Below are 57671 nucleotides of genomic sequence, written 5' to 3' on the forward strand. Positions count from 1 at the left end.
CATAAAAAAATCCGATGGCAAATGCTCATCGGATTTTTACATCTATAAAAGATCGGTCAACCGATCGCTAAAACTTTTCTTAACTGATCGGCATTAGCCGAATGGCTGCTTTTTACTCTATAAATCAGTTCATTAATACGAAAGAATAAGTGACGTTTTGTTGTATAACGTCGCACTTATGTCTATAACTTAAGCTATCCATATTCAATTTCATTCCCGTGTGCAGTCGAAATCGTATTCGTTCAATCATCTTGATGAGTTAGTCGCACAGCAATCGTCAATTGTTGAATTTGCGCCTTCTCTTCTTATCGTTTATGCCGCGCCTTCTTTTTTTGAGAATGATGACTTGTACAGTGTGCTCAAAGCGCTCAATATCAACTTTATTGGTTGTAGCACCGCGGGTGAAATAGTTAATAAGCAGGTATCGAACAATAGTATTTCATTAGTTGCTATTCGCTTTGAAACCAACGCAAAAGTAAAAATTTACACCCAACGCATTGATGATATGTGCACATCGTTTGAAACTGGCGTTGCATTATCTAGAAGCATTGAAAAAGCTGAATTAAAAGGTATTTACTTACTTTCGCCGGGGCTAGGTGTAAATGGCTCGGCTTTAATAAATGGCCTTTCTAAGCACTTGCCTGCTTCAATTGGAGTAAGTGGAGGTCTTGCAGGTGATAACGGTGATTTCAACGCCACCTATGTACTTGGGCCTGAGGGTATAAGCTCGTCAAACGTGGTCGCCGTTGGATTTTATGGTGAGCATTTACAGTTCGGGTATGGCGCATCAGGTGGTTGGCGTTCGTTTGGCCCTGCTCGACAAATAACGCGAGCCAAAGAAAATGTACTTTGTGAATTAGACGATAAACCCGCGCTTGATATTTACAAACACTACTTGGGTGAGTATGCCAAAGATCTTCCTTCAATTGGTCTACTTTTTCCGTTTGAGAAATTATCTGAAACAGGTCAACCTACGGGCCTGATTCGCACAATATTGGGTGTTGAAGAGAAAGACAAAACTCTTGTTCTGGCAGGAGATGTCAGTGAACACCAATACCTTCGACTAATGCATGCTTCCAGCGATGATCTTATCGACGGCGCCACTGCTGCGGTAAAAATTGCTACTTCAAATTATTCAGCGCAAGACAGCCACCAACTTGCATTAATCACTAGTTGCGTGGGCCGCAAGTTAGTCATGGGGGACCGTGTTGAAGAGGAGATTGAAGAAGTAGAGCGCTTTTTGCCGCAAGATACCGCTATCGCTGGGTTCTATTCCTACGGAGAGTTGTGCCCATTTAGTGATGGGGCGAAATGCGAACTGCACAATCAAACCTTAACAATCATGTTGCTGAGGGAAATAGTTTGAATTCGCTACTATCTCGTCAGTTGAGAAAAGCCTTTAACATCGAAAGCGAAGAGCAACTTACTGCTTGGCTAGCGTCACTGAATACCGACAATGACGGGACTACAGATTTATCTTCTACGGCGTTAAAGCAGGGATTAGCCCTACTCATTCCTCGTATCAACGAAAGTTACGATTTTCACGAACGCGATCTTAAATTAAGAGATCGGAGTTTACGTTTAAGCTCAGATGAATTGATGTCTGCTAATCACAAAATTAGGGAGGAAAATAAGCAACAGCAAAGAGTCATTGAAAGTCTTCGTCATTCGGTAAACCAGTTGCTTGTCGAACAAGGTAAACCGCCTATTGACGATGACTTTACGAATCTGCATGAACTCTCGAGCCTGATCCTCGAGCTCATCAATGAACAAAAACGACTGGAGCATAAGCTAAAAGAAGAGCAAGCATTCCATCAGAGTATTACCGATAGTATTGGTGAAGGTATCTATGCGGTAGATGGCAATGGTAAAGCGCGCTTTTTAAATCCGACTGCGTCTAAACTGTTGGGGTGGACATTAGAAGAGCTTCAGCAGCATCGCTTTCACGATACCGTTCATTATCAAAAAGAAGATGGCACACTGCTAGCGCGCGACAATTGCCCCGTGAATCTAACCACTAAGAAAGGCGAGATTTACCGCTCTTACGAAGATGTATTTACCAACAAACAAGGAAAAGTGTTTCCTATATCCATTATTGCCGTTCCTTTGCTTGATAAGGATGGTAACCCTAATGGGCACGTGGGCGTTTTTAACGATATCAGTGAACAGCGCGCAAATGCCCGAAAGCTCCAACAGGCATATGAAGAGGCGCAAAAAGCAAACAAAGCGAAAAGCGAATTTCTTGCGACGGTAAGCCATGAGATACGAACGCCGATGAATGCCATTATTGGTTTAACTCATTTGGCTTTAAATACACAAGATGCTGCTACTAAACACGCTTATCTAGAAAAAGTACAAGGCGGCTCTAGTTCGTTACTTGAACTTATAAACGGCATTTTAGATTTCTCTAAGGTGGAAGCGAACAAAATCGACATCGTTAATGAATCATTTTCACTTTCAAAGCTTATTGAGAAATTGGGGCCCATTTTTCAAGTAAAGGCCAGAGAAAAGCACTTACAGTTGCTATTTGATATTCGGTGCTCACCTAATACGCAATGCAAAGGCGATAGCGATAAAATTTATCAGGTGCTCGTTAATTTAATTGGTAATGCAATTAAGTTCACCGAAACGGGATACGTCATGTTAAAAGTAGTGAGAGAACGCCGTTTTGTTACTTTTGAAGTGCATGATTCGGGAATGGGTATTAGTGAAGAAAACAAAGTAAAGCTATTTAACGCTTTTGAGCAAGCAGACAATACCATTTCTAGACGTTATGGCGGAACAGGACTTGGGCTAACTATTGGAAAGCGACTTGTTGAATTGATGGGGGGAGAACTTACATTAGAGAGTACGGTAAATAGCGGGAGTATCTTTGCGTTCACGCTAGACTTGTGTGAGGAAGACAGCACTAAAGATATAACGAATAATGCCCCTCTACCAGTTTCAATAAGCGAAAATGTGTTATGCCTTACCGCTGGATGTGAAGTAGAGTTGGGAGTCAGTGTTTTACATGATGCATTAACGCGAATGGGTGTTACATGCAGCACCATTGACATGGAAAGCGAGCAATTGCCTCAATTTGCAGCTCAGGCGATGGCATTCTTGCCTGATAACGATAGGCTCTGGAAACGCTTTTTAAATTTACTGCGCTTTGGTGATTTTGACCATCTCAATCTTCGCACCATCATCAGCCCACTGAGTAAGCTTGATGTTAAAAAGCGTATGGGTAAACAGTATAAAGAGAGTTTTAATATACTCGAGCTCCCTTTTACCGACTCAGAATTAATCCCCTGTATATCACCTAGCAATGAGTCACGGGCAACGACTAATGAACAGGGACTAGAGAGCAAATATTGGCGTCGCAAACGTTTGGGCGGTAAACGGGCGTTAGTGGTTGATGATGATCTTATTAGCTTGGAGATCAGCCAACAAATTCTCATCGACCACGATATGGAAGTAACTACTGTCACCAATGGTGAGCAAGCCCTTGAACTCTGCCAGCACGTGCACTTTGATGTAGTACTTTTAGATTGCTTTTTACCCGGCATTGATGGATTTGAGGTAGCCGAAAGGTTATCACAAGCTGACAACTGGTTTACTCCCATTATTGCCTTAAGTGCCGATGAGTCTTCGCAAGGTCGACAACGAGCCTTGATAGCAGGCATGTGTGAACACCTTGTAAAGCCCGCTACCCCCGATGAAATTGTCCACGCCATCGATATGCACATTCATGCTGGATACAAGGAAGTGAGTGCTACGCATTGTGATGACCCGAAGTTAGACCGTATGCTGCAATTTTATAATACCTACCGTCAGCCTACTATTATGACCAAGCTGTTAGATTTAATGACAAAAGAGGACATTAACAGTACATTGCTTGACGATTTGTTAGACGACGCAATTGAAATTGGCGCGACAACACTCGCTTTGTCATTAAAGAATATTTTGAAGGGCCCCTCTATAAAGCATCTCACTTTCGCAGAACGCGTATCAGTGATGTCAATGCAACTTGATACCACCTTTCGTTTAATTGCACACTCTATCAACATGAAACACACTACGCACGTAGAAGGAACCTATGATAAGACGAGCGTTAACAAACTCATAGACTCCATTGTTGAGCTGCTAAAGGCGTATGATGCCGAAGCCATTAATCAAATAAATCAACTTGCTAGCGACATGCAAGATACTGAGTTTAGTCACAACGTTTCAGGCATTAAACAAAGTGTAGGGATCTATGATTTTGATAGTGCTCTTGATGCAATGTTGCAACTAAGAGAAGACATTAACCATGAGTGACCATAGTAGAGCAGGTCAGTCCGATTTTAGTATACTTATCGTGGACGATGAACCGGCGAATATCGACATTCTTTTGGGGATTCTAAAGCCATACTACAATGTAAAGGTAGCCCCCTCAGGCCCTATTGCACTGAAAATAGTACAGCAGTTTCCCCCTGACCTGATTTTACTTGATGTAATGATGCCAGGGATGGACGGTTTCGAAGTATGCCAAAAGCTTAAAGCTGATCCCTTACTTTGTAAAATTCCCATCATATTTGTAACGGCCCTTATCCAAGGTGAAAACGAAGAGCGCGGTTTCTTGGAAGGTGCCGTCGATTACATCACCAAACCGGTATCACCTAGCATTACGTTAGCGAGAGTTAAGACTCATCTTGCTCTCGCTCATCAAATGCGTACTACTGAAAGCTTAGTGCAAAAGCGCACAGAAGATTTATTAAGAAGCCAACAAAGCGCAATAAGCATGTTGGCAGCTGCGGGCCATTATAATGATACCGACACTGGGCATCATATTTGGCGAATGGCAGCTTACAGTAAATGTTTAGCACTTAAATGCGGATGGTCTTACGAGCAAGCGTCACTGTTAGCACAAGCTGCACCGATGCACGATACGGGCAAAATTGGAATTGCAGATAGCATATTAAAAGCACCTAGAAAACTGACCGATGATGAAATGGAGATTATGAAAACCCATACCACTATTGGGTATACCATTTTATCTCAGTCTGATACGCCTTTATTTAAGATGGCAGCTGAAATTGCTTTATATCATCACGAGAAATGGGATGGCTCAGGTTACCCAAAAGGCCTAACCGACGAAAATATCCCCCAAAGCGCGCGAATAGTGGCGATAGCGGATGTGTTCGATGCGTTAACCATGAAGCGTCCATACAAAGAGCCTTGGAGCTGTGACGCCGCTTTTAGCTATTTGGAGAAGAATGCCTGCAGTCATTTCGACCCTTGTCTTGTTGACGACTTTCTCGATGCTAAGGCAGAAATTTTGGCGACGAAGGAATACTGGGATAAATTGGAAAAAGAAGGCACTTTACCGTCTATTGATAACTTTCTTCCACAGACGGTTTACTAGTGCAATGAGTAGTCTCTACGAAACACCACGCTCAAATAAAAAAAGGTCACCATTTGGTGACCTTTCTTGTAATTATTAACAGGGCAAAGACTTAGCTTGCACCTAGCTCTTGAGCAATCGCATCAGCTTGACGCTTTTCGCCTTGAACGAACTGCTTCCACTGCTGTGCCATCGCGCGGCTCTTCTGGTGTTTTTCAGCCTCAGCTAACTGATTAAGTGCAAGTGCATATTGCTTCTTATTATAAAGTGCCATGCCCTTGATAAGGTAAACTAGACCAGGGTTGCGCAAATCACCTTTTTCAACGGCGCGATCGGCAGCTGCTATAGCATCGTCAAAGCGCTCTTCATTAAGTAGAATTTGTGCAAGTTGCGCATCCAATTCACCGTCTTCAGAAAGCTCTGCTGCCTGCATCATTACAGGGATCGCTTTATCTTGCTCTTTCGCAAGTGACCAGCTTTGACCTAGAAACTTCAAGTTACGCAGATTTTTTTCAAGTACGCCTTCATTCATGGCTTGCTCCATCAACTTTGCGCCTTTGTAAGGTACGCGGTGATAGTAATAAAGCTGCGCCATGTTAAAGATGTCAGCTGATGTTTCAACGAAGCCGCGCTGATACGCCGTTTCCATGATAGCAAGCTGCTTGCGTTCTTCACCGAGTTCGCCGTACATACCAGCAAGCTGGATCCAGTACTTAGGCTCGTCGAACAACTTGACCATTTTAATTAGAACGTCTTTTACCTTTTCAGGCTGTTTTAGTTCATAGAAAATAGCGCGTTGAAGTATTAACCAACCTTCGTCAGGGATCATACCTTCAGCTTCATGGTCGGCAACCGCTTCTGAAATCCAAGTAGATGCTTGCTCATATTGCTTATTTTGATAATAAGCCTGCGCCTTAATCACTTTGTTTTTAACTGGAATCGGGCCAGCATTCAGTGATTCCCAGCGCTCAAGGTACGTGATAGTTTCGTCGTAGTTGCCCTGCATTAAATTAAGCTGCGCTAAGCTGAAAAGCGTCGTCATTTCAAACTTTTCAGGAATAGGCTGCTGCTCAACCACCTTTGCAAACGATTCTAACGCCTTTGCATAGTCTTCGTTGTTGTAATAAATGAAGCCGAAAAAGTTGTACATCATGGCTTTTTCGTAAGCGTTCATAGAGTGAGACTTATCTTCCACTTCTTTCAAAATGGAAATAGCTTCTTCTACATCGCCAGCTTCATCTGCTTCCGTTTGTGCACGAGCCAGCTGCTCATAAACCTTGCCGCGTAACGTAGGCACACGACGGGTTTTCTTTTCACTGGCTTTTTGCTCTTGAGCTACAGCGTCAGTTGTTACCAACATGCTAGGTACAGATACTACGGCCGATGCAAATGCAAACGCCAGAGCACTAAGCAATGTATTCGTCTGTTTTCTCATCATGTTCTGTTACCCATCAATTTGGAACGTAATACGGTTTTGAACACCCGATACTTCGGTAGCTTCACCATTTACCACACGAGGCTTGTATTTGAACTTCATTGCCGCATCAATTGCCGCTTGTTCAAAAATACCTTGTGGGTTGGCTTCTACCACGATTGGGTCGCGCACCGCGCCTTGTTTGGTTACCGTGAATTCAACAATAACAAAACCTTCAATACCGCGCTGAAGTGCGCGTCTTGGGTATACTGGCGCCACCTTAACAATTGGAAGGTACTCGCCGTCACCAGACTCAAGAGCCAAACCACCCTCAAGTGAGATGTCGTCGCCCACTTCAGCACCAAAATCCATTGACGTACCTTCAGCATCTGGTGAAGGTGAGTCCATTTGAGGCTGCTCCATTTGCGGGGGCGGCTCTTCTGGCTTAGGTGGCTTTTTCGGCTTACGATCTTTCTTCTCAACCTGTTCTTCTTGCTTAACGCGAACAAAGTCAAGCACGCTTCCCTTAGGCGGCTCCGTTAGCGCGCTGCCACCCATCTTGATAAGCGATTGCATCAAGAAGAACAGGCCTAACGTGATCGCAAGGGAAATAACAAATGCGATTAAATATCGTGGCATGATTTATTGCTCTTGGGCTGCAATCGAAACATCGTAAACGCCAGCGGCTCGCGACGCGTCCATAACCTTAATCAGCGTTTCTGTTGTGGCTTTTTTATCAGCTTGAATAACAACAGAACCCTGCGGGTTTTCTGCGCGAAGACGCTCGATGTTCGCCTGTACTGCGCGAACGTCGATACGACGCTTATTAATCCAAATTTCGCCTTTATCAGAAATAGCGATAAGAATGTTAGCGCGATCCTTTTTCACAGCCGTTGCTGCTTCAGGACGGTTAACATCGATACCGGCTTCTTTCACAAATGACGCAGTCACGATGAAGAAGATCAACATGATAAATACAACGTCCAACATGGGCGTCATGTCGATGTTTGCTTCTTCCTCATCGACTAGGTTTTGAAAGTGCTGCTTCATAATAAATACCTTACCTTAATACCGCGTTGGTATTAACGTTGAATAATCAATGCATCCTCAAGATGCGTGCGTTCTGACTTAACCATACGGGTTAACCACGTAGCGGCGAATACGCCTGAAAGTGCGCCAACCATACCCGCCATAGTCGGGATAGTCGCTTTCGATACACCTGAAGCCATTGAACGAGCATTACCTGAGCCCGCAATTGCCATTACATCGAACACTTCAATCATACCGGTTACCGTACCCATCAATCCCAGCAGCGGACAAAGCGCTACCAACGACTGGATAATGGGAATGCTGCCGTTTAGGCGCATGGTCAGTTGTGAAATTGTTTTCTGACGTACTTGTTCAGCAAACCAAGAAGAGCGATCGGCACGTGCAGTCCACATTGCAATCGCGTCTTTCTTTGCTTGTTTATGCCAAACCATCAGATACAACGCACGCTCGAGGATCAAAAGCCACATAACGAATATCAGCAGACCGATGACCAGGAGAACCTGGCCACCTGTTTCTGTGAAATCGCGAATTGCTTCCAGAAACTCGATCATGATTAGCCTCGCTCAGCGCGCTCTGCAATTACGCCAGACGCTTGTTCTTGTAGGATGTACACGATGTTCTTAGAACGCGTGTTAAGCATTGCATAAAGCAGTGTCATTGGAATCGCTACAACAAGACCTAGTACTGTTGTTACAAGTGCTGTTGAGATACCACCAGCCATCAATTTAGGGTCACCCGTACCGAACAATGTGATTGCTTGGAAGGTGTTGATCATACCGGTTACTGTACCTAGTAGACCCATAAGCGGTGCTACAACAGAGATGATCTTGATAATAGTTAGGTTACGACCTAGCTTAGGCACTTCGCCCAAAATCGCTTCAGTTAGGTGAAGTTCAAGTGCTTCAACATCAGCGTTTGGATGCTCGTCACGTACTTTAAGTACACGGCCAAGCGGATTGTTTGTGTTAACTTCTTTGCTCTTAAGTTGCTTATTAACCTTCATGCGGATAAGCGACAGTGATACAAGACGCTCAAGCGCTAGTAGTAGACCAAACGCACCAACGATAAGAATGATATAACCTACTGGACCACCTTGCTCTACACGCTCTTGAAGGTTAGGCGCTTGAACAAGTAGACCTAGAATAGAGCCACCCGTTGGATCGATACCAAACTGAACCAGTTCACCGTTCGAGCCTTGTAGCTCAGCAGCAGAACTCATGTAACGGTCAGCAGGCTGACGTACAAGTTCAGATACAGTGCCTGTAACACCGTTGTACTCTAGGTATTTACCATCAGCAACAAGGGCGAAAGGACCTACACGCACTACAGACTTATTCACTTTCTCGCCACCGGCTTCAACAACGTCAGTTGTGAACGTGGTTACTTTGCCTGCTTCTGTCATTTCACGCTGCATTTCAAACCAAACGCGCTCAATTTCTTCAATTGACGCTAGTTTTGAACTTGAACCCATGTCTTGCGCCATCTTATCAAGGAAGTCGGCACGGCCTGGGATTTGAGCAGAAACCACAGAGTTATAGAATTTATTTTTAGTGTCGCCGGCAATTTGCTGCAACACACCGAAAAGTTCTTTAAGTGAACCAAGACGCGTATCTAGCGCACCATTAAGGTCAGCTAATTTAAACTCGTTCTCTTCGAATTGTGTTTCAAGCTTTTCAGATTGCGCAAGCATCTGGTCACGCTTTTCGCGCGTTTCGCGAAGAATACGGTCTTGCTCAGCGCGCTGTGCTTGGAAATCACGCTCACGCTGCTTGTTTTGCTCTGACTGTGCGAACTGGCCTTCTTCTAATTGCTTAAGAAGCGCATCCAAGTCCATTGCACGGTCGCTTTGTGCGAAAGCACCAACGCTGATGCTAAGGGCTGCTAGACCAACAGCGATACGTTTTACTGTGTTAAACATTCTCATCAACCTCTTAGTCTGTAATTGCCACTGGCAGCATTAGCAAGTCTGGAGCAAGTTGCTTCTTCGCCATGCGCAGACCTTTAGTAATTTGTGTACGGTAGCTGCTATCAAGCTCTTCCCACTGACGGGTTTGCTTGTTCCAAACACCTTGCATGCTTGCATCGCGTGTTTGATACATTAGCGCTGTACGACCAAGACGTAAGAATTCAACGTCACGCTCTTGACCGTTAATAGTGTGAATACCGCTATACGCTTCCATTGTGCGACCGTAGTCCATTTCTACTTGGTACGCTTCCATTACGCGACGGAACTTTTCAGATGCGGCTACATCAGCACGGTCCATCATAGCGCGAAGATCTGCAACGCGGTTGGCGCGCTCTTCTGGAAGGAAAGGTACGTCAAGTGCAACAAATTGCTCAAGACCATCAATCATGCGCATCATGAGTGGCGTAATTTGACGCTCAACGACAGACACTTCATCGATTGCGGCGTTTAGGTCAGCCATTTCTTGTTCTTGGCTATTGATCTGCTTACGAAGCTGAGAGTTATAAACCTCAAGACCTTCGATTTCTTTCATCAATGTTTTGAACTGTTGAAGTTTGCTGTCAATTTGATCGGTAATACCGTTGATTTTCTCTTGCGATTTTGCCGCTGACTCGTTTATTTTCGCTGCCTCATCGACAACGGGTTTTAAGACTTCATCGTCTTGTGCAAGTACTGGTGTCGCAACTAGCGCACCTGCAACAAGCAAAGCATTGATAAGCTTCATACATTCAAACCTTTAAAGTTAAAAGAAATCGGTTTTATCCGACTATAAATTTCTGCGCGTAGGATAGGAGTTTTCTGTGACAGTTTTATTACGAAACTGTCATAAATCGACCAAACAAAATAAACAACAAAAAAAGGCCGCGTAAATTGCGGCCTTTTTAATCCAGTTAGATGTTAGAAGTCATACTTATATGACAATCTAATCCCAGTACCACGAGTTTCAGACCTTAGTAAAGTATCGTTAAATTCAATTTCACGATCTTCTCCAAGGATATTCTGAACACGAAGTGTGACAGTGCTATTAAAGTCTGGATAGTACTTATAAACCATATCAAGTGAATGGAATGGTTGCTCGTAGTTATCGTCAAAGCCGTCGATACCAGCGATCAAGATTCGCTCACCGAATACGTTGTATACTAGTGAAGTAGAATGTTCTCCGTTATCAGAGTCAAAACCTAGTTGTAGATTAAGTACATACTGTGAGTGACCCGTCATACGACGCTCTACATTAGTAATAGCTGCAGACACGCCTGTTTGCTCTACGATATTTTGACGGTCTAGTACGATTTCTGAATCACTGATAGTGACGTTACCCGTAGTAAACAAGTTGTCCCAAATACCATCGCCTATAAAGGCTAGGTCTTGTAAGAATTCAACTTCAACACCGTAAACCTCGCCTGATTCAGCGTTTGCAATACGAATAAGCGGCGGGCCATCCTGAGCAGGAGACTGTACAGATTCGATTGGTGCTTCCATGTCTTTGTAGAATAGGCCGACTGACAGGTTATTGCCTGCTTCACGGTACCATTCCCAACGTAAGTCGTAGTTAATGATATCCGTTGTGCTTACACCTGGTGTCCCCGCAATTGGAAAGTTAGTTAACGGGTCCAGGTATGTCGCTGACGATACTTCACGAAGGTCAGGACGAACAACCGTTTGACCAATACTGGCTCTTAGCTGCATATCGTCTTCTAGGAAGTAAGTCACTGCAAGTGCTGGATAAAAGCCATCTTCTTGGAATGCTAGTTGAGAACGATCTGCTTCATCGCTTAAATCAAACTGGTTAGTACGAGGATCTAATGGTGCCACTACCTGACGGAAGTCTTCCCAACGTACACCACCAGTGAAGCGCCATTTATTATCATAGAAAAAATCAGCTTCAAGGTAGTAGGCATCGATTTTTTGACCTGCCACATAATCATCACCCGCAATGGTTGTATCACGGATAATTGGACGGCTAGACAAAGATAGCGTGTCTAAAACACTGTCGCTGAAGATTTCTCCAAAGTCGTTACCATCTAATATTGAACGGTCTTCAACACCTAGTGTATTGATGTCAAAGCGGCGGTTTTCGGCACTACGAGTTTTCGTAACGAAACTTGCCCCCACTTTATATTCCGTTTCCCACTTACCGAATGACATTGGATAAGTCACGTTATAGCCAAAGTTTTCTAAGCGGTCATGAAGATTTTGGAAAGTATAACGAGCCGCAGTTTGTGCATCTGATAAGAAAATTTCGTTTTCATCATCAAAAATGCCGTCTTCATTCGCATCTTCCATTACGAAACGCGCGTTGAAGTTACCCGGCGCATAGCGTACTGAGCGACCCAGTGAGTAAGTCCAGTCAATACCCATGAAGTTTAATTCTGGGATAGTGTGCTGACCTTTAAGCTGATTGGTATATAGCGAGCGCTCTTCATACTGAACATCGATATCTCGAATACGCAAGCCTTCCGCTTGGTTCAAGTTTTCGGTGTTACCGAACATCTCGCGAATTTCATCGCGTGTATCATTTAGTACAATAAGACTGTAATCAATACGATGTTGACGGTTATAGTCTACACCCAGTGTTAGTAATGAAGACCACGTCACTGTTTGTTCAGTCCCCTTAATGTCGTCGAAGAAGCGAACATTAATAATGTCGTCACCAACTAAATCAGGGTCTTGTAGTTCGTATTCTTCTGATGAGCGAGTCTGCGCAGAATAACGCGATGTTACTAGAAAACCAAAACGCCAGTCTTCATCATAATCGTAGCTGTCACCATAAGTTACGTTAAAGCGCATGTCAGGGTCGGCCGACGTTCTTTCGAGGCCATACTCTCTATTAACACCTTTAAATAAGGCTAATGCTTCTTCTGGCTCTAAATCGTCCAAGAAATTCTTTGAGTCCCAACGTTCTTGAATAGCATCAGAAGCTGCACGTGTGCCATCGTCTTCACCCGTCCAATCGCGACCACCACCAGCATAATCAAGAACATCACCTGAGTTTTCCGTGTCAATACCAACGGCGGCAGATACGTTAAAAACTCGCTGTGTAGGAATAGATTTCAAGCGGATATTTACGTTACCACCACCGAATGCTGCTGGCATAGACGGTGAATACGATTTTTGAACCGCAAGGCTTTCAATAATGCTCGAGGGGAATAAGTCAAGCGGAATTACGTTACGTGTTGGATCAGGACTTGGTACGATGGCGCCATTTAGCTGAGTAGATGAATAACGCTCACCCAAACCGCGAACATAAATGAAACGACCATCTACCAACGTTAGACCAGTTACACGACGAAGCGCGCCAGCTGCATCACTGTCACCTGTGCGAGCTATTTGCTCAGCACCCATGATATCTGCTACGAATGCTTGATTTTTACGTTCTTCCATTACTGCCGTTGCCGTGCCTTTCAGGCGTGTACCAGTCGCGACAACTTCCTCAATCACTTCTTCTTCATTTGATTGAGCGAAAGCCATAGACGTTGGAAGCATAATGCTCATTGCAACGGCTAAGCTGATGGGTTTTAGAAGAAACCTGTTAGCAGGTCTGTTCATGATGAACCTCTTTAGAAAGGAATACTTTCACGAAAATATTTCGTGTTTTACAAACTTAAAAGCAAGTGCGCCACTTTTGCAACGCACTTGCTTGTTTTAGCTATGCGAACTGGGTCTCTTATTCAAGACCAACAGTCCATCCCGCAGTCCAGTCGTTATCAGCGTCTTTTACAGCGCCGATAAAGTCTACTGGAGAGAAGAAGCTGTCTAACGTCGATACGTCCGTCGCTACAGTTGCATCTACTGTGTAGATACCGTTGAGTACTGTCGCAGTGTTATCAAGTAGGCTGTTACCTGTTTGTGCGGTAAACCAGTCTTCTTGGCTGAAGTCACCAGAATCTTTGATGTTTTCCGCACATGCTAGTACCGATGTCTCAAAAGTAAGTTGTGGGTCGTTAGTACCGTCCATATTAGCAAGAAGTGTTGTATCACCATCGCTTAGGTCAGCTTCGAAACATTCACCCATACCCGCTGGACCAGTAACTACAAAGTTATACAACTGAGCGTTAGTTTGGTCACGAAGTAAAACACCTTCTGAATCAGAGTCAGCAGTATCGAACTCGTTACCAATAATAGTCATGTTAGCAACCATTGGGTTAGAGAACGCAAGGCCGTCACCGCCGTCGCCGTCACCTTCAATAGCGCGGTTAGCATCAGAGTTGTCTTCTGCGTGCTTAACTAAAACAAATTGTAGTTTGCCCTTGTAACCGTTATCCCAGTCGACAGAGTCATCTTGGATACCTGTTAGCGTAAGATACTTAACGTTTACTGCACCACCGAAGAACTCAACACCGTCATCTGCGTTTTTGTGAACTTGTACATACTCAACAGTAGTACCAGAACCCACACCGCCAAACGTAATACCGTTTAGTTCGTTATCTGGTGCAATTTCAAAACCACCGTGCATTACGCGAACGTAGCGAAGTGTACCCGAGCTATCTGTATTGTCAGTTCCGCCAAACACTGCACCTTCTTGTGCACCTTCAACTTGAAGTGAACAATCCGTACCGTCTTGAGGACACTTAGTAGATTCGCCGTTACCTAGAACGATCATGCCGCCCCATTGACCAGCTTCACCCGCTTCAAGGCCGCCAACAACGTGGTCGCGTGATGTGAAAGTGATTGGGTTTTCTGCAGTACCGTTTGCATTGATTTCTGAATCACGGCTAATTACTAGGTAGTCATTACCAGAAGCACCGTAAACGGTAACGCCTGGTTCAACAGTAAGGGTTGCGCTGTTTTCTTTGTCGCCACCTACGAATACTGCACCTGAAAGCGCGTAGAAGTTACCTTCTGTAAGCGTTAGGTCAGACGTGATAGTGCCAGACACTTCACATGTAGTAGTTGAACCGTCTACTGGCGTAATTGACGTTGTACCTGAAGGGCAACCAGAAGCAGATTGTGCTAGTTCGATGTTACCGCCACCAAAACCAAACGCCCAACCTTGACGCCAATCTGTTTCGCCAACAGCACCAACGAATGTATTCGCTTCAAAGAAAGTATCAAGCAATGTAGATGCGTCGCCACCAGCAGTAAGAAGCGCGCTTTGTGCTGTAAGTGTGCCATCTGGGTTCAGACCAAGGTTTGCACGATCTTCAAAAGCGATTAGCTGGTTGCCATCTTGGCCAGTGAACCAAGTTTCTAGGTCAACTGCACCCTCTGGCGTGTTGAACGGCTCCGAACATGCAATAGCTGAGTAAGTCATAGTTAGGTCACCGTCAGAAAGGTTAGCTTGAACCGTTTCGTCTGTGTCCATCTCTAGACACTCACCCATACCTTCTGGGCCAGTGATAAGGAAGTTAATTAGGTTAGCGCCAGTTTGGTCGCGAAGAAGCAGACCTTCAGAGTCAGCGTCAGCTGTGTCGAAAGTGTTACCGATAACTGTCATGTTAGCGATCATTGGCTTAGAGAATTCTAGACCGTCACCACCGTCGCCGTCACCTTCAATACCGCGGTTGGCATCAGAGTTGTCAGCGGCATGCTGAACATAAACATACTGAAGCTTACCTTTATAACCGTTGTCCCAGTCTACTGAGTCATCTTGGTTGGCAGTCAAAACTAAGTGTTTCGCGTTTACCGCGCCACCGAAGAATTCTACACCGTCATCAGCGTTGCTATGTACTTGTACATAGTCAACCTCTGTACCTGAACCAACACCACCAAAAGTAATACCGTTTAGTTCGTTGTCTGGTGCGATTTCGAAACCAGCGTACTTAACAACAACATATTTAAGGATACCAGAGTTGTCTGTATCGTCAGTACCACCGAATACCGCACCCTCTTCTGCGCCTTCTACTTGAAGCGCACAGTCAGAACCATCTTGAGGACACTTAGTTGAGGTACCATTACCAAGAATAACGACACCACCCCATTGGCCTGCGCCAACTTCATCACCAACAACGTCGTTGAATGAAGTCATGATGATTGGAGCAGACGCTGTACCTTCTGCCTCAATTTTCGAATCACGGCTAACTACAAGATAGTCTGCACCAGTTCGACCAAAGATTATTGTACCTTCTTCTATAGCAAGCGTTACACTGTTTGCTTTGTCGTTACCAACGAAAACTGGACCTTCTAGCGCCCACACCTTATCGTTCGTTAAGGTAATAACGCCCTGGTCGTCAGCATCGTCAGCAGTCAAACGACCAGAAAGAACACGAACTTCAACCGTTTGGCCAAATGCATCAGAAACTTCACCACTTAGGAAAGAGCTTACTTCACCAGGTGCAGTATCGGTAGAACCATTGTCACCACCGTTATCACCACCGTCAGTGCCACCATTGTTGTTTGTTGTGTTGTTAGTAACACTGTTATCAATATCACCTTCGCTGATATTGATATCGCCGCCACAGCCAGCAAGCACGAGTGCAGTTGCAATCGCTGAAGCTTTGAAAAGTTGCTTAAGTTCCATGTGTATCTCCAAGTACGGTATTTTTATGGATTTAGAAAACGCGGAAACTTTACCTAAGGTAAATGACACATTTGTTACATTACGGCGCTGTAACAAAAGTTTCATATAAAAAATGTAATTTTGGACTAGAAGAGTATAATTTTTTTGCTAACAGACGTTCTACAGAATTGATTTGATGATTGTTTTTTCATTTCCTGTATAAATCACATTCAAAAACAGAAAATAGAAGCACGCTCTGACTCGACCAAAAATTCATTTTGGCCTAGAAATAAATACTGAAAAAACTAAGCTAAGCCCGTTAAATATTGCACAAATATGACAGTTAGAATTCGGTGTATTCAAATGTAGAATTACTTTTCCAGCATCACAGAGCTACTCAAGCAATCGACGCTGCCTTACTAGCACGTCGTCTCGAATAGGAAAGTAACCATCTCTCACAACCTGTCGCTGTCCTTCCCGCGAAAGAATATAACGAAGAAATTCTCGCTCCAATGTCGGTAGTGACTCACCCGGTTTTTTATTGATAACGAGGTAAAGAAAACGCGCAAACGGGTAAGTCTCATTTCTTACACTGTCTATGGAAAGTGGAATAAGCGTATCTAACGAGTCTCCTAATGGCAATGCGCGCACGCCTGCTGTTTTATAGCCATAGGCGGCATAGCCAATAGCGCCTGTTCCGCTGGCCACCGATAGCACCACTGATGCAGAACCTGGTTGTTCGTTAACGGTATTCTTAAAGTCGCCATCACATAGCGCCATTATCTTAAAGAGCCCGTAAGTACCTGAAACCGAATTACGACCATATAGGCGAATGGGTGAACGGTATTCTATGTCATTCACGCCAAGTTGAGACCATCGCTCTATCTTATCATTACCACCACAATAACGGGTCTCAGAGAATACTGCATCCACCTGTTCTAGCGTCATTCCGGTCAGCGGGTTACGTCTATCAACGAAAATAGCGATAGCATCCATGGCCACTTTTAATACTGTAGGTGGGTAACCGTGTACACGGGTGAAATCACGAATTTCGCTGGGCTTTAACTCGCGGCTCATAGGACCGATAGTCGCAGTACCCTCAATAAGCGCTGGAGGTGCGGTTGACGAGCCAGAGGCTTGAATTTGAAAGCCAACTTGCGGATAGAGTGTTTTAAATTCTTGCGACCAAAAGGTCATTAAGTTAGCGAGGGTGTCAGAACCCACAGAGGATATTTTCCCTGCAACCCCAGGAACGCGTTCATACTGGGGCACATCATACGCTTGCTGCGCGGCGTTTTGATTCTCTAGTGCAGCGTTGTAATTAGCAAGAGCATGTGAATGAATAAATAAAGGCAACAAAACAAAAATTGTAGCGAACCAATGGCGGCCGTGTGTGTTTTTTCTTGTTTTGTCCGACATCAAATCTCCTGCCCTGCTACACATTTTCAGCAATTAATTCACTGTCTAGTACAAAAGAAAACTTGCTGCCTTCACCAAGGGTACTAGCAATATCCAATCGCGAATTATGATGACTAAGTACATGTTTTACAATGGACAGACCTAATCCCGAACCACCTGTCTTACGAGAGCGGGCCTTATCCACGCGATAAAATCGCTCGGTAAGCCTATTTAAATGGTTCTGCTCTATACCATCACCATTGTCGATGACAGAAAAGTGCACGCCGTCAGGCTTGCGTTGCCAGTACACATTAATTTCGCCACCCGGCGGTGTATAGTGCACAGCATTGAAGACTAAATTTGAACACGCACTGCGAAGCTCCGTTTCAACGCCGAACACATAAAGCTCTGGGTCAATGTGAAAGTGGATTGTATGCTGCTTTTCCTTGTTCAAAGCTTGTGCTTCTCGTTCAATTTGTGACAAGACAGCAGGAATATTGACTACGTTTTCGTAAATACGCTCTGAGCTTGCCTCAATGCGCGATAGAACCAATAAGTCTTCAATAAGATTTTGCATGCGGTGAGTTTGCGATGTCATCTCTTTCATTGCTTTGTGCATGAACGGGTCTGAATCTTCGTCCACCGGCAAAATTTCCAGATAACCATTGATTACCGTTAAGGGTGTTCTAAGTTCGTGAGATACATTGGCCACGAAATCCTTCCGCATTTCTTCTAGTTGAGAAACGCGGGTAATGTCCCTGGCAATTAACAGAAGATGCTCGTCGCCATAAGGCATTATACGGTATTCAAACGTTTTATTCGGATTGGTTGGCGAAGGGACTTCTATTGGATATTTATAATTACCCGCATGGAAATACTGGATAAACTCAGGGTGTCGCAGCAAATTATCGATTCGCCGGCCAGAATCTTGAGGCCACTTCAGCCCAAGATCTAATCGTGCAAGACGATTACACCAGATAATACAGGCTTTAGAGTCTACGACTACGGCAGCATCAGGCAGAGCCTCAGAACCTTCACGAAAGCGCTTTACAAGTTCACCGAGCTCTTTGCGCTTGTTTCTATTACGGCGCTGCAGGTAGTAAATACCCTCATAAATGTGCTCCCAAACACCGCGTACAGTGGGAGGCGACATCTTACGGCTGTGCCATAGCCAGCGATTAAGCTTATACAGATGCCAGTAATTAAACAGCAAAAGTAGCGTGGCACCTACTGCAATAGCCACTAACATGTCATCCAAGTACCACCCCACCAATGCAAAGACCAAAAGGAAAAGCACTAGGCGTAAAGAACTTCTCAACCAAGAGAATGGGTAGTACATGAATTAACTCGTTTTATTGTAAGACGTAAATACAAGGGAATGGTGCACAGCACGCCATCCCCTCAAGCTTAAAGCTTAGTGGAAAAACGGTAACCCGCTCCTCTCACTGTTTGGATCATAGCATCATGACCGTGACGAGAGATAGCTTTGCGAAGACGTCTAATATGCACGTCTACCGTTCTGTCTTCTACATACACGTTTGTACCCCATACATTATCAAGTAATAGCTCACGGCTATATACGCGTTCTGGGTGTGTCATAAAGAAGTGCAGCAATTTAAATTCTGTAGGCCCCATGTCTAACGGCTCATCATTTGCCATAACGCGGTGGGATACTGGCTCAAGTTTAAGGCCGTTAAATTCAATAGGTTCTTCACTTGAAGTCGGTGTAACACGACGCATTACTGCTTTAATACGCGCAACCAACTCTTTCGGTGAGAAAGGCTTAGTGACATAATCATCAGCACCAGCGTCTAGACCGCGGATTTTATCTTCCTCTTCTCCACGGGCGGTTAGCATAATAACAGGGATATCCCTTGTGAACTCGTGCTGTTTAAGGCTCTTCGCCAACTGCACACCACTTCCTCCTGGAAGCATCCAATCCAATAGAATGAGATCCGGATAAGGCTCACAAATTTTTTCCTGCGCGATGTCGAAATCTTCAGCTTCAATAATATTAAAGCCAGACTGCTCAAGCACAAACTTAAGCATTTCACGGATAGGCGCTTCGTCCTCAACCACCAACACTGTACGAGACATCGATATTTTCCTGGTCATGTTAAAACGCCGTTATTATTAATGCGGTCTGTGACAGTTTTATTAAAACGATTACATAATTGTGTCAAGTTGAAGACGTAAATTTGTCAACACTGCAGTGGCACTACAAAAATACGAGACTGAACAAACTAGACTATTGTTTAACCAAAAGTTTATATTCAGAATCTTGTTTATTAAACCGTTTACGCATATTCTTGGGAGTGTATTGAGTAATCGATTTGGAACAGGGGTGTGTTTATCGATGGCTGCCGTAAAAACAGGGTTGTCTAGGAAACTCTTAGCGAGAGTACTGTCGGTGTATTTTTCATTGACACTGATTGTGACCGTCGGGCAGATCTTTACTGAATACCTTAGTACCAAAAACCATGTTGAGGGTGAGCTACAAACCCTCAAAAATACCTTTTCATCCAGTCTGACCCGAGCACTTTGGGAACTTAATAACGATCAAGTACGTGCCATCGCGGAAGGTTTGATGTCTTTACCTATTGTCGAAGGGTTACAAGTGCGTGGCGAGAATGGTAATTATATTGCGGAATATGGTATTCGCGCGCAGCGCTCCCCTAATCCTGTTGATAGAGAAATGATAGAAGATCACTCAGGTGGGGTCTTCAGCTACAGCTTCCCTTTGGTGTTCAAATTTTCAGGCCGTGAATCTACGGTTGGTGATGTAACCCTCTATTCAAGTTTCGATACGATATTTAGTCGTATTGAAGTGGGTGTGTTTTTCTTAATTGGCAACGCGTTAGTTAAAACAACTTTCCTAGTATTTTTATTTATGACCGCATTTAGAACCATGCTGTCAGAACCCTTGCAAAACATCACCGAACAAATGGGCAACTTCGACCCTCAACATCCAGAGGAGAGTAAGCTCAGCATTAAATTGGACGATGATAATGAATTACTCCAACTTAAAGAGTCTTACAATCAGGTTATTGATGACTTAATTGTATCCAACAAACGGCTTCGTGATGCACAAGATGAGTTGACCCTGGCCAACAAGAAATTAGATGACCAAAACCTTATTCTTGAGCAGGAAGTAGCGAAAAAAACAGCATCACTTTCACAAATCATGTTGGATTTGGAACAACAGAAAGATGAGTTGATCGCCCACCAGCGCGAGTTACGTCAAGAGAACGAAAACCGCCAGTATATTGAAGCTGAACTGCGAAAACGCAACGAAGAGCTTGCCAGTTCGATGGAAACACTGCATCAAGCGCAAGAGCAGCTAGTAGAGTCAGAACGCATGGCATCGCTTGGCGGTTTGGTTGCTGGCATTGCGCATGATGTCAATACACCACTGGGCGTTAGTGTCACTGCGGCGAGTTTTTTACAAGAGCGTTTAACCAACTTAAAAACAGATTTCGAAGATAAAAGTCTTACCAGTAAAAACATGACAAGCTTTATTGATGAAGCAGAGCAAACAGCGTTTTTGCTTTTGAATAACCTTGAAAGAGCGTCTGACTTAATTGCAAGCTTTAAACGGGTTGCTGTGGATCAAACCAGCGAGTCGGTTCGTGAATTCGTACTCGGTGATTACATTCAAGAAATCATTCAATCGCTTCAACCTAGCTTTAAACACACAGAGCATACCATTACCGTTAATTGCCCAGAAAACCTCGTGGTGAATTGCGCACCGGGCGCCATAGCTCAAATCGTCACTAACATGGTAGTGAACTCTATTACGCACGGCTTTGAAGATAAAGACGCTGGCACTATTAAGCTTGAAGTCACAGAGCAAGACGGTTATGTGGTTATCGACTACTGTGACGATGGACGAGGATTGTCTCAAGAAGAACTTGATAAACTGTTCGATGCTTTCTACACCACCAAACGTGGTGAAGGTGGGAGTGGCTTAGGTACGCATATTATGTACAACTTGGTTACCCAGTCACTCAACGGTCAAATTGAGGCTCACAGCACAAAAGCACAAGGCCTTCGCTACATCATCCGCTTTCCGTTAGGCGCGAGCACTGAGAACGCCTAGCACACCCTAACACTCACTGTAATTCCAATTGCACCAAGGGGCGTACATTGCTACGCTTGCGCCCCCTTTTTATAAGAGACAGCTTACACTATGTGGTTTAAAAACGTTAAAGCCTATCAGATTACTCAACCACTATCGTTAGATGACAGTGACCTAGAGCGCGCATTAAGTGAAAATGCTTTTCGTCCGTGCGGTAGTCAAGATCTTGCCACTATGGGATTTGCCTCACCGTTCTCACAGGCGGGAAAAAACGGCACTATGTTTCACGTAGTCCAGCAGCGTTACTGGATAACGCTAAAGAAACAAGAGAAAATCTTGCCCAGTGCCGTGGTTAACGCTGAACTTGAAGAAATGGTGGCCAAAATTGAAATGGAAACCGGATCACCTGTTGGCAAAAAAGCAAAAGCGGACTTAAAACAAGAAATACAGACACGTTTGCTGCCCCAAGCCTTTACAAAGAATAGCTATACACATGGCTACATTTCACTTGCCGATAATCTCGTAGTTGTTGACGCATCTTCAGACGGAAAAGCAGAAGCCTTTTTAGCAATGGTGAGAAAGGCGATAGGCTCTCTACCCGTAGTGCCTTTTACCCGTAGAAGCCTTCAAAGTGAATTAACGCACTGGGTAACAGAAAGCACACCTGAAGGGGTAAGTCTTTTAGAAGAAGCTGAATTTAAGTCTACTGATGATACTGGAAGCGTGATCCGCTGCAAAAATCAGCCGCTAGACAGCGAAGAGATCACCATTCACTTAGATGCTGGCAAACTCGTTCAAAAAGTCGCCTTTGAATATGCAGAGTCTTTAACTGCTATTATTTGTGAAGATGGGGCTATCAAACGCGTCAAGTTCACCGACCGCATTAAAGAAGAAACCGCAGATGTGCCAAAAGATCAGGTTGAGGCGCGCTTAGACGCTGAGTTCGCGTTAATGTCTGCAGAAATTACAACACTGCTTAACTTTTTGCGTGACGCGTTAAACCTTAACGATTCAAGCTTGTAAGTGTTCTACGAAGGGTAGTGAATAACCGCAATAAAGTGAGTTTCTCCTACCTCATCTCGATAACCGTGGGGTTGGTCGGCGTGCAATAAGCACTGCATACCTTCCTCATAGGTTTTCCAGCAACCATCCTGCAATATACTTAAACGACCTTTAGTAACATGAATATGTTCAGTTACACCGACTTGGTGGGGCGGTGAATGTTGCTCGTGACAACCTGAAAGTCGTAGCTCAAACATTTCAAATCCCGTTGTCGCGTTGTAACCAAACAAGGTTTTCACTTGCATGTTTGGGTCGTTAACAAACCTATCTTCATCGGTGCCATTTGTTGTCGTTGCTTCACTATTTTCGCTAGCCAGAAACGACGAAAATGAGGTGGCTAAGCCCGCGGAGATTTTCCATAGTGTCGCTATCGTTGGACTTGATTCTCCTCGCTCGATTTGACCAAGCATTGCTTTTGACACTCCCGTGAGTGTGGCCGCTTTGTCTAGAGACAGGCCCCGCGCCTTTCTTAAGTCTCGTAAACGCGTAGCAATACGATGAGAAAGTGGGCTTGTAGTATTTCTCGACATACCCCTATTAAGTCCTATTCTTTTTTACTTGTGCGTTATAGCGCACAAATGCTATTTTATTATTTGTACGTTATAGCGCACACATTATTTTTTGTCGAGAGATGATGATCTAGCAAATAGGACAGTATTTTTATGGGCCAGTGGAAGTTTAGTCATGTTAGTGCAGGGTTAACTGCGGTAACCGTTGGCTATAGCAGTGCAATCGTTATCGTTATTGATTTGGCGAGACGTGCTGGGGCAACTGAAGACATGGTCGTCAGTTGGTTACTGGCACTTGGATTGGGTATGGGTTTGACGTGCATTGTTTTTTCTTGGCTTACTAAGATGCCTGTAGTAACAGCATGGTCGACACCCGGTGCGGCTTTTTTGTTAACCACGGTTGAGGCTTACAGCTTATCTGAAGTGATAGGCGCTTTTGTACTGTGTGCCCTCTTCTCACTTATTACCGCGCAAAGCCGCGCGTTGTTGGCGCAAATAAGTCGCATACCTTCAGCAATATCATCGGCCCTGCTTAGCGGCATTTTGCTGCCTATTTGCTTGGCCATCTTTAGCGATGTAAATAACTCGCCAGTATTAGTAGCGCTTTATCTTGCGGTTTATCTAATAGGAAGCCGCTGGTTTGCGCAGTACCTTATGCTGGTGCTACTTCTTATGTCTGTCGGCCTCAGTTTTTACCTACAACCACAGACCTCACTATCTTTTTCGATGCCAACACCGGTGTGGGTCACTCCTGAATTTAGTCTCTCATCAGCGGCTGGACTTGCGTTTCCTCTTTTTCTGGTGACCACACTGTCGCAAAACTTACCGGGCATTGCTATTCATCATGCCCATGATTACAAGCCTGATCACAAGCCAATATTATCTGGTATCGCCATTACTCAAGGCCTTCTTGCCCCATTTGGTGGCTTCACATTTAATCTAGCCGCAATTACCGTAGCCTTATGTATGGGCGAGCACGCTGACAGTAACAAGGACCAACGCTACAAGGCAGCCATCGCAGCGGGTGTGGCATACTTATTCATGGGACTTATTGCGTCGATTGTCGTAACGCTTTTTGTCAGCATGCCAACTACTATTATTCATTTGCTTGCTGGGCTTGCGCTTCTTGCTACATTGCAAGGTGCGCTTTCACGTAGTATGGAGGTGACAGAACATCGCGCGCCAGCAATGCTAACATTATTATGTACTGCGTCTGGATTCAGCTTATTTTCTATGACATCCGCTGTGTGGGGGCTGCTTCTTGGCTTACTGTTACTCTTCCTACAAAAAAGCCGATGCTAAGACATCGGCTTTTTGCTAATCAAGAAAACGACCTTGTTATAGGAAAATTTGTTTCGCTGCGCTTGATAGCTCTTCAAATTCGTCAGAGTGAAGTTCACCCATATCTTCCACTACACCACGCTGAATTGCCAGATTTAGCACCGCGTCTTTTTGGCTGTCAATCGCGCCTGACAATGCAGCGCCTACGCGTACAAAATCAATATAGCTAAGAGATTCTGGAATGTAGCTTAAATCTTTCCAATTTTTCGCAACATTAACGAAGGTATCACCAAAGCTCCACTCTTGCATGATACTAGCACCAATGCGACCTGCTAACTTGTCTATCGCCACTTCTAAAAATGACGGGTTCGCAAATACTTCTGGATGACGTTCAGCTTCAGTGAGAATAGGCAACACACCAATGTTGTGTACCAATGCTGCCAATGTCATTGTGTCCATGCTCATTTCACGCTTTTTTGTGCGCGCGATATAGAGCTGAAGTACAGCCATTGAGTTCGCAACAATATTCACTGTACTTGCCCACTCTTTTTGCAAGTACTTAGCAACAACGTCATTTTTTGAAACGAAAAGTTGCTCCATTGCCAATGCCGTAGAAATATTCTTAATTTGTCGCAAACCAATTCGAGTTACAGCCTGACTAATTGACGTTACTTTAACACTACGTCCCATGTAAGCACTGTTGGCAATTTTGATCATACGTGCCGTTAACGAAGGGTCTTGACCAATAACGTCGCCCATCGCATTTAAGTTAATATCAGGATCATCTGCTGCTTTTCTAACTTTAAGCGCGATAGCAGGAAGTGTAGGAAGGACGAGTGTGTCGTTATTTATTTTTTCAACCAAAATCGTCGAAAGCGCGTTCTGTGTAGACATATTTTCTACCCTTAGAAAGTTCCTTGTAGCCCGAAACAGGCAACGTGTTGCTAAATCATCTACCAATCCAAAAACAACGAAATAACATCAACTTGTTTTCGGACATCACTATGTATGCGGTCAGCCTTATTCGCGTGTATTTATTCAACAATACGAATTGCACAGGCCATTTTTTGTTTTAGTATTTCTATCACCATACTATAGTAGCGATAGAGTTTCGACCAACTAAATTGCAAACAAAACAGCATATTTTTCAAGCAGAATGAGCAAAGTTGACGGTTGGTGCTGCTAGCCTACAAGACTTTTATTACGATTTGTTGATTCTCTGCTTATGCAACCGCTTGTTACTTTAGTACGAGTATAGCTAACACATGGCAAATCACTATTGATATCGCGCAAATTTTTTTCATACTTTTGTATGAAATCAAACGCATAGCATGTCAGTATGAATGTATTAGTTGGGAAGCCCCCGAATAAACAACAACCGTTAAGAGTTAATATGAAAATTACAAAACTAACGACTATTACCCCTATCGCAGCGGCGGTAGCTGGACTATTTTTGCTTGGTGCCTGCAGCAAAAGCACAGAGACCACACAAACTGAAAGTACACAAACGCCGGTTGTAACTGAGCAAGCATTGCTTGTAGATACGGCTCGCTTATCGATATATCACCCGGTTGATTTAACCAGTGACCTTTCACACCTTAGTGAAAATCAAAAACAGATGCTGTCGCTGCTTATCGACGCATCTCAAATTATGGATGATCTGTTCTGGCAACAAGCGTTTTTCGAAGATAAAGCGACTTTTCTAAACGCAATTAAAGATGACGCAGTACGTCATTTTGCCACAATCAACTATGGCCCATGGGACCGTCTAAATGGCGATACGCCATTCATCAGCGGATATGATGATAAAGCAATGGGCGCTGAGTTCTATCCCCAAGACATGGATAAGGCAGAGTTTGGCACCGCGAGCTTTAACGATAAAGCAGGTCTTTATTCTATGGTTAAACGCGACGAGGCTGGAAAGCTTTACGCAGAACCCTATTCAAAAGCGTTTAAAAGCGAGTTAATGAAAGCGTCAGATCTGTTAAAGCAAGCATCAGCACTGGCTGAAGATGAGAGCTTTAAGCAGTATCTTCAATTGCGAGCAGAAGCCCTACTAACTGATGACTACCTTGCGTCAGATATGGCTTGGATGGATATGAAAACTAACCCAGTAGAGTTGGTTATCGGACCTATTGAGACTTACGAAGACCAACTGTTTGGCTACCGCGCGGCATTTGAAGCCTACGTACTTGTAAAAGATCTGGCTTGGAGTGAAAAACTTGCCAAATACGCGGCTTTTTTACCTGAACTACAACAAGGGCTACCTGTTGCACAAGCCTACAAGGCTGAAATGCCAGGTTCTGATGCAGACCTTAACGCTTATGATGTCATTTATTACGCGGGTCACTCAAATGCTGGCAGCAAAACCATTGCGATTAATTTGCCTAACGATGAGCGCGTGCAACTCGAAAAAGGCACTCGCCGTCTACAGTTAAAAAATGCGATGCAGGCGAAGTTTGATAACATCCTTGTGCCTATCGCTAATACACTGATTGTGCCAGAGCAGCGCGACCACATCACCTTTGATGCGTTCTTTGCCAATACTATGTTTCAAAATGTTGTTTAAATATAACTGTTATTTATTATATGTTGACAAAAGCAACTAAAGCCTCATAATAAAATGGTGTCGCCATTATGTGTTGTAGGGTATGCCAAGAAAAAATCCACTCGCTTCAAAAAACGCACAGGAAAAAATATCTAACCCGCTGACTGTTTCTTGTGGATCACCTATTCGTCATCAGGACTCACTGGACGGATTACCTGTTGTAGAGCCATCAAGCTCTAACACTGAATTTAGCTTCTTGAATAACAAAGGAAAGACAGAGACGGTTTGCCTAGACTTTGTGACAAAAATGGAACCTAACAGCATTCCAGTAAAAAACAAAAGAGGTAAAACATATCTAACTTGGTTCTATGAACTTTATCAAAAATCGCCTAATGACGCCCTAACGTTAACTAGAATATACATCCACCTGAGAAAAAATGAAGGTTCTCCCGATCACAAGAGGCGTGCATTCCAATGGTTAGCCCAGTATTTGATAAACTCTGGCAAACGTCTTACATCCGTAGAATATAAATCTCTTGAGTCTATTTATGAGGCTAACTGTGAGATTGAAAGGACAACTTTAAAAACCACATTCAATATATTGATTAACGTTCTGTGCTTGGTTCCCAATCTGAAAGACAAAGTGAAGGTATCTATTAGGCATTACGAACCCCCCAACGCTCTACAAAGTAAAAATAGATTAAAAACCGCAGAGGAGCGGATTAAGAAAAGTAGGATTAATAATGACTACTCAGAGTATGTCATGTTTCAAATATACGCTTACACCAATGCTTGCTTGATGGAAATAAAAGAAGCAAATACTAGGTTAGAGGTCTTACTAGATTCCGGCAAACAAAAACGCTTGTTTACCCCAGAAGGGTTACGACTTTTTAGAAAGCTTATTAACAGTGGAGATATTACCCAGTATGAGGAAGCTCTTGATATGGAGCTAATCGCATATCGCCACTGCACTAATGCATTGAAGCAAGTACTTGACTCTCAAATGAATGAAGAGCATGTCGGAAAAATCTTAGAACATATTGAAAATTTCGAATTCGACAAAGGGTTCAATCTTCTCCCAGTACAACTAAGGAGAAGTTCAGATGTTAAGTACCTTTTTGAGGACATATTGAAGAATGGGGTTGCTGATAATAAAAAGTCACTACGCCCATTCTTGCGAGCCTTTGCCAAGGTTAATTATCTAGATATACAAAGCATTCTTACATCAAGAATTCATCAGCATGATAAATGGAGATGTTACAGGGAATACCTTTCAAGCTCATACGTTACTTATGAGTTGTTCTATGGACCAAGAAAGGAGAAAGAATTCATCTTTGCTGCCCACGCAGATCCCTTTCATCATGTTCTATTGGGAGAAAGTGATAAATTTGATTTCTTAGTAATTATACTGCTCCTTTGCGAATCTGGACGCAATCTAGAAGTTGCGACAAACCTACCCTATGCCGTTAACAATATCGACAGTCAAACTCCAATAATTGATGTTAGTGCCCCTTTTGCTTCTGAACCATCTTGCTGGTTGACTAGTTTTAAAACAAGAGGTCATGTAACAGGTAAGGGAGCGCAAGAAGAAGATATTGTAGTACCTTATGCATCTGCATTATTCCAGTACCTATCGCTGTTAGACAATATTAGAAGTTCATTATTGACCAACAGAGAGTTTTTTTTCTCTATCAGCAAAACAAAAATGAATAGCTATTTACGTGATTTTGCAACGTTTGCAGGTATTAAAGATAAAAATGGAGAAAAGTTAAAACGGTTGCAGACTCGAAGGTTTAGAAAAGTCTGGTCTGGAGAGGTGCTTCTTCAATATCTAGAGGGTGTAGACACTAAAGATGATCTGATTAAGGCTGTTGCAGAGGATTTAAGAAACTCGATACCGTTGACGTATCTCCTCCAATCAAGCCGCACTGAATCCATGCTTGCAAGCGCCATTATTGGTTTACAAATGCGGTTTCTTAGTGAGCATCAGAAACTTGCTGCACAACTGAAACTTGACGGTGAAATTCCTGATGAACGCAATAGAGAAAAAAGATTTTTATGTGATTGCTTAGATCCCAGCAAACCAGACTATAAACCTAACTTAGAAGTTGCATATTGCCGACAGTATGATTCATGTTTGGGCTGCTCCAGAGCGGCTGTGTTTGATGAGCACATACCGAATATTATTTATCGATGCTTTCAGTATGAGCAGCTACTTAGAGAGAGCCGAGACCTGTATATGGCTCACTATGAAACAAAGCATGAAATAGCAATAGAGGCTCTTGAGCGGTATAAATCAAAGGCAGAAAACGGTCAACAAAAACATGCCGATGCCTTTAAAATTGCGCTTTCAGATTGGGAAGATGAACGAGTCCAGCGCCTTCCTCCGCTGATACACCCAAGAATCAATAATCTAAATGTAATACAAACAACGAGAGTAAGATGATGTCCGCCTCACTCGCACACAAGCAAGTTCAATTCAGTGATTTCTATGATTCTATATCACCAGAAGAAAAGTATGATTTAGGGAAGAAGCAGTGGGAAGCAATGAGGAAAATAGAAGCTGAATTCAATAGTAAGCCTATGACACAATTTGGAAATGTGACCTTCTCTGCTGACAAGTGGCCAATTTCAAGTAGAAGAGGCCCATTTACAGGCTTCAATTGGTTTAATATACACAGAAACGATACATCATATTACCCTCTCGTGTTGATGTTGAAGCTCTGCTTATACCATAGAGTTGAGGTTCAAAAGTACTCTGCCACTTCGTATGAGAGGGTTGTTGGCTTTGCAAGAACTTTTCTACCCTATCTAAAAAACACACGGGTATTATTCGGCAGAGAAAACTCGCCGATAGTCCCTGCCGAATTCGTAGATACAGAAACCATTGAAAAATGGTGCAAAGATCTTGTTGTTAATGGTGCTAAAGACGCTGATGTCTGGAGATATTGGCAAAGCTTGATCCTAAATGGTTCGAAAACACTTCCTCCAGAACTATCATTCCTGATGTTCGACTTTAAAGTACCTTGGGCAGGAGTTGCGTCTTCTGGCGAACCGTTAACCGCAGAACAGAGATACTTAAACAAGTTATTAGGGAATGATGCCACAAGAACATCTGTCAATTCTTACAAGCCATTTTCCGCGAAATCAATTGCACTCTTAATAGACAACGCAATACCCATTTTCACCAATCATGCAGACTCATTTATTGAGATATTTGAAACTTTTGCAATGTATTTTCCAGTTGGAAAAAGTGGCAAAGAGGCATTAAAAAGCAGTGACTTCTGTGTAAAGAGTTACAAGCAAAAAATGCAGGAAGTAATAGAGAAACACCAGAACGTCCTGAATCTATTTCCTGATTCTTCAATCCCTTCAGATGTAGTAATAAATGACAATAATACTACTAACCTCGGAATTCTATGGGTTTCTGATCTTCACAGGTTATGCGTTGCAGCATCAGTTTGGATTATATTACTCACTACAGGACTGAGGAATGTTGATATTCGAAAATCGTTACTAAGAGATTGCGTTGTTCCAGATCCTGAAGAGGATCTTCTCAGCTATCTAGTTACTGACCTAATAAAAGTAAGTATTATCGATCATCCAATACCAATTCCACCACTAACAATTCAGGCTATTGAGTTTCTGAACAAAATTAATCTTGCACCTGTGCACTCCCCTTGTCTGGTAACAAGAATTTTAGGTATTAAACAAGTGAAGAGTTGGGATTTCTCAACAGGTTGGCAACTAAGTTGCGCATTAAGGGATTTTGCAAAAGCATATGACATTGATCTTCTCGATGACTTAGAAGAAGAAGATAACCAAGAGGGTGTAGCTCACAGGGCGCGTGTAACACTAGCAAACTGGATTGGTACAAACTCCCCGCTGGCGGTATTAATCGTAAAAAGATTGTTTGGGCATACGAACGAGATTATGCCCGACCATTATTTAAGGCATAACAAGGCAGTCATAGATGAAAGGGAGAAAATCCAACGTCAAACCTATGAAGATCTTAGCGATGAAGTAAGTGAGGCTATAGTCGATGGCAAGTTCTCAGGAGGATTGAAGCGGAAGATAGTTGAAGATTTACAAGAAGTTAAAGAGAACTTGCGTTGCAAAAACAGTTCTTTGGTTGGTGATGAGCTTCGAAAAACACTCAAAGAACATATTAAAAATATTCTTATCAAGCGCTTATCAAACGGTGAATCTCTCGGTCTGCAAACCCCTCTTGGGTTTGTGTGTATGCGAAACCCACAATCAACCAAACCTGCGCCATGTTCAGCCAAGTCGCAGACCCAAAAACTCAAGGATTCAGAGATAGGAAAACGTTTTATGCGTGCGCTACAAGCTTCAACATTGCCGGATCTAGGGAATTGTCAGGGGCCAGAGTGTCAGCACTCGTTACTCTTAGACAACCCAGTAACTCAAATGCTGTTAGAAACGTTTCACTATTACGCGAATTACCTTAGAGGCGTGGGGACATTTCGAGTAAATCACTTAGACACTGAGGCTCAAAACTTTATAAATCTTTACTACCCTCCTTTGAAAGATGTCTATCCAGAGATCGAAAAAATCGTCATTGATGGGGACATTCAATAATGAGAAATTCTCTGCACAAGACTCATGCCGAAAGAATCGCAGCTATTGAAAAGGTTTTTTTGGAACAATCTGCAAAAGCCATATCCCAAAACAAAATCCGGGGTGTTGCCACAATGCAAGTCATTTGTGACTTAGCACAGGTGGATAAAACACATTTATATGGACATACGCCATGCTCAGAAGATGAAGCAAAAGGATATGCATCTTTATTGGGTCGAATCCAAAAGTTTAACGAAGACTTTGTTAAGAGGAAAAATGAAACCGTCAGGCAGGGACTGACGACTGAAGATCAGTTGAAAGAAGCAAGAGAGGAAAATCACACGCTAGCGGCAGAAATAACAAAACTTGAAGCGAACTACGAGCTGTTGTTACAACGCAATAATACCTTACTAGCAAAGAACACCCAGCTTCAAGCATTAGCCAATTCTGATCTTACACACGAGGAAAAAATCAAACCTTTATTAGATGTCACAATCAATATTATTTGCCCAGATGACCATCTAGAGCGTGACGGGCGCTATAGATTTAATAATGAAAAGAAGCGAAATGAAGCTTGGGCTAACGCAAAAAAAGAATTCATAAAGCTGATGAAGCGAAATTTGCCACAGAGGGTATATTTGCTCGTTGGACCACCTTGCTCAGGAAAATCATCATGGGCAAAGAGTAAAAATATCAATCCTGACCGCCATGCGGTTATCGTCGATACGACAAACCTGACCGCAGGTGAGAGAGCAAGCTGGGCGATACTGACTGCCAAAGCCAATGACGTAAAAATTTGCGTGGTTCGTTTTGTTGTTGATGAGATGACTTTGAGATCCCGCAATATGAAGCGTCACCACAAAATGCTTGATGAAGATGTTCTTGAAGAAAAGATAAAAAGGCTAGAAGAAGTCGATCCAGAAGTGGAAGTCGTTGATGAAATGTTGTTCGTGAGGTCTGATGATGAATGATATACCTGAGCTGATTAGAAAGTATGATAATGAGGGATTAGGAAAGCAAGAGCTTGGCAAATTGCGACGGCTATTACTTGAAGATCTGCTTAATAATATTGTCAACGACCTAGACAATATCAAGCAATGGCTCGACAAAAAAGAAACCAAGTTCGACACGTCCAAACTTGCCAGTGCAATAGGTTATGACACAAAACCACACAACATCAGACAATCATTCAAAGGGTTGGTTAAACAATACGAGGGAAACTTACCAGAGGGAGTATTAAAAGGCTCAGCAAAAACCAACACTGAAATTCGTGATGAGAACATAGCTGAATTTGCTGCTTTTTTAACAGAACGGTTAGGAGAACCTGACTATGAGTGGCCAAAAAATCTAAAAGGGTTTCTTTATAGAAAGGGAATATGGGCATATTTCCTTGATGTTTCACCTGATGAAGTAAAGTCACTTCCTTCATTTTTTAACAATGATTCCTCCATCGAAGATCTGCTCTCAAGTATTGATATTAAAATAGCAAAAGGAGAGGTAAAGACACTCAATTATGAACGAGAATCAGCATTGGATGAGATGTCTGAAACAATGGGAAGTTACGCCTTATCTAGCCTGCGCCAGAAACTCAAAGCCAAAACTGAAGAAGTCATCATGCTTAGAGAGGAGTTGGAATCGACAAAACTTGAGCTAGAGCAATTCAAGCAAAAAGAACGCGCAAGGCTGTCTCCGGGCAAGAATGCATTCAAGCTTGGAGGCATTCATTAATGCTAACAAGCAATCAAATCATCGGGACTGTTTCACAGGTTTTGTATGGAAACATGTCGCAACAAATCATTAAACTGAATACGTCGAGAGCCTCTGTTAAGGTGGTAATTAAAAACCCTGATGAGTTGGTTGAGCTAAATGATCATATTGCAGTAATTGGCTCCTTTGAGCATCACTCAAAATATGGAGAACAATTCCTAGCAACGGATATTAGCCACTGTGCAGTCACACAAGAGCTTATCAGGAGTTTCTTGATGTCTTCCAATGGCATTGGCGAAAAGACTGCTGACAAGCTCATTAGGCGCTTCAAAGACAACCTTGTTGACCTTTTGGAGCGAAAAGATGTCGATAGCTTAATAGAACATAATGATGTTTCGAAAGCTGCTGCTGAACTGATTTGTCGTAATTGGCACAAACAAGCAGGAAAGATTCAACTAGTTCAATTCATGGAGCACGTATTACAAGATACCAAGCCAATGCAGAGAGCCAAGCTCTTAACCATTGGCAAAAGAGCATTCCAGTATTACGGTGAAAAGACTGCGGAAAAGTTAAGAGAAGATCCTTACCGAATTTGGTCATTCAGTAATTTTAAAAGCGCAGAACTTCTCGCGAAAGCGTTATGTGTGCCTGATGAAGATGAAAGACGAATCATTTGCGCCTTAGAGGATGCTTTATTCAGACAATTAGACTCCGGCCACACTCGCTGTAAACCATATTTATTTATTGATAACCTCACGAAACTAATTGGAGAAGAATTAGTATCAAAAGCACTCTCCATTGCATTAGATGAGTCTAAAAAAGAGCACCCCAGAATTATCGTTACTGAGCCTGAAAACGAGATTTTAACGGCAACGCAGAAGCTACATACAAGTTATTTCGCCTTACCTGCGTCTGTCATAATGGAGAACTACATTAAAGATCAGTTGTTGAGCAGAATTAAACGGGGGATTATTAATATTCAGGTGACAGAAGAAGAGCTTGATGACTACACGATATCTGGAGGCCATAAGCTTAGCAAAAAACAGCAACAAGCGGTAAAAACAGTGCTTAGCAACCCTATATCTTGTGTATCTGGGGGAGCAGGCACAGGCAAAACTAGCGTGTTATTTTGTGCTCATGAAATTATTACTCATGCAGGCAATCAAGTTTTACAAGTAGCACTATCAGGCAAGGCATCCAGACGGCTTGCGCAACAGACTGAGCGTGAAGCGATGACAATTGAAAAGTTGCTTAAAATTGTCAAGTGGGAGCCGGAGTATCTAGATCAATTCCCTTCACCATTAATCTTAATAGACGAAGCTTCTATGGTTGATTTGCATACGATGTATCGTTTGCTAAGGATATTGGAAGGAAGACCCGCAAGGCTCGTCTTTGTTGGAGATAGAGCACAGTTGCCACCTGTAGGTCCCGGTCTTATTTACCACAAGTTAATGGAATCCAACCTCGTACCGAGAGTTGAACTCACTGAAAATTTCAGATCTATCCAAGATATCAATAACACTGCTGTCGATATCAAAAAAGGTCATACACTGGAGTCAAAAAAACTAGTTCGAATTGTAAACTGCGAGAATGCGAAAGAAATGGTAGAGATCGCTAAACGTGAGTATGAGTGGAACTTAAGCGCTAAATCCCTCCATGTTATTGCAGCTCGAACTCGCACTGTTTCAGACATTAACATTAAGCTTCATGAATCAATTACCCATACTCGCAAAGTAATCCCCTCTGCACCAGAATTTAGAGAGGGTGATGCGGTTGTATATAAAGCCAATAACGCGGAACTTGGTATCGTGAATGGCTCAACAGGCGTTGTTACTGGCGGTAACGAAGATCTCATTATTGTTCGCTTTGATATTGAAGGGTTAGTGTCAATCCCAAAAGAGTCCATAAGAAATGAAAATGCCGGGGAATACCTTTTACAACACGGTTATGCACTAACTTGTCACAGCGCCCAAGGAAGTGAGTTTGATGTTGTTATTGTTGTTGTCGAGGATATGCCTATGGTTGAGCGTTCATGGCTTTACACTGCAATCACCAGAGCCAAGAAAAAAGTCATACTGGTAACCACAAACAACAGTATTCAAAAAGCGATAGATCGCGGTTTCGCGGCAGATCAAATTGAAGTGGGGTTTAAGTTATGAGCAATGTCATTCAATTAAATCCTGACGCTTCAAATCAATCGAAGAATAGTGCCGAAAATAGTGTATCAATTCAGATTCAATCAAAACATGAAGTAGAAAAGATACGTCGGGGAGATAGTGGATTTCCTATGATCTTTATAAAAGGAAGAGGCTATCTACATCGACATGCAAATGGATTTCTTCTTGCAAGATATAACTATCCCACATTTATCAATGAAGAGCTTGAGCAAACCACACTTGCAACGATACAAAATTACGCTGATCACATACGTCAATGGTTAAATGGGTGCGCTTTAACGGATACCTGCTATCTGCATGCTGACTACGATTACATGATCAAAATCCTTTCAATACTAAGAGAGAATGGTGTTTCTGAAGACTCTCTCAGTCAATATATATCGACATGGCGATTATTCTATCAGTACTTGGATAAAAAGGAGGTGCCTCACAATATGGTGCTTCCTAAAAAAATAAAGAAAACTAGGATGCTGGAGGAGGCAGCACAAGCTGGCGATTTCCTTAACTACACTCGTAAAAAGAATAGTCAGACCGTTACACAAGACCCTTTAATTGACGCAAAACGAAAAAAGAAACGCTCCTCTTACATCTCTCAAGTATTAACCAAAGAACAGATGCGTGAACTCATCAGTGAACTCAGACAAATTGATCCAGTTTATGGTGTTATGGCAAAAGTCCAGTTCGACACATGCCTCAGAATTAGCGAACTGGTGAAGTACTTTCCTCATACTTCTAATGAGCTTAACCCAGATTTTAAAAGCTATGGAGAAATGCATATTGAAGGTGAATTACAACAAAAGCTCAAGTTTAAAGGGAAAGGGCAAGTTGACCGCGAGATCGATTTGGATATTCGGACTTTGCAGCTCATAGAAGATAAATACCTCAATACCAAGAGGGAGAATTCAGACATCCCCCTTTATTCTGAGCGTAAACACCTATTTCTGACTAAATACCTCTCATCAAAACATGGAAAGAAAAATGTATTCTCTCATGACTCAGATGTGCTGTGGCTGAACAAAGAAGGCTACCCCGTTTCTAATGGTATGTATCAGGACGCCTTCAGAGAGGCTGCCAACAAATTAAAGAAACGAGGAGTAATCCCTCAGTTTGTTCATGTAAGGCCACATGCGATGAGACACACAGGAGCAACATTACGTCTCGTAAAATATAGAGAAGAAACTGGTGTGGATATTCACATAGACAACGATGGCGATATACACGCTTTTCTACAAGATCTCTTGGGTCACACCAAATTGGAAACTACACACCGTTACATACGAACTGTACGAGATAAAACATTTGGCAACCTTGCGTCAAAAACAATCATTCGAAATGAAGAATTATGGGAAGACGAATTGAGCAAAAATCCTGTCTTAGACAAAGGTATTAAAGCTATCAAAGATGGCATTGGAAAGCCCCCAAGTTAGCCCTTCCAAAATATGTTAAAATGGCTCAGCACAACAGCAAATATTCGAAATGCTGTTCCATTTTAAAGTATGGAGACCTTCGATAGGCTTTATGTGAATAAGTTCTAGCTTGACCTGACAGGTTACAAATAAAGAATTCTATTAAATCCGACATTTCAGCTATTGGTCAAAAGCGGAAAACTTGGCACTGGCTTCCCACGGGCTGCTTTGTACGCAGGCCGTATGAAAACTCTTCTGGTCAATATAATTAAGTGATCCTAAGTGAAAAGCAGAAAAAATTGGTACGAATGCACGATCAGATTTCAACGTAGCTCACATGTTTTCGTCTATTTGAATCGCCAGCAAAAAACTGTCCCTAAAATAGTTTTTACACAACCTGTAGGTGAAGCGGACATTTCATATTCTTTCCCATGAAAACACAGAATATGCTTTTTCAGAGGAAATGAGTGTTACTATGAAGTCTCAGCAATAAGCTGTTAGGTGCTTTGGAAAAGGAAACGGTGTAATGAATTATTCAACATCATGCTCTTGCGGAAAAATAGAAGTTGCTGCCAATTTTCCTTCACCGATAGAAGAGTATCAGGCTCGTGAATGTGACTGCGATTTTTGCACCTCGCGTGGCCTTGCCTACCTCTCTGACGTAAACGGCACTATCTCTTTCGCGCCTAAAGAAACCATGAACCAACTTAAACAAAGTTCAGGCCAAGCTACGTTTTGGGAGTGCGATAGTTGCCAAGATGTTGTTGCGGTTACCAACGAGAAAAACGGTGTAGTCAAAGGCGCAGTATCCAAACGGCTTTTCGCACAACATTTCAAACTCAAACCATCAATAACTGTCAGCCCTAAAAATCTGTCGGCTTCAGAAAAGTCCGACCGCTGGCCCACCGTTTGGTCAACAGTAATTTAAAGGTATGGTTTTGGCACCTATCAAGGCGCTTAACTTGCTCACTTCGTTCACTGGTACAAAAGGACTATTCCCAACAATGGTTATTTTAAAAGAAGAGCCGCCAAACGCGATTGATTTTGCTTCAATCAGAAACTCCGTTGGCTGGAAAAACCCAGAATTGTTATTCGTTCAACGTAGCATAGACTCATCCTTATTTTGGGTTTCATTGTACCTAGATAATAAACTCGTTGGTTGTGGCCGAGTTATTGGTGACAGGTCTATGTTTTTTTATATACAAGACATCATTGTTCACCCAAAGCATCAAAAACTTGGTCTAGGGTCAAAAATAATGCAGTCTATTAATAATTACCTATCTTTAAACTGCCCACCGGGTTCAACTATTGGACTTTTTTCAGCATATGGAAAAGAAAAGTTCTATGAAAAATTTGGGTTCCAATCACGCACTGGTGAAACGCTTGGCTTTGGTATGTGCAGGTTTATCTAGCCAAAGCCTTAACAGTTTATATTTTAAAAGCTTATTGCCGCTACGATTTGTCGCCCCTTATGTGGGTATTAGTTGCCTAAGGGGATTTTGGCAATGGTAGATATATTAAAAGCGGAACCAATTCATGCTCACGAGGTAAAAGACTTATTGAAGCAGTTAGGCTATGAAAGTATAGAATTGGAATTAATATCCGCCCTATCTCAACAGGAACATAATTCAGAGGTCTTTATTGCCAAGAAAGGAAACCAAGTAATTGCGCTCATGTCGCTCATTTACTTTTTTTATTTCCCTCTACAAAAATCTCTTTGTCGTATTACAGCCATTGTCGTAGATGAGAGTGTGAGAAATGTCGGGGTTGGCAAAAAGCTTATTAATTTTGCAGCAACTCAAGCACAAACTAAATCCTGTGCTCAATTAGAAGTCACAACATCTTTAGCTCGCAATGCGACACAAGCATACTACGAAAGTATTGGTTTTAAAAAAGCATCGTATCGGTATTATTTAGACATCGGCAACTAACAAGCCACCGTAGTCAGTCGCATGTGCTCGTTGGGACACAAGCACGTTGGCTCCCTTCTCTACGCTTTGTATTTTAGCCAATGTATTTGTGCCCCTAAGTGGGATGTTGACCGTCTGTTTGTTTTTAGCTGACCATGATAAACCGACTAATGAATTCGGCTTTTCGCTCTTTTCGGACATTAACTTGTTGCGGACTGTCAGATCGTGTATGAGTCAGTACACTTTATGTGTTCGGTAAACACTTAATGATTACTTTCAGTCATCATTTGTTGTTTTTTTAAAAAGATTACCATCAGTAAACACAAAATGATTACCAGATGTTAAGCCGACTTGGTCCAGACAAATAGGGATCATGATCAATACTTTTGTGGTTGATGATTCAGTAAGACCGGATTTTGCGGTCCTTCATAAGCATGGTAATTTGATGCGGTTACGCAGGGGTATGAACAGCGCATCTGGATGATGCGCGTCGCTCACAAGTATAAATCACCCTCATTCACCACCCTGCAAAACCTTTCTTACACCAATGCTTATTCGAATCGTTGGAACGATTCGCGTGACATTCTATTGGATTATGACTAACTGAAATTCAAGGATGAATGTATACCGCCGCAGGACGCGGCGATTATCTTTGTTATATACTATGTGTTGAGATGTTCTAGGTCATTTAGCTTATTTCTATCATCAGTTAAGTAATTTCCAGATGAAATTAAGTGTTATGAGGATTTCTGGCTATTAACACCATTCTATCTACGCTTTATTAAACCAACAGTTATATTTTCCAACATTGGTATCACGAAGTTGCCCACGGGTTAGGCATTAAGAACACATTGGATGGTGCAGGAACAGTTCGTGGCGCATTAAAAGAGCATGCGTCTGCATTAGAAGAGGGTAAAGCCGATATCTTGGGCTTGTACATGGTACAAAGCTTATTAGAAAAAGGCGAAATTACAGAGGGTACGCTGGAAGACTACTATGTTACTTTCATGGCAGGTATTTTCCGTTCCGTGCGTTTCGGTGCAAGTTCGGCCCACGGCAAAGCCAATATGATCCGCTTCAATTTCTTTGCTCAACAAGGCGCATTTGAGAAGACACAAGACGGTTTGTATCGCGTTAATATGGAAAAGATGGGCGCAGCAGTTGAAGCGTTATCTGAGCTTATCCTAACACTACAAGGTGACGGTGATTACGATGGCGTGGCCGACCTTGTAGCAACGATGGGCGTTATTAAGCCAGATTTAGCATCTGACCTAGCGCGTCTTGAAGCCGCGAGTATTCCGGTAGACATTCACTTTAACCAAGGCAAAAAAGTATTAGGGCTTGGTGACTAAGCACAACAGTTTAATACATTACAAAGCGCCACATGCTAAAGCATGAGGCGCTTTTTTATTGCTTGAATGTTTCCTTAGTAAGCCAATATCGCGAATTGTTTATCGACGAATCGATACTTCACTCTACATGTTGTTTCATATTTTCGGTATAGGGAGGCCAACCTAAAGGCTTTCCAGCTAAAACGTGCAAGTGTATGTGATACACCGTTTGCCCACCGAATTCATTGCAGTTCATCACTGTGCGATAACCCTGCTGTGCAAAACCATGCTCGGCTGCTACTTTTGCTGCTACATACGACAAATGCCCTACGACTTCGCGATCTTCTTTTGCAATATCATTAATGGTTGCTATCGCCTTTTTAGGTATCACCAAAAAATGGAGTGGTGCCTGAGGATTTATATCTTTAAAGGCAAGAGCTAATTCATCTTCATACAAGATTTCAGCAGGAATTTCTTTGTTGATAATTTTGGTAAATATTGTTTCCGACATTATTGATTTCCTTATGATTTTTCAGGGCGTATTTTATGCAAAAACAAACCATAGCAATACAGCACCTAGCGCAAGGCGATAGATAACAAAAGGCAACATGCCAATACGCGATATCCAACTCAAAAATAGATATATACACAAATAAGCACTCACGAAAGAAAACGCAGCACCGTACAATAAAGCAGACCAATCTACGGCTTCATTGGCATTTAATAAATCAAGTGTTGCAAGTAGCCCAGCCCCTAAGATGACGGGTATAGAAAGCAAAAAGGAGAAACGCGCACAGGCTTCCCGTTTTAGCCCAAGCATAAGCCCGGCTGTCATGGTAATACCTGATCGCGAGGTACCCGGAATGAGCGCAAGCACTTGTGCTAGACCTATAAATACCGCTTGCTTAAAAGTAAGACCTTCAAGTTCTTGCTCTCGCTTGGCGGTTGCGTCGGCGTACCACAGTAACAAACCGAAAAGAATAGTCGTTCCCGCGATAACCAGTGCCGTGCGCGCGTTATCCTCTATCCAGCCTTTCATTAAAAAGCCGATAATCACTGCTGGAATAGTCGCGATAATGACATACCATGCTAACTTACTATCTGTTGATTGCTGCTTAGTAAACCCCTGAGTTACCCATGCAACTGTCATTTGACCGATTTCTTGACGAAAATAAATCATGACCGCAAGTAAACTTCCCACGTGCACCGCAACATCAAACGCTAGCCCCTGACTCACCCAGCCAAATAGTTCAGCTGGTAACAATAGGTGGCCTGAGCTGCTTATGGGCAGAAACTCTGTAACGCCTTGAATAATTGCCAGAATTATAATTTCAAAAAGTGTCATTCCTTTGCTTAACTCCACGTAAAGTCAATAGGCCGAAGCTGTTGTTTTTGTTTATCGAATGCATCCCACATTTGGGCATAGGTTTTTTGTATTTCTGGGTGACGCTCGTTAGGCACAAGCTCAGCAAGTGGCCAGAGTACGAACGCGTTATAACAAATTTCTTCTCTGGGTAGCACTATAGGTTGCGTAGTGACTTTACTGTCATAAGTCAGCAAGTCTAAATCAAGCGTGCGCGCGCAGAATTTTTTGTCACTGTGCACGCGTCCATTGTCTTTCTCAATGGTTTTCAATGTTGAGCATACTGACTCAATATCCATCAATGTGGTTGCCCTCGCAACCAGATTGTAAAACGGACTACCATTGAACCCTACCGCTTCGCTCTCATACACTGACGATACGCTGACATCGTCAAAGTGCTGTTTTAGGGCCAATAATGACCGGCGGGTGTAATGCTCTCTATCAATGTTTGAGCCAATACTGATAAGAATAACGTGTTTGGACATTAAGACTGCTCTCGCCTCATCTCAACCGCAACCGTTTTTGCATTGGGCAGAATATCCGGCTTAACAATCTTCAAGGTAATAGCAGCAACTGAAAACTGTGTTAGTACGGCATCCATCACTTTACTGCCAAACGCTTCTAATAATTCAAACTGACTCTCTTTACCTACATTGACAATGCATTCAGCCACTTTTGCGTAATCGACTGTATCGTTGACATCGTCAGATTGCATGGCTGCGCGCAAATCGACATCCAAGATAACATCAAGCAACAACTCGGTATTGCGAACGCGTTCCCAGTCATATACTCCAATGAGAGTGTCGACGGACAACCCTGTTATATAAATTTTTCCCATGAATTCTATCAACTTATGTTATTGCTAGGCGCTAACGTGCATTAACTAGTCTGCATTAAGATACTGTGGACTTATGCTCATACGAACTATTGTACCTCCACGTAAACGCTATCCAATGTTTGTTTAGCTTCTTATTACACAATTTAACCAAGCAAATTAACTGCCAAAACAATTTAGAAGCTAAAAAAATAAGCGGTTAAAGGTGGTATATCACGTTTGGATGGAGTAGCTTTACATGCATTTACAGCCTGTCATCTATATCGCATTAGCGTCTTGCTCGGTATAGCGATAGGTATTTTGCTAACCGCAGCAAATTTGCCACAACTATAACGCTGTATGATAACAAGGGGCAACCAATGATTTCATTAACCATTTTAATGATAGCGGTCGCTTATCTTTTCGGCTCACTGTCCAGTGCAGTGGTGATCAGTCGCGCATTTGGTTTACCTGACCCCCGCACGGCAGGCTCTAAGAACCCAGGTGCTACAAATGTCTATCGATTAGGAGGGCGTATTCCGGCCCTGTTAGTGCTGGTAATGGATATTTTAAAAGGCACGATCCCTGTTTATGGCAGCTACTTTCTGGGCATTGAACCCGTGTTGCTCGGCGTTATCGCCATTGCTGCGTGTCTTGGTCATATCTTTCCACTGTATTTCGGATTTGAAGGTGGGAAAGCCGTGGCAACAGCATTTGGCGCTATGCTACCTATAGGTCTAGATTTGGCGGGCTTATTGATTCTATGTTGGATTGCTGTGGTATTTTTGACCGGTTATTCGTCGCTTGGGGCTATTTTAGCGGTATCGCTTGCCCCCCTATTTACCTACTGGATCAAACCTCTTTACACCATACCCGTGGCAATGCTGTCTCTGTTAATTGTCTTGCGCCACAAAGACAACATAGCCCGCCTATTGGCAGGCAATGAAAGTAAAGTGTGGGATAAAGGCAATATTAAAGAGTAAGACCACCACTGAGCACGTCTAACTTGCCATCAATGGCAGTAATAGGCGTAATACCCAGTATTTTAGCCAGTGCAGGATACAACTCTAAATTGCTAAAACGTGCAATCCGCTTATGTTTTTTAAAAGCGGGGCCTGAAGCAACGAACGTTGCTCCCATATCGGGCAGCGTATTTAAGTAACCATGGCCGCCTTTGCTGGAATAATTGTTTGCATCATTAACAAAGCGTGCCGGTGGCGCCACTTCAAGAAGAATATCACCTGTTCTTCTGTCTACTTCCATGCTGCGAGCAGCGCGCATAGTGCTATCAAGCACCGTAAATCGCCCCTTTGCAACAGCAGTAAGTCGCGCTTTTTCATGTGCTATCTCATCTGCGCTAATCTCTTCTCGAGCGTAAATTAATAACTGAGCACCTTCGTTTTCCACAAGAAAATCATCGGGAATATTGAGTGTGTCCACTTCAATAAATTGCAATTCATCAAGTGGCGTCATGCCATGGTCTGATACGACGACCAAGTTAACTGCAATATCTAACGCTTGTATACGGTCATAAAGTTGCCCTATCAACGCATCGACTTTCTGCACCGCGTGTTTCGTTTTCTCTGATAGGGGTCCTTCATCATGCCCTACCGTATCAGTTAGCGAAAAGTAGCCAGCAATAAACCGAGGACGAGACACCTCTGGTAAATTTAGCCACTGCATTATCTGCTCTACACGCTGTTGATAATCGGCATATTTTGAGTAATGAAAATGATAGGTCGGCAGGGCACCGGAAATACGGGCATCAGACTCGGGCCAAAAAAAGGTAGCGGCTTTTAAGCCATGAAATTCAGCTAGGTTCCACAAAGGTACAGCCGTTATCCATGTACTATCCATTCTACCGTAGCCCATTTTATAGTGTGCATAGCCCCCATCAACGGGGCGAGACTTGTCATAAAACCGATTATTTACTATGCCATGGTGCTTGGGTAACAAACCAGTGACTAACGAAATATGATTTGGGAAGGTATTAGCCGGATAGACAGGCGTCATTGCATCAGCCCTTACCCCGTTTTTGGCTATTCGCTTGAGGTTTGTCGCGTCGTGAAGCTCTATGTAATCGTGCCTGAATCCATCAAGAGAAATGAGCACAACGTGTTGTTGGGCATCTTTATTTCGGTGAGTGCCAAGGGGTGAGGTATCACCCTCGCTGGCAGTCTGTGCAGACGCCGACAGACACCAAAAGATGCAACACCAACCCCAAATCCTACTGACTTTTATCGCTTTCATTACCAAACTGTCCTTTTCTTAGTTTACCGCTATCGGTAATTTAGCGTGTTCGAGTTTCGATTAAATGGCATTAAGTGTATCAAGGGGCCATCTTGGTTTAGCTTGCGAAGATAAGCCCAGCACTTTGCCTGCTTTTAATCGCTGCATGCCAGCGTAGGCTATCATAGCGCCATTGTCAGTGCAGTATGCCAAACTTGGATAGAACACCTCACCCTTTAGGTCGTTCATTAATGATTTCATTTGTGCGCGCAGCATAGTATTTGCACTAACACCGCCAGCAATAACTAAACGTTTCATGCCGGTTTGTTTAAGGGCGCGCTTGCATTTAATAATAAGGGTATCAACCACTGCTTCTTGAAAGGCATAGGCAATATTCGCTTTTATTTGCTCTGCATCATTGCCGCTTAAATCTGCGTCGCGAATGGTATTGGCAGCAAACGTTTTAAGGCCACTGAAACTGAAATCGAGCCCTGGTCTATCTGTCATCGGACGCGGAAACTTGTAGTGACCTGCTTCACCCTGTTCGGCTAACTTTGCTAATAAAGGACCACCAGGATAATCAAGGCCAAGTAGCTTCGCCGTCTTGTCGAAGGCCTCGCCAGCGGCATCATCTATTGATTCACCAAGCACCTCATATTGACCTATTCCCTCAACTTTAACCAACATAGAGTGGCCACCAGATACTAATAGGGCAACAAAAGGAAACGCGGGCGCCTCCTCTTCTAACATGGGCGCAAGCAAATGCCCTTCCATGTGGTGAACCCCTACAGCAGGTACATTCCAAGCGTACGCCAGTGAACGTCCAACCGATGAGCCAACCAAGAGTGCCCCTACAAGTCCAGGGCCTTGCGTAAACGCTACGCCATCAATTTGATCTGGCGTTGTATTCGCATCTTCCATTGCTTTTTCAATAAGAGGAATGATCTTGCGCACGTGGTCGCGCGATGCCAGCTCAGGCACAACACCACCGTAATCGGCATGCAGCTTAACCTGGCTATACAATTCGTGAGACAATAAGCCCTGCGCGTCGTCATAAACGGCAATGCCAGTTTCGTCACACGATGTTTCAATTCCTAATATACGCATTGGAAGTAACCCTATTTGCAACCTTTGAAATTAAAAAAATGATCTGCAAATTTTTCTGGCGATCTGTCACGATCATCATTATGATCTCGCCGCGATCATAACAATACCCATACAAACTCTAGTGGTTTTTACTAGACGTTATTATGGGTCGCCCACTTGCTAGGGCGCAGAGTTTACCTTTAATCCCGTGTTCATGGAATGCTAACAAAGGGGTAAATGCACAATATTGGCTAATTTTTAGCAATTCATCCTTTACTTTCTCTGTAGATATGATTAGAATTTCGCACCATTTTTAACCCGGGTGGCCTTTTTAGCGCACAATTTTACCCGGATTTACACAGTAAAAGTTTTGAGGTGAGTGTTTAATGCCTATCGTTAAAGTTAGAGAAAACGAGCCGTTTGATGTGGCGCTGCGTCGTTTTAAGCGTTCTTGTGAAAAAGCAGGTGTTCTTTCTGAAGTTCGTCGTCGTGAATTCTTCGAAAAACCAACTTGGGAACGCAAGCGCAAGAAAGCTGCCGCTAAAAAGCGTCATCTTAAGAAGCTAGCTCGTGAAAACGCACGTCGCGTAAAACTCTACTAATATAGGGTTAAGTAACGAGTCTGAAAGGTGTTGCAATTGCAGCACCTTTCGCGTTTCTGGGCCCCTATTTTTTCAGTCGAACCCGTTTGTTCCCACTCAAATGGTTGCATTTGATTTTTAACCTGAGGCTTAATAGGCCACCGATAAAAATAAAACAGGAAGCATCATGGCACTAATTGATGATTTAAAAGAAGCACAGAAAGACGCAATGCGCGCAAAAGATAAGGTGCGTCTAGGCACCATTCGCATGGCACTTGCTGCTATCAAGCAAAAAGAAATTGATGAGCAAATTACCTTAGATGATAGTGCTATCTTAGCGGTATTAACCAAAATGGTTAAGCAGCGCCAAGACGCCGCAGCACAATATGATGCGGCTAATCGCGATGATCTGGCTAGCATTGAGCGTGAAGAAATTACCCATATTGAAGGCTTTCTACCTCAGCCGTTAACCGACGATGAGCTAAATGCACTTATCGATGAAACGATGACCGCGACTGGCGCGTCTGGTATGCAGGATATGGGTAAAGTAATGGGAGCTCTTAAGCCGCAAGTACAAGGCCGTACGGATATGGGCGCACTAAGCGCTAAAATTAAGGCTCGCCTTAACGCTTAAATAGGCTTTTGTTCTACGCCTAGTTTTTGTCTAATGCAGAGCGATTGACGCCATGTTAGTCGTTCTCATTTTGTGACTTCCCTGATACAGTAACCGTTGTTTTACGTTTTTGACTCCCCCATGGCCGGAAAAATACCTCGCGATTTCATTGATGACTTACTCTCTCGTACCGATGTGGTAGAAGTAGTAGATAGTCGAGTTAAGCTCAAAAAAGCTGGCAAGAACTACCAAGCCTGTTGCCCTTTTCACAATGAAAAATCCCCTTCATTTACCGTTAGCCAAGACAAACAGTTCTACCACTGCTTTGGATGTGGCGCCCATGGAAATGCCATTTCGTTCATCATGGAATTTGACCGACTTGAGTTTGTTGAAGCCATAGAAGAGCTGGCGCGCTATCACGGCCTTGAAGTGCCGCGAGAAAAAGGTAGCCGTCCAGCGATGAGTGAGGAAAAAAAGCAACAACAGCAAGACGACTATGCCGTAATGGAGCAAGTTACTCGCTTTTTTCAGCATCAGCTACGACAAAATAGCAACAGCAAAAAAGCTATCGATTACCTTAAAAATCGTGGGCTTAGTGGCGATATTGTAAAGCAATGGGAAATTGGCTATGCGCCCGATAGTTGGGATGCTCTGTTAAAAACCTTTGGTACTGATCCACAACGTATCAAGCAACTCGTGGATTTAAAGCTAGTTAATCGCAACGACCAAGGTCGCACATACGACTTCTTTCGCGATCGTATTATGTTTCCGATACGCGATAAACGCGGTCGAGTCGTTGGCTTTGGTGGTCGCGTTCTTGATGATGGTGGTCCAAAATACTTGAACTCACCTGAAACGCGAATATTTCACAAAGGCAGTGAGCTGTTTGGATTCTATTCTGCGCGTCAGCAAAATCGAACCCTAGATACCGTAGTCATTGTTGAAGGCTATATGGATGTAGTGGCGTTAAGCCAATTTGACATCAATATTGCAACTGCGGCACTTGGCACGGCAACCACGCCTGAGCACATCCAAATGTTGGTTCGCGCCACTTCACATATTGTATGTTGCTATGATGGCGACCGAGCCGGACGCGAGGCTGCATGGCGCGCGCTTGAAAATGCATTACCAGCTTTAAAGGATGGTGTTCGCCTATCGTTTCTATTTCTACCCGACGGTGAAGACCCAGACACTATGGTTCGCCAAGTGGGTAAAGACGCCTTTATGGGTATGTTGGATAAGGCAATGCCGTTATCTCGTTTCTTCTTTGAAAATTTATTAAAAACCCACAACGTAGGTACCCCTGAAGGCAAAATTGCGCTCAAAAAAGCCGCCATGCCACTTATTGAAAGCGTTTTGGGTGACGATCAGAAACAAATGCTACTAGAAGAACTTGCCAAGCATACTGGTGAGTTTGATCGCTTTAAACTGCAACAAGACATCACGCGTGCCAATCAAGGTGCTAAACACGCATTTTCACCTAACCGTACGCAGGTGAATAAACCAAAGCTGTCGCCGCTACGCATGCTAATTCGACTACTATTGGACAAACCTGAACTGGCATCACGCTGCGAAGATGTGCAAATAGGTATTTTTGCCGGCAGCCAAGCAGCAGGTATGGATTTGCTGCGCGATATTCACGCTTATTGCGAGGCAAATCCAAGAGCGAATACTGCACAGCTTGTTGAAAATTTCCGCGGTCATCCCCACTCTACTACTATCGCGAAATTATTGTTACAAGAACACTTGGTAAAAGACGAGGATGCTGAACGGGTTTATAACGACAGCTTCGCTCGCTTACTTGACGGGCATTTCGATAGCCGAATTGAAACCTTAATTTCACGCTCGCGGGTTCAGCCGCTCACTAAAGCGGAAAAAGAGGAACTGACCCTGCTCATGAGGGAGAGGCAGAAAAGTTAACCCCATCTGCAAAGTGAATTTTGTATTGTCTTTTTGTATTTGGCTACTGGCTAAAAATTCAGCCACCAATCTGGTAAAACCACCGCAAACTCTGCTATACTGGCTAATTCGCTGCATGTGTAGGTAAAACCGTAAGGTTAACCTACAATTAAACAAAAATGCAGCAATGTAAGTAGCAAAGATATAGCCGAACATAACGGGCAGAACCAAACCCGAGCAGATGTGCATCGCAAAATAGTGGTTTACACCAGCGTGGCATCGAGCAGAAGCGGCCTTGATACAAAGCAGTACTACAGCAGATAGGGAACATACCTAAACGTATGTTGTCTTTTCTATTGCAAACTAATTGAATGTGAGAAGTGTAGGTTATATGGCGCAAAGCAAGCAGTCTCAGATTAAACTCCTGATTGCAAAAGGTAAAGAGCAAGGTTACTTAACCTTTGCAGAAGTAAACGACCACCTGCCGCAAGATATTGTCGATTCTGATCAAATCGAAGACATAATCCGCATGATTAACGACATGGGAATTCAAGTTTCTGAATCAGCTCCTGATGCAGATGAACTTCTCATGCAAGAAGCGAATGCCGATGAAGATGCAGCGGAAGCTGCTGCTCAAGCACTTGCTACCGTAGAGAGTGAAATAGGCCGCACCACAGACCCTGTTCGTATGTATATGCGTGAAATGGGTACGGTTGAGCTATTAACACGCGAGGGCGAGATTGAAATTGCCAAGCGTATTGAAGATGGTATTAACCAAGTTCAGTGTTCAGTTGCTGAATACCCTGAAGCCATCACTTATCTTCTTGACCAGTGGGACCTTTACGAAGCTGAAGAGATTCGCTTAAGCGATATAATCTCTGGTTTTGTTGATCCTAACGACGATCAAGATTTAGCACCAACAGCGACACACGTTGGCTCAGAGTTGTCTGAAGAAGAACTCGACGACGAAGATGATGACAGCGATGACGATGAAAGTGAAGAAGATGATAGCGGCGTAGATCCAGAATTGGCGCGCGAGCGCTTTGCTGAGCTACGTGAGCAATATCAAAAAACACGCACTGTTATCGAGAAGAAAGGTCGTGCTCACGCTGACGCTCGCGAGCAAATTAACGCGCTGAGCGACGTGTTTAAAGAATTCCGATTAGTACCTAAGCAGTTTGATCGCATGGTTAGAAACATGCGTGAAATGATGGACAAAGTGCGTATTCAAGAACGCCTTGTTATGAAGTTCTGCGTGGTAAATGCAAAAATGCCTAAGAAAGATTTTATTAAGGCATTTGCAGGCAACGAAACATCTTCTGCTTGGTTACATGAAGCAGTTAAATCAGGTGCGCCTTACGCGGCTGAACTTGCGGTCAACCAAGAAGAAATTGAACGTTGTATTAGCAAGATGAACCAAGTAGAACAGGAAACTGGCTTGGTTATCGCAGATATCAAAGATATCAACCGTCGCATGTCAATCGGCGAGGCAAAAGCACGCCGTGCGAAGAAAGAGATGGTTGAAGCGAACTTACGTCTAGTAATTTCGATTGCGAAAAAGTACACCAACCGCGGTCTTCAATTCCTTGACCTTATTCAAGAAGGTAACATTGGTCTAATGAAGGCGGTTGATAAGTTCGAATACCGTCGAGGTTATAAGTTCTCAACTTATGCAACATGGTGGATTCGTCAGGCGATCACACGTTCAATTGCGGACCAAGCACGTACTATTCGTATTCCGGTTCACATGATTGAAACGATCAACAAACTTAATCGAATTTCACGCCAAATGCTTCAGGAAATGGGTCGTGAGCCTACTCCTGAAGAGTTGTCTGAGCGTATGTTGATGCCAGAAGACAAGATTCGCAAAGTACTTAAAATCGCGAAAGAGCCAATCTCGATGGAAACTCCCATCGGTGATGATGAAGATTCACATCTTGGCGACTTTATCGAGGATAGCACGATTATTCAGCCGCTCGATTCTGCAACAGGCGGAAGCTTGAAAGACGCAACACAAGAAGTATTAGCGGGCCTTACTGCGCGTGAAGCGAAAGTGTTACGTATGCGTTTTGGTATCGATATGAACACCGACCACACGCTTGAAGAAGTAGGTAAGCAATTTGACGTAACCCGTGAGCGTATTCGTCAGATTGAAGCCAAAGCACTTCGCAAGCTTCGCCACCCAAGCCGCTCTGAGCAGCTACGAAGCTTCCTAGACGAGTAACGTGGTTAACGATGAATATGAGTTAAGGTTTACATAAACCTTCTCTGCTTTGATTAGCAAAATCCTCAGCAAATGCTGGGGATTTTTTTTACCCATAAAAAAACGCCTCTTTGAAAGAGGCGTTTTCAATTCATCTTACCTGTAGCGCTACATTACACTCTGAACTGCTTAGCAATTGACTCGAGATGTTGCGCTAGGTCAGCAAGTTCGTTACACATGCTACCAAGCTCTCCAGAACGACTCGCGGTTTGCTCAGTACGCTGATGAATTTCATCAACATGGCGCACAATATCAACGGCCACAGTACGCTGCTCTTCAGTGTTGTGAGCTATTTGCTCGTTCATCTGATTAATACGACCAATTGTGCTGGTAATAGTTTCTAAGCTACTGCCTGCTTTATTCGCTGTTTCTACACTGCTTGTAGCTTGCTCGGTACCGCGAGACATAACTTCCACCGCAGAATGTGCAGCGTTTTGAAGTTGCTCAATAGTGCTTTGAATCTCTTCTGTCGATTGCTGTGTTCTTGACGCCAACGTACGCACTTCATCGGCAACTACCGCAAATCCGCGGCCTTGTTCACCCGCACGAGCAGCCTCGATTGCAGCATTAAGCGCAAGTAAGTTGGTTTGCTCTGCAATACCTTTGATAACATCAAGCACAGAGCCAACTTTATTTGAATCAGCTTCAAGGCGCGCAATAACATCTGCCGTTTCGCGTACATTTTCTGCTAACTGCTGAATGCTGGTCACCGTCTGTTGTACGATTTTGCGCCCCTCGCCTGCAGCGGTTGTGGCTTCATTCGCATCGTTTGCCGCTTGCGCTGCGCTGTGAGCAACGCCATCTACAGAGCCACTCATGGTATCAACTGCGCGTTTAGCGTTGGTTGCAGACTGCTGCTGTACATCAATGGTGCGCTGTGTCTCTTCGGTAACGCCTCGCAGATTTTGGGCAAGGTTTGAAAGCGGTAAACTTGCTTCAACTACATCGCGAACAACGCCCTGTAGTTTGTCCATGAATTGATTAAACCAATAAACAAGTTCACCAATTTCATCCTCGCTTTTGGTATCGATACGCACGGTGAGGTCACCATTTTCTTGCGCTATATCTTTAAGCGAGCGAACCACATCATCAATGCTCTGCTTGATACCGCGCACAATGGGAATTGCGGTCGCAAACAATAAAATAGTAACAACGATTGCCAAAATGACACCCGTGCTGATAAGTGAAGTGTTGGCGGTATCGGTGTTTTCAAACGCTTCTTCGAAAGCGGCTTCTTGCTCGTCTCTAAAACGCGTCATCGAAGCAATAACACCGTCATAAGAATTGTTCATCTGCGATGACAACTCGCCTAAACGGCTAAAGTCGGCGGTACCATCGATCATCGACTGAGAAACGTCAAAAGCGACTTTAAAATAGTCATCGAACCCTGAAGAGATTCGTGAAATATCAGAGCGAAAATCAGAGCTGATGTTGGCAATTTGATTAAGACCTGATTTAGCTTCTTGCGCAAGGTCTTGTGCTACCGATAACGTGTCTTGGTCACCTGTGGTTACCGCGCTCGCTAGGGTATCTCGCACTTTTTGCATTTCAACCAGCGTTGACGCTGACAACTGGAGCGCCGGGTACTGAACTTTCTGCACCTTTTCCAAGGTAGCGCCGTTATTTAGCGCAGTAAATACAGTAATAAGTAAATAAACAATAAAACTTAGCGCTGCGATCCCTGGAATCAGGAATATCTTCGTCGCAATTGGCATTTTCTTCAGAAAGTTCATCAGCTATCTCACGATTTTGGTTATTTTTCGCTTCCCTATTATCAGGCTAACCTAAAAAATAGTTCTTGCCATTATTTATCTACAGAAACACTAAAAACTTTAGCAAAAAAGGCCTTACACCAAGTGTAAGGCCTTATTTATATTAAAAAACGTAATTAGCACCAATCTTCAGCAACGTCGCATCGTTAAGGTCGTTAAGATCATCTGAGTACCACGTTACATCAACTTTCAACGCAAAACCTGGCTCTACATCGTAACGAAGACCTGCAGTCACCGCAGACACCTCTAAATCTTGCTGTGTCGCTATGCCAGCAGCAGTTTGATATAGCACATTGTAGGTTGCATCAGTAACTGCATCACCAGTTGCGATATTGCTTGGCATAGCCGCAACAAGACCTAGTTGACGTGCATTGTCAGCTTCTTCTACTTCATAGGTAATGTGTGGAGTGAACTTCCCTAGGCGTAGACCGGCAGTGACATACCACGCTTTGTTATCAGCAATAATTGAATTATCAACTTCTTGTTGAGTAAACTCAGCACCCACAAACCAATCGTATTTATCTACTGCTGCTGCCACTTCAAAAAAGCTACCCGTGTCTTCATTTACACTGAAGCCTTCAGCGGCCGCTTGCGCTGGTGCTACAACCGCACCAAACTGATTAAGTGCACTTACAAAACCATCGAAGTCAGCGTTAGCGGCACTAACCTTGGCACGGCCAAGAAGCGTACGCGCACTGAACCAATCGCGAGTAACCTCAAAAGATAGCGCTACAACGTTTTGAAGCTCTAGTTCAGCAGGTGTACCAGAAATTGTTGTGTCAGTTTCAGTACGTCCCGCAGTAAGCTGCACGCCATATTCCCAATCACCAGAAAAGTTAGTGTAGTCAACGCGTACACCATCAATATTATTGAAATCTAGACCGTAAACAGCATCTGGCGGCGTTAACCAGTGGTATGAGTAACCGATATCAAGCGATGATGAATACTTAAATAAAGGCACGCGCATACGGCCCGCACTAATGTTGGTAGTGTTGCTAAGCGCGTAGGTCATATAGGCCCACTCGAACTCGGCGTCGTAATCTTCGCTACCGCGGCCCACAACCTGTGCGGTAGCAGACAACTTGTCGCTTACATCGCCTCTTACTTGAAGTCCAAATACACTGGCAGGATCGAAATTGAAATCGTCGTCGTAGCCATAAACAGCTTCATCACTGTCTAAAGTCATACCGCCGATAAGGTTTGCAAAACCATTAATTTGAACGTCTGCGAAAGCAGGAGCCGCCATAAGGCCGGCCATTGAAAGAATAGCAATTTTGGTTTTCATGCGTGTTCCTTGAAATTTGAATATGACGGTAAATTAAAACGTGGCAACTACGCGAACGCTGTCGTTCACGGCACTTGCGTCAACATAACCGATAGCACCTGGATTGGCTGCTACTGCTGAGATTACTGCTGCATCGTTTGCCAATGCTTTTGGCGGCTGCCCTTTACCGGTGAAAACTAACTTAGACCAAAATGCAGTTAGTTGAGCCGCTGATTTGTTAAGTACTTTACCGTTGAATTCTTCCGTTGCCGCTTGACCTTCTTCAAGTGCAATAGGCTCAGCTTGTGTACCGCTAGGAAATGCTTTTGCTTTGTTTAAAAATAAACGGCTGATGCTGTCTTTATCTAGTGCGTCGCCATTACCAGGGTGAACAATAACTGCTACTTCAGCAAAAGCTACGTTACAGCATAAGCTTGCTGCAAGTATCCATTTCTTCATGGTGTGTCCTCTCAATTTTGTTGGAATGCTAGCTCTTAGCTCCATATCTACAACACCCTTTTTTATTATTATCGGGTGTGTCGCTTTCTTTAACCTTTCGGCCTAGCTTTGCTTCAAGCAAAGTAAGTATTAGTCACAAATGCCATATTTGCCACTGCGGACTAAAAATATGTATTCGATTTTAATGTCTAAAAATTAGCGACTTATACGAGCGTTTGAATATGGGGCGAAGTTTAGAGGAAGAATGGCGTTAATCAACTATACAATTGTCTAATCGATTTATTTTATATTTATTGAGAACTATAAGCCTAATGAATGGCTGTTAAAAATAGAAAATTAAGTATTATTTTTCAATACGTTAAATGAATACCCATAAGCAAATCAGAAATCTAAGCGCACTCTGACCGTATAATATTAAATACGTGAGTGATCAATATTTATACCTTTACACAACTAAAGCATGAATAAAAAGCGAGCAAAAAAGAAAATTTCGCTCGCTTAAGTAGAGTATGTTTTCCTTTATTCCCCCTTTTTATAGGGAATTTCTTTCTCAAGTGTATTTATTTTGAGCGTGCGTTGAAGCGGTGACCCCGTGTTTCGAGCAAGCCAACTGTATGCGGTAGGCACTACATACAACGTCATAAAAGCAGAGACTAGGACGCCGGAGAATATAACCATACCAATAACCATTCGACTCTCGGCCCCCGGACCTGAAGCCAGCACTAACGGTAATGAACTAAATACAGTCGTGAATCCAGTCATTACAATTGGGCGTAGTCGTTGTGCTGAAGCACGTTTAAGTGCCAGCTCAAACTCCATTCCGGCATCGCGAAGCTGATTGGAAAATTCGACAATCAGAATACCGTTTTTCGCCGCAAGGCCTATTAACATTACCAGTCCGATTTGACTGTAGATATTAATCGTCATATCTGAGAAGAACAGCCCTATATACGCCCCAACTAACGCTAGCGGTACCGTTAGCATGATAACGAGCGGATGTACCCAGCTCTCAAACTGCGCCGCCAATATCAGGTATGTAACCGCCAGCGCGAGCATAAATACATACACAAATGAGTTGCCTGCTTCGTGATAGAGCTGAGACTCACCCTTATAGTCAATTGAAACATTGTCTGGCAACTCAGTGCGCACAATATCTTCAAGATAGGTAAGTGCCTGCCCCAAGGTATACCCATCAGCCAAATTTGCCGATATGGTTACTGCACGCATTCTATTGTAACGATTTAATTGCGCTGAAGTGGCTTGCTCTTCAAAGGTAAGTAAGTTGTCCATTGGAATAAGCTCGCCAGTACGTGATGAACGCACGTACAAGTTTTCAATGCTATTGGGGCTTCTAAAATCTGCTTCAATCCCTTCAAGAATGACGTCGTACTCTTCCCCTCTGTCGAGGAAAGTCGACACGCGGCGTTGACCTAGCATCACTTCTAAGGTGCGCCCTATGTCGCTTATTGATACACCAAGATCGGCGGCTCGATCGCGATTAATGTTCACCAATAGCTGTGGAGATGTTTCTTTATAATCCGAATCTAAGCGAATTAACCCGTTATTCTCACTTGCTTTTTCCAGTACCGTATCTCGCCATGCCACAAGATTTTCATAAGTATCTCCTTGCAACACAAACTGTACTGGACGTCCAAAGCCACCACCGGACACCCCACTGCGCATGATCGCAAATGCGCGTACATCAGGCACAGCATTTAGCTTGGCACTAATTTCATCCATAAGTTCAAAGGTACTAAAATCACGCTCGTCCCAGTCCGCTGAGCCCACAATCGCGATACCTGCATTACCACCAAAACCCGGCGTTCTCACCAACAAGCGATTTATCTTTCCGCTTTCTCGATAAGGCATGAGTACATCTTCTATTTGCTTAAGGTTTGCCGCATTGCTTTCAAAACTCGCGCCTTCCTGAGCATTCATCAAGATGAAAAAATTTCCTCTATCTTCTTTTGGTACAAATTCGCTTGGCACTTTTTCTGACAACTGGAAAACCGCCACTATTGCGATTGCCAACATGATCAGCATAAGAAGGGGTTGGTGCAGCGTTTTGCCTAAACTGTTGAAATAGCCATTTTCCAGCGCACTAAAACGCTTATCCATCCAGCTTCCAAAACCTGATGAACGCTCGCGTTTTTTAAGAATTTTCGACGCCATCATGGGCGATAACGTCAATGCGGTAAAACTTGAAAATGCAACGGCCGCAGCGATAGCTAGGGCAAACTCAGTAAACAAACGGCCGATATTACCCTCTAAGAAAACTAACGGCACAAATACGGAAATAAGGACAAGGGTAGTGGCAATGACGGCGAAACCCACTTCTCTTGCACCGCGATAGGCTGCAAGAATAGGCGGCTCCCCCATTTCAATACGACGATAAATATTCTCAAGTACTACAATCGCGTCATCGACCACTAAGCCAATAGCCAACACCATCGCCAAGAGCGTTAATAAATTAATAGAGAAGCCCAATGCGTACATAACGATGAAGGCCGCTATAATTGACACTGGTACCGTAACAGCAGGTATTAAAGTAGCGCGCACATTACCTAAGAAAAGATAAATAACGATGACGACCATCATCATGGCAATGGCGAGCGTTTGATATACTTCATCAATCGACGCTTCAATAAATACGGAAGAATCGTAGCTTGGGACAATGAAAATATTGTCAGGCAAGCTCGCTTCAATTTTCTCTATTTGCGCTTTAGCTGCCCGAGCAACATCAAGGGTATTGGCCTTAGATTGCTTTACAATACCCAGACCAATCATATTAACGCCATCACCGCGAAACTCGGTTTCATCGTCTTCGGCCGTTAGCTCTACGTTAGCAATTTCGCCCAAACGCACGAGATAACCATTGTCGCCAACAGCAACCGTTAACGCTGCAAAATCGTCAGGCGTCAAAAAGGTTCTCGCTACGCGTACTTCAAAGTTTCTATCTGTCGACTCGACTTCACCAGCCGGAAGTTCTACATTTTCTGCGCGAATAACCTGCTCTACGTCGCTTACGGTGATACCGCGTGCGGCCATGGCATTTCTATCCAAGAACACTTTCATTGCATAGCGACGTCCACCACCTATTTGAACGCGGGCG

General features: G+C 43.4%; 43 protein-coding genes and 2 pseudogenes (1 of these 45 running past the window's edge). 22 read left to right on the forward strand and 23 right to left on the reverse strand.

Annotation, left to right across the window (positions count from 1 at the left end):
• The first annotated feature begins 220 nt into the window (after positions 1 to 220).
• From LHL20_RS15515 to LHL20_RS15525, 3 genes are read left to right on the forward strand one after another with little or no spacing between them, the layout of a single operon-like run.
• The gene (locus tag LHL20_RS15515; RefSeq protein WP_226433945.1) at positions 221 to 1366 is read left to right on the forward strand and encodes an FIST signal transduction protein; all 1146 of its coding nucleotides are present in this window, start codon (positions 221 to 223) and stop codon (positions 1364 to 1366) included.
• Positions 1312 to 4299 (forward strand): hybrid sensor histidine kinase/response regulator, encoded by a 2988-nt coding sequence (locus LHL20_RS15520; protein ID WP_226433946.1) that lies wholly within the window; start codon positions 1312 to 1314, stop codon positions 4297 to 4299. The genes LHL20_RS15515 and LHL20_RS15520 overlap by 55 nt, the downstream gene beginning before the upstream one ends.
• Positions 4292 to 5386 (forward strand): response regulator, encoded by a 1095-nt coding sequence (locus LHL20_RS15525; RefSeq protein ID WP_226433947.1) that lies wholly within the window; start codon positions 4292 to 4294, stop codon positions 5384 to 5386. Before LHL20_RS15520 ends, LHL20_RS15525 begins: the two co-directional genes overlap by 8 nt.
• A gap of 91 nt (positions 5387 to 5477) precedes the next feature.
• On the opposite strand, the gene LHL20_RS15530 is transcribed toward LHL20_RS15525, so the two are convergent.
• From LHL20_RS15530 to phoB, 11 genes are all read right to left on the reverse strand, one after another.
• The gene (locus LHL20_RS15530) at positions 5478 to 6803 is read right to left on the reverse strand and encodes a tetratricopeptide repeat protein (RefSeq protein WP_226433948.1); all 1326 of its coding nucleotides are present in this window, start codon (positions 6801 to 6803) and stop codon (positions 5478 to 5480) included.
• Positions 6804 to 6809: 6 nt separating this feature from the next.
• Complete coding sequence (locus tag LHL20_RS15535; RefSeq protein WP_226433949.1) at positions 6810 to 7418, reverse strand: energy transducer TonB; 609 nt, start codon at positions 7416 to 7418, stop codon at positions 6810 to 6812.
• A 3-nt stretch (positions 7419 to 7421) separates the two neighbouring features.
• Positions 7422 to 7829 (reverse strand): ExbD/TolR family protein, encoded by a 408-nt coding sequence (locus LHL20_RS15540; RefSeq protein ID WP_159623987.1) that lies wholly within the window; start codon positions 7827 to 7829, stop codon positions 7422 to 7424.
• Positions 7830 to 7861: 32 nt separating this feature from the next.
• Positions 7862 to 8380, reverse strand: coding sequence for a MotA/TolQ/ExbB proton channel family protein (locus LHL20_RS15545; protein WP_159623988.1), 519 nt, complete (start codon positions 8378 to 8380; stop codon positions 7862 to 7864).
• Between the two features lie 2 nt (positions 8381 to 8382).
• Positions 8383 to 9747, reverse strand: coding sequence for a MotA/TolQ/ExbB proton channel family protein (locus LHL20_RS15550; protein WP_159623989.1), 1365 nt, complete (start codon positions 9745 to 9747; stop codon positions 8383 to 8385).
• A 13-nt stretch (positions 9748 to 9760) separates the two neighbouring features.
• Positions 9761 to 10519, reverse strand: coding sequence for a DUF3450 domain-containing protein (locus tag LHL20_RS15555; protein WP_159623990.1), 759 nt, complete (start codon positions 10517 to 10519; stop codon positions 9761 to 9763).
• Between the two features lie 173 nt (positions 10520 to 10692).
• Positions 10693 to 13341, reverse strand: a complete 2649-nt coding sequence (locus tag LHL20_RS15560; RefSeq protein ID WP_226433950.1) for a TonB-dependent receptor domain-containing protein — start codon at positions 13339 to 13341, stop codon at positions 10693 to 10695.
• A gap of 118 nt (positions 13342 to 13459) precedes the next feature.
• Positions 13460 to 16252, reverse strand: coding sequence for a hypothetical protein (locus tag LHL20_RS15565; protein WP_226433951.1), 2793 nt, complete (start codon positions 16250 to 16252; stop codon positions 13460 to 13462).
• A 372-nt stretch (positions 16253 to 16624) separates the two neighbouring features.
• Positions 16625 to 17650 (reverse strand): PstS family phosphate ABC transporter substrate-binding protein, encoded by a 1026-nt coding sequence (locus LHL20_RS15570; RefSeq protein ID WP_226433952.1) that lies wholly within the window; start codon positions 17648 to 17650, stop codon positions 16625 to 16627.
• Between the two features lie 16 nt (positions 17651 to 17666).
• Positions 17667 to 18968, reverse strand: a complete 1302-nt coding sequence (gene phoR, locus LHL20_RS15575) for a phosphate regulon sensor histidine kinase PhoR (protein ID WP_226433953.1) — start codon at positions 18966 to 18968, stop codon at positions 17667 to 17669.
• 68 nt (positions 18969 to 19036) lie between these two features.
• Positions 19037 to 19726 carry a phosphate regulon transcriptional regulator PhoB gene (gene phoB, locus LHL20_RS15580; RefSeq protein WP_014997327.1) on the reverse strand — a complete coding sequence of 230 codons (690 nt, stop codon included), beginning with the start codon at positions 19724 to 19726 and terminating at the stop codon, positions 19037 to 19039.
• A gap of 259 nt (positions 19727 to 19985) precedes the next feature.
• On the opposite strand from phoB, the gene LHL20_RS15585 reads away from it, so the two are divergent.
• Both LHL20_RS15585 and rdgC read left to right on the forward strand, forming a co-directional pair.
• The gene (locus LHL20_RS15585) at positions 19986 to 21728 is read left to right on the forward strand and encodes a sensor histidine kinase (protein ID WP_202265882.1); all 1743 of its coding nucleotides are present in this window, start codon (positions 19986 to 19988) and stop codon (positions 21726 to 21728) included.
• Positions 21729 to 21818: 90 nt separating this feature from the next.
• Positions 21819 to 22730 (forward strand): recombination-associated protein RdgC, encoded by a 912-nt coding sequence (gene rdgC, locus LHL20_RS15590; protein ID WP_226433954.1) that lies wholly within the window; start codon positions 21819 to 21821, stop codon positions 22728 to 22730.
• Positions 22731 to 22735: 5 nt separating this feature from the next.
• On the opposite strand, the gene LHL20_RS15595 is transcribed toward rdgC, so the two are convergent.
• Positions 22736 to 23299 (reverse strand): helix-turn-helix domain-containing protein, encoded by a 564-nt coding sequence (locus LHL20_RS15595; RefSeq protein WP_202263562.1) that lies wholly within the window; start codon positions 23297 to 23299, stop codon positions 22736 to 22738.
• 132 nt (positions 23300 to 23431) lie between these two features.
• Between LHL20_RS15595 and LHL20_RS15600 the strand changes: the two genes are divergently transcribed.
• Positions 23432 to 24580, forward strand: a complete 1149-nt coding sequence (locus LHL20_RS15600) for a benzoate/H(+) symporter BenE family transporter (RefSeq protein WP_226433955.1) — start codon at positions 23432 to 23434, stop codon at positions 24578 to 24580.
• 36 nt (positions 24581 to 24616) lie between these two features.
• On the opposite strand, the gene LHL20_RS15605 is transcribed toward LHL20_RS15600, so the two are convergent.
• Complete coding sequence (locus LHL20_RS15605; RefSeq protein WP_202263550.1) at positions 24617 to 25453, reverse strand: HDOD domain-containing protein; 837 nt, start codon at positions 25451 to 25453, stop codon at positions 24617 to 24619.
• A 499-nt stretch (positions 25454 to 25952) separates the two neighbouring features.
• Between LHL20_RS15605 and LHL20_RS15610 the strand changes: the two are divergent.
• From LHL20_RS15610 to LHL20_RS15660, 11 genes and pseudogenes are all read left to right on the forward strand, one after another.
• Positions 25953 to 27122: pseudogene (locus LHL20_RS15610) on the forward strand (dipeptidyl-peptidase 3 family protein); the annotation flags it as partial.
• Between the two features lie 88 nt (positions 27123 to 27210).
• On the forward strand, positions 27211 to 29553 hold the full coding sequence (locus LHL20_RS15615) for a hypothetical protein (RefSeq protein ID WP_226433956.1): 2343 nt from the start codon (positions 27211 to 27213) through the stop codon (positions 29551 to 29553).
• On the forward strand, positions 29550 to 31706 hold the full coding sequence (locus LHL20_RS15620) for a hypothetical protein (RefSeq protein ID WP_226433957.1): 2157 nt from the start codon (positions 29550 to 29552) through the stop codon (positions 31704 to 31706). The genes LHL20_RS15615 and LHL20_RS15620 overlap by 4 nt, the downstream gene beginning before the upstream one ends.
• Complete coding sequence (locus LHL20_RS15625; protein WP_226433958.1) at positions 31706 to 32656, forward strand: AAA family ATPase; 951 nt, start codon at positions 31706 to 31708, stop codon at positions 32654 to 32656. The genes LHL20_RS15620 and LHL20_RS15625 overlap by 1 nt, the downstream gene beginning before the upstream one ends.
• Positions 32646 to 33413, forward strand: a complete 768-nt coding sequence (locus LHL20_RS15630; protein WP_226433959.1) for a hypothetical protein — start codon at positions 32646 to 32648, stop codon at positions 33411 to 33413. Before LHL20_RS15625 ends, LHL20_RS15630 begins: the two co-directional genes overlap by 11 nt.
• Before the next feature lie 53 nt (positions 33414 to 33466).
• Positions 33467 to 35551 carry an AAA family ATPase gene (locus LHL20_RS15635; protein WP_226433960.1) on the forward strand — a complete coding sequence of 695 codons (2085 nt, stop codon included), beginning with the start codon at positions 33467 to 33469 and terminating at the stop codon, positions 35549 to 35551.
• On the forward strand, positions 35548 to 36996 hold the full coding sequence (locus tag LHL20_RS15640; RefSeq protein ID WP_226433961.1) for a tyrosine-type recombinase/integrase: 1449 nt from the start codon (positions 35548 to 35550) through the stop codon (positions 36994 to 36996). Before LHL20_RS15635 ends, LHL20_RS15640 begins: the two co-directional genes overlap by 4 nt.
• A 505-nt stretch (positions 36997 to 37501) precedes the next feature.
• Positions 37502 to 37903 carry an aldehyde-activating protein gene (locus LHL20_RS15645; RefSeq protein ID WP_226433962.1) on the forward strand — a complete coding sequence of 134 codons (402 nt, stop codon included), beginning with the start codon at positions 37502 to 37504 and terminating at the stop codon, positions 37901 to 37903.
• A gap of 10 nt (positions 37904 to 37913) precedes the next feature.
• The gene (locus LHL20_RS15650; protein WP_319003241.1) at positions 37914 to 38387 is read left to right on the forward strand and encodes a GNAT family N-acetyltransferase; all 474 of its coding nucleotides are present in this window, start codon (positions 37914 to 37916) and stop codon (positions 38385 to 38387) included.
• 93 nt (positions 38388 to 38480) lie between these two features.
• Positions 38481 to 38906, forward strand: a complete 426-nt coding sequence (locus LHL20_RS15655) for a GNAT family N-acetyltransferase (RefSeq protein WP_226433963.1) — start codon at positions 38481 to 38483, stop codon at positions 38904 to 38906.
• A 791-nt stretch (positions 38907 to 39697) separates the two neighbouring features.
• Positions 39698 to 40237, forward strand: a pseudogene (locus LHL20_RS15660) (dipeptidyl-peptidase 3 family protein); the annotation flags it as partial.
• Positions 40238 to 40355: 118 nt separating this feature from the next.
• Here LHL20_RS15660 and LHL20_RS15665 read toward each other — a convergent pair.
• Genes LHL20_RS15665 through folB form a run of 4 tightly spaced genes read right to left on the reverse strand, consistent with a single transcriptional unit; the run spans position 40356 to position 42417 of the window.
• Entirely contained in the window at positions 40356 to 40727 is a 372-nt protein-coding gene (locus LHL20_RS15665; protein ID WP_159623999.1) for a histidine triad nucleotide-binding protein, read from the reverse strand.
• Positions 40728 to 40760: 33 nt separating this feature from the next.
• Entirely contained in the window at positions 40761 to 41561 is an 801-nt protein-coding gene (locus LHL20_RS15670; protein WP_226433964.1) for an undecaprenyl-diphosphate phosphatase, read from the reverse strand.
• A gap of 8 nt (positions 41562 to 41569) precedes the next feature.
• Positions 41570 to 42064: a 2-amino-4-hydroxy-6-hydroxymethyldihydropteridine diphosphokinase gene (gene folK / locus LHL20_RS15675; RefSeq protein WP_226433965.1), complete on the reverse strand. Its 495-nt coding sequence runs from the start codon at positions 42062 to 42064 to the stop codon at positions 41570 to 41572.
• A complete protein-coding gene (gene folB, locus LHL20_RS15680) occupies positions 42064 to 42417 on the reverse strand; it encodes a dihydroneopterin aldolase (RefSeq protein WP_159624002.1) in 354 nt (117 codons plus the stop codon). The genes folK and folB overlap by 1 nt, the downstream gene beginning before the upstream one ends.
• Before the next feature lie 356 nt (positions 42418 to 42773).
• Here folB and plsY point away from each other — a divergent pair, with 356 nt between their 5' ends.
• Positions 42774 to 43376, forward strand: a complete 603-nt coding sequence (plsY, locus tag LHL20_RS15685) for a glycerol-3-phosphate 1-O-acyltransferase PlsY (RefSeq protein ID WP_202263541.1) — start codon at positions 42774 to 42776, stop codon at positions 43374 to 43376.
• On the opposite strand, the gene LHL20_RS15690 is transcribed toward plsY, so the two are convergent.
• Both LHL20_RS15690 and tsaD read right to left on the reverse strand, forming a co-directional pair.
• The gene (locus tag LHL20_RS15690) at positions 43366 to 44643 is read right to left on the reverse strand and encodes an alkaline phosphatase family protein (protein WP_226433966.1); all 1278 of its coding nucleotides are present in this window, start codon (positions 44641 to 44643) and stop codon (positions 43366 to 43368) included. The two genes, plsY and LHL20_RS15690, sit on opposite strands and share 11 nt — an antisense overlap.
• A 60-nt stretch (positions 44644 to 44703) precedes the next feature.
• Positions 44704 to 45729: a tRNA (adenosine(37)-N6)-threonylcarbamoyltransferase complex transferase subunit TsaD gene (gene tsaD, locus LHL20_RS15695; protein WP_226433967.1), complete on the reverse strand. Its 1026-nt coding sequence runs from the start codon at positions 45727 to 45729 to the stop codon at positions 44704 to 44706.
• Positions 45730 to 46094: 365 nt separating this feature from the next.
• Here tsaD and rpsU point away from each other — a divergent pair, with 365 nt between their 5' ends.
• The 4 genes from rpsU (at position 46095) to rpoD (ending at position 51025) form a co-directional block, all read left to right on the forward strand.
• Entirely contained in the window at positions 46095 to 46310 is a 216-nt protein-coding gene (gene rpsU / locus LHL20_RS15700; RefSeq protein WP_012517258.1) for a 30S ribosomal protein S21, read from the forward strand.
• 166 nt (positions 46311 to 46476) lie between these two features.
• Positions 46477 to 46923 carry a GatB/YqeY domain-containing protein gene (locus tag LHL20_RS15705; protein ID WP_159624006.1) on the forward strand — a complete coding sequence of 149 codons (447 nt, stop codon included), beginning with the start codon at positions 46477 to 46479 and terminating at the stop codon, positions 46921 to 46923.
• A gap of 120 nt (positions 46924 to 47043) precedes the next feature.
• The gene (gene dnaG, locus LHL20_RS15710) at positions 47044 to 48822 is read left to right on the forward strand and encodes a DNA primase (RefSeq protein ID WP_202263534.1); all 1779 of its coding nucleotides are present in this window, start codon (positions 47044 to 47046) and stop codon (positions 48820 to 48822) included.
• Positions 48823 to 49192: 370 nt separating this feature from the next.
• A complete protein-coding gene (rpoD, locus tag LHL20_RS15715; protein WP_226433968.1) occupies positions 49193 to 51025 on the forward strand; it encodes an RNA polymerase sigma factor RpoD in 1833 nt (610 codons plus the stop codon).
• A gap of 152 nt (positions 51026 to 51177) precedes the next feature.
• On the opposite strand, the gene LHL20_RS15720 is transcribed toward rpoD, so the two are convergent.
• From LHL20_RS15720 to LHL20_RS15735, 4 genes are all read right to left on the reverse strand, one after another.
• Complete coding sequence (locus LHL20_RS15720) at positions 51178 to 52797, reverse strand: methyl-accepting chemotaxis protein (RefSeq protein ID WP_226433969.1); 1620 nt, start codon at positions 52795 to 52797, stop codon at positions 51178 to 51180.
• Between the two features lie 142 nt (positions 52798 to 52939).
• Positions 52940 to 54121 carry a topoisomerase IV gene (locus LHL20_RS15725; RefSeq protein WP_202263530.1) on the reverse strand — a complete coding sequence of 394 codons (1182 nt, stop codon included), beginning with the start codon at positions 54119 to 54121 and terminating at the stop codon, positions 52940 to 52942.
• A gap of 33 nt (positions 54122 to 54154) precedes the next feature.
• On the reverse strand, positions 54155 to 54559 hold the full coding sequence (locus tag LHL20_RS15730) for a phosphate ABC transporter substrate-binding protein (protein ID WP_202263528.1): 405 nt from the start codon (positions 54557 to 54559) through the stop codon (positions 54155 to 54157).
• 519 nt (positions 54560 to 55078) lie between these two features.
• A protein-coding gene (locus tag LHL20_RS15735; RefSeq protein WP_226433970.1) for an efflux RND transporter permease subunit crosses the window boundary here: on the reverse strand, positions 55079 to 57671 show its 3' portion. Its footprint extends 512 nt past the window's final position; only the last 2593 of its 3105 coding nucleotides appear in the window; the start codon falls outside the window, past its right edge — the gene reads right to left on this strand; it ends in the stop codon at positions 55079 to 55081.

Origin of the sequence: Alteromonas sp. McT4-15, assembly GCF_020515205.1 — a bacterium.
Lineage (GTDB): Bacteria > Pseudomonadota > Gammaproteobacteria > Enterobacterales > Alteromonadaceae > Alteromonas.

What these genes read in the sequence shown, in the direction of transcription:
- LHL20_RS15625 (WP_226433958.1), top strand. Translation starts at nt 31,706, where the DNA reads ATGAGAAATTCTCTGCACAAGACTCATGCCGAAAGAATCGCAGCTATT.
- LHL20_RS15630 (WP_226433959.1), top strand. Translation starts at nt 32,646, where the DNA reads ATGATGAATGATATACCTGAGCTGATTAGAAAGTATGATAATGAGGGA.
- LHL20_RS15520 (WP_226433946.1), top strand. Translation starts at nt 1,312, where the DNA reads ATGCGAACTGCACAATCAAACCTTAACAATCATGTTGCTGAGGGAAAT.
- LHL20_RS15720 (WP_226433969.1), bottom strand. Translation starts at nt 52,797, where the DNA reads ATGAACTTTCTGAAGAAAATGCCAATTGCGACGAAGATATTCCTGATT.
- phoR (WP_226433953.1), bottom strand. Translation starts at nt 18,968, where the DNA reads ATGTACTACCCATTCTCTTGGTTGAGAAGTTCTTTACGCCTAGTGCTT.
- folB (WP_159624002.1), bottom strand. Translation starts at nt 42,417, where the DNA reads ATGGGAAAAATTTATATAACAGGGTTGTCCGTCGACACTCTCATTGGA.
- LHL20_RS15595 (WP_202263562.1), bottom strand. Translation starts at nt 23,299, where the DNA reads ATGTCGAGAAATACTACAAGCCCACTTTCTCATCGTATTGCTACGCGT.
- LHL20_RS15640 (WP_226433961.1), top strand. Translation starts at nt 35,548, where the DNA reads ATGAGCAATGTCATTCAATTAAATCCTGACGCTTCAAATCAATCGAAG.
- LHL20_RS15585 (WP_202265882.1), top strand. Translation starts at nt 19,986, where the DNA reads ATGGCTGCCGTAAAAACAGGGTTGTCTAGGAAACTCTTAGCGAGAGTA.
- LHL20_RS15525 (WP_226433947.1), top strand. Translation starts at nt 4,292, where the DNA reads ATGAGTGACCATAGTAGAGCAGGTCAGTCCGATTTTAGTATACTTATC.
- LHL20_RS15540 (WP_159623987.1), bottom strand. Translation starts at nt 7,829, where the DNA reads ATGAAGCAGCACTTTCAAAACCTAGTCGATGAGGAAGAAGCAAACATC.
- LHL20_RS15545 (WP_159623988.1), bottom strand. Translation starts at nt 8,380, where the DNA reads ATGATCGAGTTTCTGGAAGCAATTCGCGATTTCACAGAAACAGGTGGC.
- LHL20_RS15615 (WP_226433956.1), top strand. Translation starts at nt 27,211, where the DNA reads ATGCCAAGAAAAAATCCACTCGCTTCAAAAAACGCACAGGAAAAAATA.
- LHL20_RS15725 (WP_202263530.1), bottom strand. Translation starts at nt 54,121, where the DNA reads ATGAAAACCAAAATTGCTATTCTTTCAATGGCCGGCCTTATGGCGGCT.
- LHL20_RS15645 (WP_226433962.1), top strand. Translation starts at nt 37,502, where the DNA reads ATGAATTATTCAACATCATGCTCTTGCGGAAAAATAGAAGTTGCTGCC.
- rpsU (WP_012517258.1), top strand. Translation starts at nt 46,095, where the DNA reads ATGCCTATCGTTAAAGTTAGAGAAAACGAGCCGTTTGATGTGGCGCTG.
- LHL20_RS15620 (WP_226433957.1), top strand. Translation starts at nt 29,550, where the DNA reads ATGATGTCCGCCTCACTCGCACACAAGCAAGTTCAATTCAGTGATTTC.
- LHL20_RS15705 (WP_159624006.1), top strand. Translation starts at nt 46,477, where the DNA reads ATGGCACTAATTGATGATTTAAAAGAAGCACAGAAAGACGCAATGCGC.
- LHL20_RS15560 (WP_226433950.1), bottom strand. Translation starts at nt 13,341, where the DNA reads ATGAACAGACCTGCTAACAGGTTTCTTCTAAAACCCATCAGCTTAGCC.
- LHL20_RS15605 (WP_202263550.1), bottom strand. Translation starts at nt 25,453, where the DNA reads ATGTCTACACAGAACGCGCTTTCGACGATTTTGGTTGAAAAAATAAAT.
- LHL20_RS15535 (WP_226433949.1), bottom strand. Translation starts at nt 7,418, where the DNA reads ATGCCACGATATTTAATCGCATTTGTTATTTCCCTTGCGATCACGTTA.
- LHL20_RS15600 (WP_226433955.1), top strand. Translation starts at nt 23,432, where the DNA reads ATGGGCCAGTGGAAGTTTAGTCATGTTAGTGCAGGGTTAACTGCGGTA.
- LHL20_RS15655 (WP_226433963.1), top strand. Translation starts at nt 38,481, where the DNA reads ATGGTAGATATATTAAAAGCGGAACCAATTCATGCTCACGAGGTAAAA.
- rpoD (WP_226433968.1), top strand. Translation starts at nt 49,193, where the DNA reads ATGGCGCAAAGCAAGCAGTCTCAGATTAAACTCCTGATTGCAAAAGGT.
- LHL20_RS15690 (WP_226433966.1), bottom strand. Translation starts at nt 44,643, where the DNA reads ATGAAAGCGATAAAAGTCAGTAGGATTTGGGGTTGGTGTTGCATCTTT.
- phoB (WP_014997327.1), bottom strand. Translation starts at nt 19,726, where the DNA reads ATGTCTCGTACAGTGTTGGTGGTTGAGGACGAAGCGCCTATCCGTGAA.
- LHL20_RS15530 (WP_226433948.1), bottom strand. Translation starts at nt 6,803, where the DNA reads ATGATGAGAAAACAGACGAATACATTGCTTAGTGCTCTGGCGTTTGCA.
- LHL20_RS15635 (WP_226433960.1), top strand. Translation starts at nt 33,467, where the DNA reads ATGTCGCAACAAATCATTAAACTGAATACGTCGAGAGCCTCTGTTAAG.
- LHL20_RS15670 (WP_226433964.1), bottom strand. Translation starts at nt 41,561, where the DNA reads ATGACACTTTTTGAAATTATAATTCTGGCAATTATTCAAGGCGTTACA.
- dnaG (WP_202263534.1), top strand. Translation starts at nt 47,044, where the DNA reads ATGGCCGGAAAAATACCTCGCGATTTCATTGATGACTTACTCTCTCGT.
- LHL20_RS15665 (WP_159623999.1), bottom strand. Translation starts at nt 40,727, where the DNA reads ATGTCGGAAACAATATTTACCAAAATTATCAACAAAGAAATTCCTGCT.
- LHL20_RS15570 (WP_226433952.1), bottom strand. Translation starts at nt 17,650, where the DNA reads ATGTCGGACAAAACAAGAAAAAACACACACGGCCGCCATTGGTTCGCT.
- LHL20_RS15555 (WP_159623990.1), bottom strand. Translation starts at nt 10,519, where the DNA reads ATGAAGCTTATCAATGCTTTGCTTGTTGCAGGTGCGCTAGTTGCGACA.
- LHL20_RS15730 (WP_202263528.1), bottom strand. Translation starts at nt 54,559, where the DNA reads ATGAAGAAATGGATACTTGCAGCAAGCTTATGCTGTAACGTAGCTTTT.
- LHL20_RS15550 (WP_159623989.1), bottom strand. Translation starts at nt 9,747, where the DNA reads ATGTTTAACACAGTAAAACGTATCGCTGTTGGTCTAGCAGCCCTTAGC.
- LHL20_RS15565 (WP_226433951.1), bottom strand. Translation starts at nt 16,252, where the DNA reads ATGGAACTTAAGCAACTTTTCAAAGCTTCAGCGATTGCAACTGCACTC.
- plsY (WP_202263541.1), top strand. Translation starts at nt 42,774, where the DNA reads ATGATTTCATTAACCATTTTAATGATAGCGGTCGCTTATCTTTTCGGC.
- tsaD (WP_226433967.1), bottom strand. Translation starts at nt 45,729, where the DNA reads ATGCGTATATTAGGAATTGAAACATCGTGTGACGAAACTGGCATTGCC.
- folK (WP_226433965.1), bottom strand. Translation starts at nt 42,064, where the DNA reads ATGTCCAAACACGTTATTCTTATCAGTATTGGCTCAAACATTGATAGA.
- rdgC (WP_226433954.1), top strand. Translation starts at nt 21,819, where the DNA reads ATGTGGTTTAAAAACGTTAAAGCCTATCAGATTACTCAACCACTATCG.